The 57,429-nt window shown below is 69.6% G+C and carries 56 protein-coding genes and 1 pseudogene; 19 read left to right on the forward strand and 38 right to left on the reverse strand.

The features are described from left to right. Positions 1–324: 324 nt before the first annotated feature. Complete coding sequence (locus AC156L_RS20020; RefSeq protein WP_330874053.1) at positions 325–930, reverse strand: bifunctional 4-hydroxy-2-oxoglutarate aldolase/2-dehydro-3-deoxy-phosphogluconate aldolase; 606 nt, start codon at positions 928–930, stop codon at positions 325–327. A 201-nt stretch (positions 931–1,131) separates the two neighbouring features. On the opposite strand from AC156L_RS20020, the gene AC156L_RS20025 reads away from it, so the two are divergent. Next, positions 1,132–2,913 (forward strand): family 20 glycosylhydrolase, encoded by a 1,782-nt coding sequence (locus AC156L_RS20025; protein ID WP_484407159.1) that lies wholly within the window; start codon positions 1,132–1,134, stop codon positions 2,911–2,913. 67 nt (positions 2,914–2,980) lie between these two features. Beyond that, the gene (locus tag AC156L_RS20030) at positions 2,981–3,739 is read left to right on the forward strand and encodes an aminotransferase class IV (protein ID WP_330874052.1); all 759 of its coding nucleotides are present in this window, start codon (positions 2,981–2,983) and stop codon (positions 3,737–3,739) included. Between the two features lie 164 nt (positions 3,740–3,903). Here the strand turns inward: AC156L_RS20030 and AC156L_RS20035 are convergent, their stop codons facing one another. From AC156L_RS20035 to AC156L_RS20050, 4 genes are all read right to left on the reverse strand, one after another. Next, positions 3,904–5,157 carry an RNA polymerase sigma factor gene (locus tag AC156L_RS20035; RefSeq protein WP_330874051.1) on the reverse strand — a complete coding sequence of 418 codons (1,254 nt, stop codon included), beginning with the start codon at positions 5,155–5,157 and terminating at the stop codon, positions 3,904–3,906. A 69-nt stretch (positions 5,158–5,226) separates the two neighbouring features. After that, entirely contained in the window at positions 5,227–5,646 is a 420-nt protein-coding gene (locus AC156L_RS20040; protein ID WP_330874050.1) for a YciI family protein, read from the reverse strand. Positions 5,647–5,823: 177 nt separating this feature from the next. Then, positions 5,824–6,024: an antitoxin gene (locus AC156L_RS20045; RefSeq protein ID WP_330874049.1), complete on the reverse strand. Its 201-nt coding sequence runs from the start codon at positions 6,022–6,024 to the stop codon at positions 5,824–5,826. Between the two features lie 66 nt (positions 6,025–6,090). Then, entirely contained in the window at positions 6,091–6,852 is a 762-nt protein-coding gene (locus AC156L_RS20050; RefSeq protein WP_330874048.1) for a TetR/AcrR family transcriptional regulator, read from the reverse strand. 57 nt (positions 6,853–6,909) lie between these two features. Here AC156L_RS20050 and AC156L_RS20055 point away from each other — a divergent pair, with 57 nt between their 5' ends. Then, positions 6,910–7,287 (forward strand): VOC family protein, encoded by a 378-nt coding sequence (locus tag AC156L_RS20055; RefSeq protein ID WP_330874047.1) that lies wholly within the window; start codon positions 6,910–6,912, stop codon positions 7,285–7,287. Between the two features lie 186 nt (positions 7,288–7,473). On the opposite strand, the gene AC156L_RS20060 is transcribed toward AC156L_RS20055, so the two are convergent. Next, the gene (locus AC156L_RS20060) at positions 7,474–8,535 is read right to left on the reverse strand and encodes a tartrate dehydrogenase (RefSeq protein WP_330874046.1); all 1,062 of its coding nucleotides are present in this window, start codon (positions 8,533–8,535) and stop codon (positions 7,474–7,476) included. 69 nt (positions 8,536–8,604) lie between these two features. Beyond that, on the reverse strand, positions 8,605–9,483 hold the full coding sequence (locus AC156L_RS20065) for a LysR family transcriptional regulator (RefSeq protein WP_330874045.1): 879 nt from the start codon (positions 9,481–9,483) through the stop codon (positions 8,605–8,607). A 126-nt stretch (positions 9,484–9,609) separates the two neighbouring features. Between AC156L_RS20065 and AC156L_RS20070 the strand changes: the two genes are divergently transcribed. The 3 genes from AC156L_RS20070 (at position 9,610) to AC156L_RS20080 (ending at position 12,279) form a co-directional block, all read left to right on the forward strand. Further along, the gene (locus AC156L_RS20070) at positions 9,610–10,599 is read left to right on the forward strand and encodes an alpha/beta hydrolase (RefSeq protein WP_330874044.1); all 990 of its coding nucleotides are present in this window, start codon (positions 9,610–9,612) and stop codon (positions 10,597–10,599) included. 20 nt (positions 10,600–10,619) lie between these two features. Further along, positions 10,620–11,588, forward strand: coding sequence for a helix-turn-helix domain-containing protein (locus tag AC156L_RS20075; RefSeq protein ID WP_330874043.1), 969 nt, complete (start codon positions 10,620–10,622; stop codon positions 11,586–11,588). A 142-nt stretch (positions 11,589–11,730) separates the two neighbouring features. After that, positions 11,731–12,279, forward strand: a complete 549-nt coding sequence (locus tag AC156L_RS20080; RefSeq protein ID WP_330874042.1) for a TetR family transcriptional regulator — start codon at positions 11,731–11,733, stop codon at positions 12,277–12,279. A 24-nt stretch (positions 12,280–12,303) separates the two neighbouring features. Here AC156L_RS20080 and AC156L_RS20085 read toward each other — a convergent pair whose 3' ends face one another. Next, positions 12,304–12,927, reverse strand: a complete 624-nt coding sequence (locus AC156L_RS20085; RefSeq protein WP_330874041.1) for a GTP cyclohydrolase II — start codon at positions 12,925–12,927, stop codon at positions 12,304–12,306. A gap of 101 nt (positions 12,928–13,028) precedes the next feature. Next, entirely contained in the window at positions 13,029–14,672 is a 1,644-nt protein-coding gene (locus AC156L_RS20090) for an IclR family transcriptional regulator domain-containing protein (protein WP_330874040.1), read from the reverse strand. A gap of 416 nt (positions 14,673–15,088) precedes the next feature. On the opposite strand from AC156L_RS20090, the gene AC156L_RS20095 reads away from it, so the two are divergent. Continuing rightward, positions 15,089–16,549 carry an aldehyde dehydrogenase family protein gene (locus tag AC156L_RS20095; protein ID WP_484407161.1) on the forward strand — a complete coding sequence of 487 codons (1,461 nt, stop codon included), beginning with the start codon at positions 15,089–15,091 and terminating at the stop codon, positions 16,547–16,549. A gap of 93 nt (positions 16,550–16,642) precedes the next feature. Here AC156L_RS20095 and AC156L_RS20100 read toward each other — a convergent pair whose 3' ends face one another. Next, a complete protein-coding gene (locus AC156L_RS20100) occupies positions 16,643–17,374 on the reverse strand; it encodes a phosphodiesterase (RefSeq protein WP_330874038.1) in 732 nt (243 codons plus the stop codon). Between the two features lie 75 nt (positions 17,375–17,449). Next, positions 17,450–17,956, reverse strand: coding sequence for a MarR family winged helix-turn-helix transcriptional regulator (locus tag AC156L_RS20105; protein WP_330874037.1), 507 nt, complete (start codon positions 17,954–17,956; stop codon positions 17,450–17,452). Here AC156L_RS20105 and AC156L_RS20110 point away from each other — a divergent pair. Together AC156L_RS20110 and AC156L_RS20115 are read left to right on the forward strand one after the other, a co-directional pair. Then, entirely contained in the window at positions 17,853–18,506 is a 654-nt protein-coding gene (locus tag AC156L_RS20110; protein ID WP_330874036.1) for an LLM class flavin-dependent oxidoreductase, read from the forward strand. The genes AC156L_RS20105 and AC156L_RS20110 overlap by 104 nt on opposite strands. Then, positions 18,443–19,420 (forward strand): aldo/keto reductase, encoded by a 978-nt coding sequence (locus tag AC156L_RS20115; protein WP_330874035.1) that lies wholly within the window; start codon positions 18,443–18,445, stop codon positions 19,418–19,420. Before AC156L_RS20110 ends, AC156L_RS20115 begins: the two co-directional genes overlap by 64 nt. Positions 19,421–19,443: 23 nt before the next feature. Here the strand turns inward: AC156L_RS20115 and AC156L_RS20120 are convergent, their stop codons facing one another. Together AC156L_RS20120 and AC156L_RS20125 are read right to left on the reverse strand one after the other, a co-directional pair. Continuing rightward, complete coding sequence (locus tag AC156L_RS20120) at positions 19,444–20,121, reverse strand: response regulator transcription factor (protein WP_330874034.1); 678 nt, start codon at positions 20,119–20,121, stop codon at positions 19,444–19,446. Beyond that, entirely contained in the window at positions 20,109–21,251 is a 1,143-nt protein-coding gene (locus tag AC156L_RS20125; RefSeq protein WP_330874033.1) for a sensor histidine kinase, read from the reverse strand. The genes AC156L_RS20120 and AC156L_RS20125 overlap by 13 nt, the downstream gene beginning before the upstream one ends. A 134-nt stretch (positions 21,252–21,385) precedes the next feature. Here AC156L_RS20125 and AC156L_RS20130 point away from each other — a divergent pair, with 134 nt between their 5' ends. Further along, on the forward strand, positions 21,386–21,646 hold the full coding sequence (locus AC156L_RS20130) for a hypothetical protein (protein ID WP_330874032.1): 261 nt from the start codon (positions 21,386–21,388) through the stop codon (positions 21,644–21,646). Positions 21,647–21,701: 55 nt separating this feature from the next. Continuing rightward, on the forward strand, positions 21,702–22,127 hold the full coding sequence (locus AC156L_RS20135) for a nitroreductase family deazaflavin-dependent oxidoreductase (protein WP_330874031.1): 426 nt from the start codon (positions 21,702–21,704) through the stop codon (positions 22,125–22,127). Between the two features lie 27 nt (positions 22,128–22,154). Here AC156L_RS20135 and AC156L_RS20140 read toward each other — a convergent pair whose 3' ends face one another. The 3 genes from AC156L_RS20140 to AC156L_RS20150 all read right to left on the reverse strand — a co-directional run bounded on the left by AC156L_RS20140 (position 22,155) and on the right by AC156L_RS20150 (position 26,649). After that, positions 22,155–24,134, reverse strand: coding sequence for a putative bifunctional diguanylate cyclase/phosphodiesterase (locus AC156L_RS20140; protein ID WP_330874030.1), 1,980 nt, complete (start codon positions 24,132–24,134; stop codon positions 22,155–22,157). A 645-nt stretch (positions 24,135–24,779) separates the two neighbouring features. Continuing rightward, positions 24,780–25,559, reverse strand: a complete 780-nt coding sequence (locus tag AC156L_RS20145) for an ArsR/SmtB family transcription factor (RefSeq protein WP_330874065.1) — start codon at positions 25,557–25,559, stop codon at positions 24,780–24,782. Positions 25,560–25,632: 73 nt separating this feature from the next. Then, positions 25,633–26,649, reverse strand: coding sequence for a hypothetical protein (locus AC156L_RS20150; RefSeq protein ID WP_330874029.1), 1,017 nt, complete (start codon positions 26,647–26,649; stop codon positions 25,633–25,635). A 298-nt stretch (positions 26,650–26,947) separates the two neighbouring features. Here AC156L_RS20150 and AC156L_RS20155 point away from each other — a divergent pair, with 298 nt between their 5' ends. Beyond that, complete coding sequence (locus AC156L_RS20155; RefSeq protein ID WP_330874028.1) at positions 26,948–27,457, forward strand: GNAT family N-acetyltransferase; 510 nt, start codon at positions 26,948–26,950, stop codon at positions 27,455–27,457. Positions 27,458–27,485: 28 nt separating this feature from the next. On the opposite strand, the gene AC156L_RS20160 is transcribed toward AC156L_RS20155, so the two are convergent. After that, a complete protein-coding gene (locus tag AC156L_RS20160) occupies positions 27,486–27,683 on the reverse strand; it encodes a hypothetical protein (RefSeq protein ID WP_330874027.1) in 198 nt (65 codons plus the stop codon). A gap of 46 nt (positions 27,684–27,729) precedes the next feature. Between AC156L_RS20160 and AC156L_RS20165 the strand changes: the two genes are divergently transcribed. Continuing rightward, positions 27,730–28,545, forward strand: a complete 816-nt coding sequence (locus AC156L_RS20165; RefSeq protein ID WP_330874026.1) for an alpha/beta fold hydrolase — start codon at positions 27,730–27,732, stop codon at positions 28,543–28,545. 171 nt (positions 28,546–28,716) lie between these two features. Here the strand turns inward: AC156L_RS20165 and AC156L_RS20170 are convergent, their stop codons facing one another. The 13 genes and pseudogenes from AC156L_RS20170 to AC156L_RS20230 form a co-directional block, all read right to left on the reverse strand. Beyond that, positions 28,717–29,865 carry a serine hydrolase domain-containing protein gene (locus AC156L_RS20170; RefSeq protein WP_484407163.1) on the reverse strand — a complete coding sequence of 383 codons (1,149 nt, stop codon included), beginning with the start codon at positions 29,863–29,865 and terminating at the stop codon, positions 28,717–28,719. Between the two features lie 64 nt (positions 29,866–29,929). Further along, entirely contained in the window at positions 29,930–30,475 is a 546-nt protein-coding gene (locus tag AC156L_RS20175) for a hypothetical protein (protein WP_330874024.1), read from the reverse strand. Continuing rightward, a complete protein-coding gene (locus AC156L_RS20180) occupies positions 30,468–31,502 on the reverse strand; it encodes a hypothetical protein (RefSeq protein WP_330874023.1) in 1,035 nt (344 codons plus the stop codon). Before AC156L_RS20180 ends, AC156L_RS20175 begins: the two co-directional genes overlap by 8 nt. 1 nt (position 31,503) lies before the next feature. After that, positions 31,504–33,675, reverse strand: a complete 2,172-nt coding sequence (locus tag AC156L_RS20185; protein WP_330874022.1) for a hypothetical protein — start codon at positions 33,673–33,675, stop codon at positions 31,504–31,506. After that, positions 33,662–34,732 (reverse strand): TIR domain-containing protein, encoded by a 1,071-nt coding sequence (locus tag AC156L_RS20190; RefSeq protein WP_330874021.1) that lies wholly within the window; start codon positions 34,730–34,732, stop codon positions 33,662–33,664. Before AC156L_RS20190 ends, AC156L_RS20185 begins: the two co-directional genes overlap by 14 nt. A gap of 1,082 nt (positions 34,733–35,814) precedes the next feature. Then, the gene (locus AC156L_RS20195) at positions 35,815–36,462 is read right to left on the reverse strand and encodes a hypothetical protein (protein WP_330874020.1); all 648 of its coding nucleotides are present in this window, start codon (positions 36,460–36,462) and stop codon (positions 35,815–35,817) included. 12 nt (positions 36,463–36,474) lie between these two features. Beyond that, positions 36,475–36,618: pseudogene (locus AC156L_RS20200) on the reverse strand (HNH endonuclease); the annotation flags it as partial. Positions 36,619–36,709: 91 nt separating this feature from the next. Beyond that, positions 36,710–37,240 (reverse strand): PIN domain-containing protein, encoded by a 531-nt coding sequence (locus AC156L_RS20205; RefSeq protein ID WP_330874019.1) that lies wholly within the window; start codon positions 37,238–37,240, stop codon positions 36,710–36,712. Between the two features lie 6 nt (positions 37,241–37,246). Further along, positions 37,247–38,446 (reverse strand): helix-turn-helix domain-containing protein, encoded by a 1,200-nt coding sequence (locus AC156L_RS20210; protein WP_330874018.1) that lies wholly within the window; start codon positions 38,444–38,446, stop codon positions 37,247–37,249. Beyond that, a complete protein-coding gene (locus AC156L_RS20215) occupies positions 38,427–39,800 on the reverse strand; it encodes a 7-cyano-7-deazaguanine synthase (protein WP_330874017.1) in 1,374 nt (457 codons plus the stop codon). Before AC156L_RS20215 ends, AC156L_RS20210 begins: the two co-directional genes overlap by 20 nt. Continuing rightward, positions 39,797–40,390: a hypothetical protein gene (locus tag AC156L_RS20220; protein WP_330874016.1), complete on the reverse strand. Its 594-nt coding sequence runs from the start codon at positions 40,388–40,390 to the stop codon at positions 39,797–39,799. The genes AC156L_RS20215 and AC156L_RS20220 overlap by 4 nt, the downstream gene beginning before the upstream one ends. A 278-nt stretch (positions 40,391–40,668) precedes the next feature. Next, a complete protein-coding gene (locus AC156L_RS20225) occupies positions 40,669–42,351 on the reverse strand; it encodes a tyrosine-type recombinase/integrase (RefSeq protein WP_484407165.1) in 1,683 nt (560 codons plus the stop codon). Positions 42,352–42,533: 182 nt separating this feature from the next. Next, complete coding sequence (locus tag AC156L_RS20230; RefSeq protein WP_330874014.1) at positions 42,534–43,379, reverse strand: hypothetical protein; 846 nt, start codon at positions 43,377–43,379, stop codon at positions 42,534–42,536. A gap of 190 nt (positions 43,380–43,569) precedes the next feature. Here AC156L_RS20230 and AC156L_RS20235 point away from each other — a divergent pair, with 190 nt between their 5' ends. Together AC156L_RS20235 and AC156L_RS20240 are read left to right on the forward strand one after the other, a co-directional pair. Continuing rightward, positions 43,570–44,379 carry a transposase family protein gene (locus AC156L_RS20235; protein WP_330874013.1) on the forward strand — a complete coding sequence of 270 codons (810 nt, stop codon included), beginning with the start codon at positions 43,570–43,572 and terminating at the stop codon, positions 44,377–44,379. Between the two features lie 1,311 nt (positions 44,380–45,690). Then, positions 45,691–47,676: an amino acid transporter gene (locus AC156L_RS20240; RefSeq protein ID WP_330874012.1), complete on the forward strand. Its 1,986-nt coding sequence runs from the start codon at positions 45,691–45,693 to the stop codon at positions 47,674–47,676. 782 nt (positions 47,677–48,458) lie between these two features. Here AC156L_RS20240 and AC156L_RS20245 read toward each other — a convergent pair. Next, complete coding sequence (locus AC156L_RS20245; protein WP_330874011.1) at positions 48,459–48,929, reverse strand: fumarylacetoacetate hydrolase family protein; 471 nt, start codon at positions 48,927–48,929, stop codon at positions 48,459–48,461. Between the two features lie 9 nt (positions 48,930–48,938). After that, a complete protein-coding gene (locus AC156L_RS20250; RefSeq protein WP_330874010.1) occupies positions 48,939–49,070 on the reverse strand; it encodes a hypothetical protein in 132 nt (43 codons plus the stop codon). 493 nt (positions 49,071–49,563) lie between these two features. On the opposite strand from AC156L_RS20250, the gene AC156L_RS20255 reads away from it, so the two are divergent. Next, positions 49,564–49,983 (forward strand): hypothetical protein, encoded by a 420-nt coding sequence (locus tag AC156L_RS20255; protein ID WP_330874009.1) that lies wholly within the window; start codon positions 49,564–49,566, stop codon positions 49,981–49,983. A gap of 37 nt (positions 49,984–50,020) precedes the next feature. Here AC156L_RS20255 and AC156L_RS20260 read toward each other — a convergent pair whose 3' ends face one another. The 6 genes from AC156L_RS20260 to AC156L_RS20285 form a co-directional block, all read right to left on the reverse strand. Further along, positions 50,021–50,350: a hypothetical protein gene (locus AC156L_RS20260; protein WP_330874008.1), complete on the reverse strand. Its 330-nt coding sequence runs from the start codon at positions 50,348–50,350 to the stop codon at positions 50,021–50,023. A 483-nt stretch (positions 50,351–50,833) separates the two neighbouring features. After that, positions 50,834–51,673 (reverse strand): alpha/beta fold hydrolase, encoded by an 840-nt coding sequence (locus AC156L_RS20265; RefSeq protein ID WP_330874007.1) that lies wholly within the window; start codon positions 51,671–51,673, stop codon positions 50,834–50,836. A 409-nt stretch (positions 51,674–52,082) separates the two neighbouring features. Then, positions 52,083–52,409 (reverse strand): DUF1048 domain-containing protein, encoded by a 327-nt coding sequence (locus AC156L_RS20270; RefSeq protein ID WP_330874006.1) that lies wholly within the window; start codon positions 52,407–52,409, stop codon positions 52,083–52,085. Position 52,410: 1 nt separating this feature from the next. Next, positions 52,411–52,767, reverse strand: a complete 357-nt coding sequence (locus tag AC156L_RS20275) for a DUF1048 domain-containing protein (protein WP_330874005.1) — start codon at positions 52,765–52,767, stop codon at positions 52,411–52,413. After that, positions 52,764–53,090 carry a PadR family transcriptional regulator gene (locus AC156L_RS20280; RefSeq protein ID WP_330874004.1) on the reverse strand — a complete coding sequence of 109 codons (327 nt, stop codon included), beginning with the start codon at positions 53,088–53,090 and terminating at the stop codon, positions 52,764–52,766. Before AC156L_RS20280 ends, AC156L_RS20275 begins: the two co-directional genes overlap by 4 nt. 753 nt (positions 53,091–53,843) lie before the next feature. Beyond that, positions 53,844–54,302, reverse strand: a complete 459-nt coding sequence (locus tag AC156L_RS20285; RefSeq protein ID WP_330874003.1) for a GbsR/MarR family transcriptional regulator — start codon at positions 54,300–54,302, stop codon at positions 53,844–53,846. Between the two features lie 46 nt (positions 54,303–54,348). Here AC156L_RS20285 and AC156L_RS20290 point away from each other — a divergent pair, with 46 nt between their 5' ends. The 3 genes from AC156L_RS20290 to AC156L_RS20300 all read left to right on the forward strand — a co-directional run bounded on the left by AC156L_RS20290 (position 54,349) and on the right by AC156L_RS20300 (position 57,420). After that, positions 54,349–55,287 (forward strand): ABC transporter ATP-binding protein, encoded by a 939-nt coding sequence (locus AC156L_RS20290; RefSeq protein ID WP_330874002.1) that lies wholly within the window; start codon positions 54,349–54,351, stop codon positions 55,285–55,287. Next, entirely contained in the window at positions 55,274–56,065 is a 792-nt protein-coding gene (locus AC156L_RS20295) for an ABC transporter permease subunit (protein ID WP_330874001.1), read from the forward strand. The genes AC156L_RS20290 and AC156L_RS20295 overlap by 14 nt, the downstream gene beginning before the upstream one ends. A 71-nt stretch (positions 56,066–56,136) precedes the next feature. Continuing rightward, positions 56,137–57,420, forward strand: coding sequence for a glycosyltransferase (locus tag AC156L_RS20300; RefSeq protein ID WP_330874000.1), 1,284 nt, complete (start codon positions 56,137–56,139; stop codon positions 57,418–57,420). Positions 57,421–57,429: the final 9 nt, after the last annotated feature.

The raw sequence follows: 57,429 nt of genomic DNA on the forward strand, positions 1-57,429 counted from the left end.
TCGGGACCAGCGACGCCACCGCACCGTTCCAGGGGTTTTGGAAGGCTCACCCTCCCCAACCACCCCCCGCTTTCTCAATCCTCATGTCCCGTTTCCCTTGTCAAGGCATCTTTCCAGCCTTGACAAGGGAAACGGGACATGGAGACACTGAACCGAGCGGGGGGAGTTCACCGCACCGCCTCACCCCACCCGTGCCCCAACCGCGTCAGTCCTATCGCGACGGTGCTCTCCGCTCCGACCACCCCAGCTCCAACGACCGGGCCAACCCCGGCGCCCCGACCCGCAGCACCGCCATCATCTCCGCGAACGTCACCACGTCCACGCTCATACCGGGGACCCGGTCGCGTCCAGGAACCGGGCGACCCTGGCGGGCAACCCGGCCACACCGCCGCCCACCAGCGGCGACCCGACCCCCACGGCCACCGCCCCGGCCTCCAGGTAGGCCGCGGCTTCGGCGACCCCCACCCCACCCACGGGCACGAACGGCACGTCCGGGAACGGCGCCCGCAGGGCCGCCAGGTACCCAACCCCACCCAGCGACGCCGGGAACAGCTTCACCGCATCAGCCCCGAACCCCAACGCCGTCTCCACCTCGGTAGGCGTCAACGCCCCCGCCAGGACCGGCAAGCCGGCCGCCACCGACGCCCGCACGGCGACCGTCGTGGCCGGGCTGACGGCGAACGTCGCACCGGCCGCCACGGCGTCGTCGACATCGCCGGGCGTTCGGATCGTGCCGACCCCCAGCCAGCCGCCCTCCGGGACCTCCGACGCCAGGTCCGCGATCACCTCCAGGGCGTCCGGGCTGGTCAAGGACACCTCCACCAGCCTCACGCCGGACTCGAACAGCACGCGCACGACCGCGCGCGCCTCGTCGCCCCGGACGATGGCCACCAACCGGTGGGTCGTCAGGGCCGTCGTGAAGCTCACCATTCCGCCACGCTCCCCTCGTCGTGCCGCCACGGCGGCGGCTGGTCTCCACCGATACTGCGCAACCGGCTGGCCCGAGGCCATCAAGTGGTACAGACCATTGACAAGGAGGGTGGTGGTTCAGCAGGCTGCGAACGGGGGATCGGCCCGACCGAGGAGGACGACGTGGAAACCCAAGCGTTCCGGGGAAGCCGATGGCGTCGGGTGGGCCGAGCCCTCGCGGCGGCGGCGCTCGTCGTCAGCGGGACGGTCGTGTGGACGGTCGGTGCCCAGACCCCGAACGTCGCCCAGGCCGCCGAACCCCTGAAGAGCATCGTGCCCGCACCCGTGTCGGTGCAGGCCGCGGCGGGTGTCACGCACACGCTGACCAGCACGTCGAAGATCTACACGCAGGCGGGTGACGCGCAGGCGCGCGCGGTCGGCGACTACCTCGCCGGTGTCCTGCGCCGGTCGACCGGTTTCGCCCTCCCCGTCTCCGACGCCTCCGGCACCCCGGCCGACGGCATCTCGCTGCTGCTCACCGGCGCCAGCGCGAGCGTCGGCGAGCAGGGCTACCAGCTCGACGTCACCGCCTCCACCGTCGTGCTGAGGGCCACCAGGGCGGCGGGGCTCTTCGGCGGCGTCCAGACCCTGCGCCAACTGCTCCCCGCGAAGGTCGAGGCCTCCACCGTCCAAACCGGACCGTGGACCCTGCCCGGCACCGCCATCCTCGACCACCCGCGCTTCGAGCACCGCGGCGCGATGCTCGACGTCGCCCGCCACTTCCACCCCGTCGCGTCGGTGAAGAAGTACCTCGACCAGCTCGCCCTGTACAAGGTCAACTACTTCCACCTGCACCTGACCGACGACCAGGGCTGGCGCATCGCGATCGACAGCTGGCCCAGGCTCACCGCGGTCGGCGGCAGCACCCAGGTCGGCGGCGGCGCGGGCGGCTTCTACACCAAGGCCCAGTACCAGGAGATCGTCGCCCACGCGGCCTCCCGGTTCATCACCGTGATCCCCGAGGTCGACCTCCCCGGCCACACCAACGCCGCGCTGGCGTCGTACGCGGAGCTGAACTGCAACGGCGTCGCGCCCGCGCTGCGCACGGACACGGCCGTCGGCTACAGCTCGCTCTGCGTCTCGAAGGCCGTGACCTACCAGTTCGTCGAGGACGTGATCCGCGAGATCGCCGCCATCACGCCCGGCCCGTACTTCCACATCGGCGGCGACGAGGCCCAGGCCACCAGCGAGGCCGACTACCAGACGTTCATGGACAAGACCCTGCCCCTGGTGAAGAAGTACGGCAAGCAGGCCATGGGCTGGCACGAGTTCGTCCGCACCACCACCGACACCGGTGCCGTCCCGCAGTTCTGGGGCACCACCACGTCCAACGCCTCGGTGGCCGCCGCGGTGGCCCGCGGCAACAAGGTCCTGATGTCCCCGGCCAACAAGGCCTACCTGGACATGAAGTACAACGCGAGCACCCCGCTCGGTCTGGAGTGGGCGGGCCGCATCGAGGTCCAGGACGCCTACGGCTGGAACCCCGGCGCCTACCTGAACGGCGTGGGCGAATCCGCCGTCCGCGGCGTCGAAGCTCCACTGTGGACCGAAACGATCGTCACCTCGGCGGACATCGAGTTCATGGCCTTCCCGAGGCTGGCGGCCATCGCCGAACTCGGCTGGTCGCCGTGGTCCACGCACAACTGGGACCAGTTCAAGCTCCGCCTGGCCGCCCAGGGCCCGAGGTGGTCGGCCCAGGGCATCAACTTCTACCGCTCCACCCAGGTCCCCTGGGAAACCACCACGACGACGACCACCACCACGACCACCACGACCACCCCACCGGGCACCTGCCCGGCGGCCTGGGACCGCGCGAAGGTCTACACCGCGACCAACGTCGTCTCCCACAACACCCGCAGGTGGACGGCCCAGTGGTGGACGCAGGGCGAGGAGCCCGGCACCACCGGCGAGTGGGGGGTGTGGCGCGACAGCGGCGCCTGCTGAGCCCGCGGCCGTGAGCGGCCCCCCGAACCGCTCACGGCCGCTTCCCCCCGGTGGTGAGATGGGACGCATGACGCGCATCGAGATCGACGGCCGCCCGGCCACCACCGACACCCTCGCGCACCCGGCGACGTCCACCACGGGCAACTTCACCGCCGTGCAGGTCCGGGACCGCAAGGTCCGCGGTCTCGACCTCCACCTGGTCAGACTGCGAGCGGCATCGCGCGAGATGTTCGACCGAGACCTGGACACGGACCTGGTCCTGGCCCACGTCCGCCACGCCCTCTCGGACGACGTGGTCGACGCCTCCCTGCGCGTCTACGTGTTCCAGCCAGAGGACGAGCTGTCCATCATGGTCACCGTCAACCCGCCCGGCGAGCCCCCCAGCACCCCACAACGCCTGCGCTCGGTCCCGTACACCCGGCCGTTCCCGCACCTCAAGCACCTGGGCGGCTTCGCGCAGGCCCACCACGCCACCCTGGCCCGCCGAGACGGCTACGACGACGCACTGCTGGTAACCCCGGAGGGACTGGTCACCGAGGGCACCACCACCAACATCGGTTTCTTCCAGGGCGACACGGTCGTCTGGCCAGACGCCCCACTCCTGCTGGGCGTCACCATGCAACTGATCAACGCCGCACTACCAACCCCACCACGCCTGGCCGAGATCCACCTGGAAGACCTACCGCAGTTCGACGCCGCGTTCCTCACCAACGCCAGGGGAATCGTCCCGGTGAGCGCGGTGGACGACCTGGAGTTCCCCGTGGACCAACATCGCCACAAAAAACTGGCAGACGCCTACAACACCACCCCGTGGACCAGCCCATAACCACAAACAGGCAGCGAGGGCCTTCTCGAACCACGGCCATTTCACGCGGGGACCCGCCCCCCACCTTGTTGATCGGTTAGGCCAACGCCTCTGCCCGCAAGCCCGATCAAGCGGCAAATCTAGAAGCCCCCGAGTCACATCGGCCGATCCGCTGGAACCGACAGCTACCGAGCATCCCCACAAGCCGCGGCCCGCTCCAACAGCAGGGCCTTCTCCCGCCCGTTCCGGGTGAGCCCGGCAGCCCGCTCGAACTCCCCCCGAGCCTCCCCCAACCGCCCCAACTTCATCAGGAAATCCCCCCGCACGCTGGGCAGCAGGTGGTACTTCTCCAACGCCCCCACCGCCACCAGCTCATCCACCAACTCCAGCCCGGCGGCAGGCCCGAAAGCCATGGACACGGCCACGGCCCGGTTCAACTCCACCACGGGTGAGGGCATGATCTCCCCCAACACGTCATACAGATCAGCTATCCGCCCCCATTCCGTCTCCTCGGCGGTACGGGCCCGCGCATGACAGGCGGCGATGGCCGCCTGCACCGCGTAGGGCCCACCCCCGCCCAGCTCCTCGGCCCGCGCCAGAGCCGCCAACCCCCGCCGGATCAGCACGTGGTCCCACCGCCCTCGGTCCTGGTCGAGCAGCAGCACCGGCCGCCCGTCCGCGTCCACCCGCGCGGCCGACCGGGACGCCTGGATCTCCATCAGCGCCACCAGCCCGTGCACCTCGGCGGCATCCGGCACCAGCCCGGCCAGCACCCGCCCCAGCCGCAACGCCTCGTTGCACAGCGACGGCCGCAGCCAGTCGTCCCCCGCGGTGGCCGAGTACCCCTCGTTGAACACCAGGTACACGACCTCCAACACCGACGACAGCCGGGAGGCCCACTCCGACCGGGTGGGCACCTCGAACGGCACCTCGGCCTTCGCGAGCGTCTTCTTGGCCCGCACGATCCGCTGCGCGACGGTCGCCTCGGAGGTCAGGAACGCGCGGGCGATCTCGTCGGTCGACAGCCCGCCCAGCAGCCGCAGCGTGAGGGCGACCCGCGCCTCCGTCGACAGCACGGGGTGGCACGACACGAACACCAGCCGCAGCAGGTCGTCGTCGATCTCGGGCGCGTCCTCGACCTCCGGCGCGGCCCCGAGCGGGTCCAGCTCGTGCCCCAGGACCTCGACCTTCTTGCGGAGGTTCTGCTCCCGCCGGATGAGGTCGATGGCCCGCCTCTTCCCGGCGGTCATCAACCAGGCGCCGGGGTTGCGCGGGACACCCTCGACCGGCCACTGCTCCAGAGCGGCCAGCAGGGCGTCCTGCGCAAGCTCCTCGGCGAGCCCGACGTCCCGCACGAGCCTCGCGAGCCCGGCGATGACGCGAGCAGATTCGATCCTCCAGACCGCGTCGACCGCGCGGTGAGCCTCCGAAGCCGTCACAGCCACTGACTACCAGCACCCGCGACGACCACGCAAACGACCTCGGGGCCGGAAGCCGCCCCGGCCGCCCTACTGCCCCAGCTGCTCCCGCAGCGCGTCCTCGGCCGCCCGCAGCTCCGGCGTGAACTCGTCGCCGAAGTCGGACGCCTCGAACACCTGCCGGATCTCGACCACCGAGTCCTCACCCTCGAACACGGGCATCCGCTTGACCCACTCGACGGCCTCGTCGCGCGACTTCACGTCGAGCAGCCAGAAGCCCGCGATCAGCTCCTTGGTCTCGGTGAACGGCCCGTCGACCACGGTCTTCTGGTCGCCCTTGAGGTGCACGCGAGCACCCCTGGAGCTGGGGTGCAGACCCTCACCGGCCAGCATCACACCGGCCTTGACCAGCTCCTCGTTGAACTTGCCCATGGCCGTGAGCTGCTCCTCGGTCGGCATGACGCCCGCCTCGGTCTTCTCGTCGGCCTTGATGATCACCATGAAACGCACGACTGCTCCCAGGTTGTCGGTGGCCGGGCCTTCTCCCTGCCCACACCACTGCGTCGAACGGGAGCGACCCGGATCGACACGTCCGCCGGATTTTCTTCAAGAACTTTTCGCACACCGCTGACCTGCGAAAACGCCAACGGCCGGATCGCGGTGAGGCGATCCGGCCGTTGGCGGCTGTCAGTAGCCGGGCCTGGAGGCGTTCTTCGCCTTGCGCACGGCGCTGTCGATCTGGTGGTGGTACTTCCCCTTGGTCTGCCGGTCGAGGAACGTCCCCGCCTGGTCGGCGAGTCTGCTCACCTTCTCGGGGTTCTTCTGGGCGTACTTCTTGGCCGCGGCAGCCGCCGTGGCGAGTACCGCGAGCTTGCGCATCATGGCCATCCGCTCATCCCTTCGACGTCCCTCCAACGTCCGGGGGTGCCGCGAAGGTTCCCCGAGCGGTCCGCGTCACGCCCGCTCGACCAGCGCGGCCAGCCCGTCCAGCACCCGCGCCAGCCCGAACCCGTAGGCGAACTCGGGCGAGTAGGCGGCCCCGTGCTCGGCCCCGGCCGCCGATCCCACCCGCGTGGCCAGCGGGTAGACCGCCGGGTCGAGCACCCGGTCCAGCAGCGGCGCGTTGACCGCCCACCACTCCGCCTCGCTGAGCGAACTCTCGGCCGCGGCGGCGACCGAGTCGGCGGCCGACCGGGCCCAGGCCTGCACGAAGCTCAGCAGGTGGGTGAGGGCCGCGTCCACCTCCACGTCGGACAGCCCCAGCCCGTCCAGCGCGGCCAGCTCGTGCTCGTACTTCCCCATCTGCCCCGGCCCGAGCAGCGGGCGGACGGTCGACACGGAGGCGGCCCAGGGGTGGGTCTCGAACAGCCGCCGGTTCTCCGCCGCGACGGCCGTGACCCGCTCGCGCCACGGCCGCCCCTCGGTGGAGGTCCGCGACATCCGCCCGTAGGCGGCGTCGAGCATCAGGTCGAGCAGCTCCGCCTTCCCCGGCACGTACGTGTAGAGCGTCATCGCCACGACCCCCAGCGCCGAGGCGACCTTCCGCATGGTGAGCGCCTCCAGCCCCGAGGTGTCGGCCAGCGAGGTGGCCGCCTCGACGACGGCGTCGACGGTCAGCCCCTGGCGGGGTCCGCGCCGGGGAACGGCCGCCGGTTCGCGCCAGAGCAGCTGGAGGGTCCGCGCGGGGTCGCCCGCGCTGGTTCGTTCGTCGGCCACGTGCATCCTTACTTTTTACAGCGTACAATGTACAACGTATAGAGAAAAGGAGCGCCAGTGCAGATCACCGCGTCCGCCGTGTCCCTGAACGTCGACGACGTCCCCGCCTCCGCCAGCTTCCTCACCGACCACTTCGGCTTCCACGAGGTCATGGCGGCCGACGGCTTCGCCTCCCTCACCAGGGACGACGCGCACCTCAACGTCGTCTTCCTGCGCCGGGGGCTGCCGACCCTCCCCGAGGACCAGCGGGACGTGCACGCCACGGGCCTCATCCTCGCGTTCGAAGTGACCGACCTGGAGGGCGAACTCGCCCGCCTCCAGGAGGAGGGTGTCACGATCACCATGCCCCTCACCTCCGAGGAGTGGGGCGAGCGCGCCTTCCAGGTGCGCGACCCCAACGGCGTGATCGTGCAGCTCGTGGACTGGAAGGCCTGACCCCCCAGCCCGTCCCACAGCGCCGGCACCGGGGCAGCCGACCCGCCGCCCCGGTGCCGGGCGGTCGTCCGCGCGGAGCCAGAACCACGGGTCGCCGCCGATCAACCGCTCCGGGGTGCCGCCGCCCGCGGTGAGGAAGTACCAGCGGTAGCCTGCGGTGCGCGAACGCGGCGGGCAGCGGCACGCTCACGGCCCCACGAACCCCAGCAGCGCCCGCGTGAACGACGCGGTGGTCGCGGTCCCCCCGAGGTCGGGCGTGCGCACGTCGGTCTTCGCCAGCACGGCCGCGACCGCCGCCTCCACCTCGGCCGCGGCCTCGGCGTGCCCGAGGTGGTCGAGCATCATCGCGGCCGTCCACACCGCTCCGATCGGGTTCGCGATCCCGCGCCCGGCGATGTCCGGCGCCGACCCGTGCACCGGCTCGAACATCGACGGGAACTCCCGCTCCGGGTTGACGTTCGCGGCGGGCGCGATCCCGATGCCGCCCGCGACCGCCGCCGCCAGGTCGCTCAGGATGTCGCCGAACAGGTTCGACCCGACCACCACGTCGAACCGCGCCGGGTCCAGCACGAACTTCGCGCACAGCGCGTCGATGTGCTCCTGGTCCCAGCGGACGTCCGGGTGCAGGGCTCCCCGTTCGGCCACCAGCTCGTCCCAGAACGGCAGGGTGTGCACGATCCCGTTCGACTTCGTCGCCGACGTCACGTACCCGCGGCGGGTCCCGGCCAGCTCGAACGCGTGGTCGAGCACGCGGGTCACGCCCGCGCGGGTGAACACCGACTCCTGCACGGCCATCTCCTCGGGGAAGCCGCGGTTGAGCCGCCCGCCGATCTCGCTGTACTCGCCCTCGACGTTCTCCCGCACCACCACGAAGTCGACCTCGCCGGGCCGAGCGCCGCGGACCGGGCTCTCCAGGCCCTCGAACACCCGGATCGGCCGGAGGTTCACGTACTGGCGGAACCGGCGGCGGATCGGGATCAGCAGGCCCCACAGCGAGACGTGGTCCGGCACGCCGGGCTGCCCGACCGCGCCGAGGAAGATCGCGTCGTGGCCGCGGACCAGGTCGAGCCCGTCGGCGGGCATCATCGCGCCCTCGCGCAGGTACCGCTCGCAGGACCAGTCGAACTCGTCGTAGTCGAACGAGACGCCGTGGCGCGCGCCGACCGCGTCCAGCACCGCGCACGCGGCGGGGACGACCTCGCGGCCGATGCCGTCGCCGGGGACGAGGGCGATCCGGTGGGTGGTCATGCCCCGATGGCACCACCTCGACGGGGCTCCCGTCCAAGACGTGAACCCGGTCGTCGAGATAGGCGGTGCCTATCGGACGCCGCGGGCCGCGGCCAGGAACGCCTCGGCGGCGGGTGACAGCTCCTGGCGGCGCCAGACCAGCGCGAGGTGCAGGTGGGCGGGCGGTTCCAGGTCGAGCACGAGCGCGCCCGCCTGCCGGGCGAGCGGAGCCCACGAGTCGGCGAGCACGGCGACGCCCACCCCGCCGAGCACCAGCGGCAGGATCGCCTCCCGGTGCTCCGACTCGACGACCGCCGTCAGCTCCACGCCGTCCGCGCGGATGTCCTCGACCAGCCCGCGCATGCCCGTGCCGACCTGGCCGACGACCAGCCGCTGCCCGGCCAGGTCCTCCCGCCGCACGACCCCGCCGTCGGGCACGGGCCAGTCCGGCGGCGCGACCAGCACGAACCGCTGCGTCCCGACGTCCTCCAGCACGACGCCCGCCGACCTCACCGGCTCGCTGCGCGCCAGCAGCCCCACCTCGGTCACGCCGGTCCGCACCATCTCCACCACCGCGTCCGCCGTCGCCGCCGCCCTGATCACGACGGACAGGCCGGGGTGGCGCGCGGTGAACGCCCCGACCATCGAGCTCAGCGGTTCCACGGCCTGCGACGGCATCGCGGCGACCTCCACCCACCCGCTCTCCAGGTCCGCCGCCGCGTCCACGGTCGAGCGGGCCACCGCGAGCAGGCGCACCACCTGGCGGGCGGGTTCGACCAGCGCGTGCCCGGCCTGCGTCAGCACGAGCCGCCGCCCGACGCGGTGGAACAGGGCGTGGCCGAGGTCCCGCTCCAGCGCGCGGATCGACTGGGAGAGCGAGGGTTGCGCGACGAACAGCGCCTGCGCGGCCCTGCGCACCCCGCCGTGGTCCACGACGGCGAGGAAGTGCTCCAGCTGCCGTGCGTCCATGCCCGACCCTAACCGCCAGTTGGCGGGTGATCTCCGCCGCGTGGCACTGTCGGCGGCGCCGCCGTCGGCCCGACGATGGTGGCGGTGGTCACGCCGGGGTGGCCCCGAGCACCGGAGGAGACACCGATGACGACCACTGGGTCCGACTCGACCCGCGTCGGCCCGCCGCCGCCGTTCGACCCCGAACTGGCCGCCGCGCTCGAAACGATGACGGAGCTGCCCAGCTCGATCACCGCCGACCTCATCCCCGTCATGCGCGCGGGGATGATCGGGCGCGACGCGACCACCGAGGAGCTGCGGCGCGGCGGCGCGTTCGAGGTGTCCGAGCGGCCCGTGCCGGGGCCGCACGGCGACATCCCCCTGCTGGTCCTCCGGCCGGCGGGCACGACCGGCCTGGTCGGAGCGGTCTACTGGATCCACGGCGGCGGCATGGTCATGGGCTCCAACCGCGGCGCCGACTCGACCAAGGCGTTCGACCTGGCGCACGAGCTGGGGCTGGCCGTCGTGTCGGTGGACTACCGGCTCGCGCCCGAGCACCCGCACCCGGTGCCGGTGGAGGAGTGCTACGCCGGTCTGGTGTGGACGGTCGAGCACGCCGAGGAGCTGGGCGTCGACCCCGAGCGGATCGTGATCGGCGGCGCCAGCGCGGGTGGCGGTCTCGCCGCGGCGACGACGCTGATGGCCCGCGACCTCGGCGGTCCCGCCCTGGCCGCGCAGCTCCTGTTCTGCCCGATGCTGGACGACCGCAACGAGTCGGCGTCGGGCAGGCAGATGGTCGGCCTCGGCATCTGGGACCGCACCTCGAACGACACCGGTTGGACGGCCCTGCTCGGGGACGAGCGCGGCGGCCCGGACGTGTCGCCGTACGCCGCGCCCGCGCGGGCCACCGACCTCTCCGGCCTGCCCCCGACCTACCTCGACGTCGGCTCCGCGGAGACCTTCCGCGACGAGGTCGTCGCGTACGCGTCCGCGATCTGGGCGGCGGGCGGCGACGCCGAGCTGCACGTGTGGCCCGGCGGCTTCCACGGGTTCGAGCTGCTCGCCCCTGAGTCGCAGCTCTCCAGGGCCGCGGGCGGACCTCGGGGCCCCTGGCTGCGACGCGTGCTCGGGCTCTGACCCGGTGGCACGATGAAGAGGTGGAAGACCTCGTCGGCAGGCTGAGCGCGCTCGATCCCGACGCGGGCGCCGCGGTCAAGGTGATCGCCTACTTCGACCGGCTGGTCGAGGGCCGGGCCGGACTCGAACCCGTCGTCCGGGGAGCGGCCGTCCTCACCGGCTGCGCCGCCCGGCTGGTCGACTCCGATCGCGGCGTCGACCTCCGGGTGGACGGGACCGGAGCCGTCCGGCCGTCCGACGGCCCACCGGACCCGAGCTGGCTCAACGCCCCGCTGCACCCCGGCGGCCCGCCCGCGCTGTGGCTCGAACGCGCGGGGCCCGCGGGTCCGGTCGAGGCGATGGTCCTCGAACGGGCCCTGTCCGCGGCCCGCGGTGCCCTGTCCCGCACCAGGGGCCCGGCACCCGCGGACGACGTGGCCGCCGTGCTGGACGCGGCGGTCGCCGAACCGGCGAGGCGGCGCGCCGCCCGCAGGCTCGGCCTCGGTCCCGCGGCCAGGGCGGTCGCGCTGGACGGCGGCCGGGCCGGGGTCCTGGCCGCCGACCAGACCGTCGCGGCGACCAGGGCCGGCGTCGGCCCGCTCGTGCCCGTGGAGGACCTGCCGTCGTCGTGGGCGGCAGCGCGCACCGCGCTGCGCTTCGCCGCCGCCGGGACCGAGCAGGACCCCGGTCCCGGTGTGGTGCACGCCGACCAGCTCGGCGGGCTGGCCGTGCTCGCCGCCGCCGTGGGCCCCGGCGCGGAACCGGTTCCGGACGTCCGCGACCTCGAACGCGCCCGGTCCACCGCGCCGTGGGCGCTGGCCACGCTCGTCGCCGTGGCCACCTCCTCCAGCCTGCGCACGGCCGCCGCCACCCTGGTCGTGCACCACTCCACGCTCCAGGACCGGCTCACCCACGTGGAGGAGCTGCTCGGGTGGTCCGTCCGCGATCCGGCGGGACGCTTGCGCCTGCAACTGGCCATTGCCTTGCGCCGCTTGCACAACCACCACTGACGACGACCCGAGTGGACGATCGGCGGCGGCGGGCGCCCCTGGCCTGAACAGCGGTGACCAATAGGTACAGCAAGCGTTTGCAGGCTCTAGCATGAATTCCGTGGGCGAGACGACTGGACTTCGGGACAGGGCAAGGCGCGCCATGCGCGCCGAAGTCGCCGTGGTGGCGTTGGACCTGTTCGCGGAGCGGGGGTTCGACGGCACGACGGTCGACGACATCGCGCGTGCCGCGGGCATGTCGCGCACGAGCTTCTTCCGTTACTTCCCCACGAAGGAGGACGTCGTACTGGGGCATCTCGACGAACTCGGCCACCTGGTCGCCCGCGCCCTCGCCGACCGGCCCGCCGGGGAAGACCCGTGGGACACCTTGCACTTCGGGTTCCGCGCCGCCTACGCGAGCGACAAGAACGCGCCGGGGCGGCCGTTGGGCCGGATGCTGCTGGACACGCCGTCGCTCAAGGCCCGCCAGCAGGAGAAGCAGTCGCGCTGGCAGGACCTGTTCATCCCCGAGATCGCCGCCAGGCTGGGCATCTCCGACGATCCCCGCGACCCGCGGCCGAGGGCGCTGGTCGCGGCCGGGCTCGGCTGCCTCGACGCCGCGTTCCAGGCGTGGACTGCCACCGACGGCGCCGCCGACATGTCCGACTTCATCGACCGCGCCTTCGAGGTCGTGGCCGCCCGGCGCGACTAGCGCGGAACGGTCCTCAGTGGACTGTCAGCCCGCGAGCGCGATGGTGTGCCCGGTGCGCTCGACCTTGGCCCTCAGGTACCCGACGTTGGTCGGCGTGGCGAAGACGCCGGTCGGCACGTGGTGGCGCACGGTGATGCCGTGCGCGCTGAGCTGCGCGCCCTTGTCGGGGTTGTTGGACAGCAGGGAGATCGTGCCGATGCCCAGCGCCGTCAGCATCTGCGCCGCCGCGGTGTAGTCGCGGCCGTCCTCCGGCAGGCCGAGCGCGCTGTTGGCCTCGTAGGTGTCCAGGCCGTGGTCCTGCAACGCGTAGGCGTCGAGCTTGTTGTACAGCCCGATGCCCCGGCCCTCCTGGCGCAGGTAGAGCAGCACGCCGCCCTCGTTCGACAGCCGTTCGACGGCTTCGCGGAGCTGGGGGCCGCAGTCGCAGCGCGCCGAGCCGAAGACGTCCCCGGTGAGGCACTCGGAGTGCATCCGCACGAGCGGCGCGGGGTTCGCGGTGGGTTCGCCGAAGACCAGTGCGAGGTGCTCGGCCTGGTCGGCGAGGCCGTGGAAGGTGATCGTCTCGGCCGCGGTGCTGAAGCCGTCGCCGAACCGCAGGGGCACCCGGACGCTGGTGCGGACCGAGGCGCGGGTGGGGGAGGAGGTCACGGCTGGCTCCGATCGACGGCTGGTTCGACTGCCGTCGCGAACACTACGCCGGTAGTTTGAATTTGAACGACGAGTGTGGTCGCGGCCACAGGGGGCGACGATCAGACGACGACCAGTTGTGCCTGGTCGAAGGCCACGGCCAGGTCCGCCTCGATCCGGGCCGCCGTGTCGCGCAACGCCGGGAGCAGGCGATCCACGGTCTCCTCGACGGTGTCCCGGCCGACGTGCAGCGCCGTGTTGACCGCCGCGACGACCGCGCCGGACCGGTCGCGCACCCCGACCGCGAGCGACCTCAGGCCGTCCTGCAACTCCTGGTCGACCACCGCCCAGCCCTGCCGCGCCACGGCGTCCACGGCCGAGGCGAGGTCCTCCGCCGACACCAGCGTGCGGCTCGTCAGCGGCTCCCGGTCCGACCGGTCGAGCAGCGCCGCCCGCTCTTCGGCGGGCAGGCCGGCCAGCAGCACCCGGCCCATCGACGTGGCGTGCGCCGGGAAGCGGGTGCCGACCGCGATGTCGATCCGCATGATCCGGGTCGTCGCGACCCGCGCCACGTACCGCACCCGGTCGTCGTCGAGCACGGCCATCGACACCGACTCGCCCACGGTGCCCGCCAGCGCCTTCAGGTGCGGCTGGGCGATGTCCGCCAGCGTGAGCGACGACAGCCGCGAGTACCCGAGGTCCAGCACGGTGGGGCGCAGCGTGAACACCCTGCCGTCGCTCTCGGCGTACCCCGCCTCCCGCAGCACGAGCAGCGCCCGCCGCGCGGTGGCGCGGGGGAGCCCGCTCGCCGCGGCGGCCGTCGAGATCGTCAGGCCGCCGGGGGCGAACCGGAACGCCTTCAGCACGGCGATCCCGCGCGCCAGCGTCTCCAGGAACTCCATGCCCAGCTCGTCCTTGGTGGAGCGCAGCTCCCGCGCCGTCGGCACCGACCGCTCGGCCGACCCGGTCGGTCGCCGGAGCGCGGCCTCCATGTCCCACACGGCTTTCCGCAGCGCGGGCAGCACGGCGTCCGGGAACGTCCGCGCGCTGTGCCTGCTGGTGTGGCTGAGCACGCTCACCGCGGCGACCGGTCGGCCCGCCGGGCCGAACACCGGCGTGGCGAGGGCGAGCAGGCCGGGCTCGACCCACTGGTCGTCCAGCGACCAGCCCTCCTCGGCGGCGTCGGCGATCCGTGCGCGGAACACGGCCTCGCGGTTCGGCACGGGCGTCACCAGCGTCGGCACGGCGGGGAACCCGGCGTCCAGCGGGTCGGCCGTCCGGCGGTCGCGCCACGTCTCGTGGCGGCTCTCGTCCCACGTGGTGGCCAGCACGACCCCGGCGGCACTGCGGTCGTCGGGCAGCAGGCCGCCGACGTGGAAGGCCAGGTACACGGCCCGCCGCCGGGTCGACTGGGCGATCAGCCGCGCCCCGTCGACGTCCGGGACGGCCAGCGAGACCGACTCGTCCAGCTCGTCCGCGAGCCGCGTCACCAGCGGTGCCAGCGGGGTCACGAGCCCGCACGACGCGAGGTAGGCGTTGCCCAGCTCCATCGCGCGCGGGGCGAGCAGCAGGTCCTGGCCCTCGGCGCGCAGGAAGCCCAGGTGCAGCAGGGTCGCGGTGATCCTGTCCACAGTGGACCGGGCGAGTCCGGTGGCCTTGGTGAGGTCCACGCGGCGCATGCGGGGTTCGGGGTCCGCGGCGACGGCGTGCAGCACCGCGAGGCCCCGTTCGAACGGGCCCGCGGTGTCCTCTGCCGCTTCCCGCACGTCACGCCCCGTCTCGTGAGGACCGGACCGGGTGGTCTCGGTGCTCACGACATCGTAGTTGTGGGCCTCTTGACGCCTCCGGGTCGCCGGGATCACACTCCCATGAAACTTTAGCGAACTAAAGTTCGCTGGGCGAACACTGTGCAGGCCGGGCCGAAGGAGTCCCCCCATGAGCGGTCCCGCGCCCACCCGGGGCGACGACCCCCGCCACGCGGCCCTCGAGTCCGTGCTGGCGCCGTACCGCTGCTCGTCGTGATCGGCCTGGTCCGGGCCCGCGCCGCTCACCGGGCGGTTCGACGGCCGGTGGCACCCGTCCCGGCCCCGGTCGCCGTCGCGCGGGCGCACCCCGGCGTCGGACGGGTAGATCCTGTTCTCACCATCCCGTTTCGCAGTGCGACAACCAAGGAGTGGGTTCCGTGACCATCACCCGCGAACTGTTCATCGGCGGCGAGGACGTTCCCGCCCTGGACGGGCGCACCACCCAGGACCTCAACCCCTACACCGGCGACGTCTACGCGACCGTCGCGGCGGGCGGTCCGGCCGACGTCGTCCGCGCCGTGGACGCGGCCGAGGCCGCGTTCCCCGCGTGGGCCGCGCTGTCCCCGTCGGCCCGGCGGACGATCTTCCTGAAGGCCGCCGACGTCCTCGAATCCCGTGTGCCGGAGGCGATCGAGGTCATGGCGGGCGAGGTGGGCGGCGTCGCGGGCTGGGCGGGCTTCAACGCCGCCCTGGCCACCGGCATGCTGCGCGAGGCCGCCGCCGCGATCTCCCAGCCGCTCGGCGAGGTCCTGACCAGCGACACCGGCGGCCAGTTGTCCATGGCGGTGCGCCAGCCGGTCGGCGTCGTCGGCGCGTTCTCGCCGTGGAACGCGCCCCTGATCCTGGGCGTCCGCGCCGTCGCGGTGCCGCTGGCCGTCGGCAACACCGTCGTCCTCAAGCCCAGCGAGGACGCCCCGATCGCGTGCGGGCTGTTCCTCGCGGACGTGCTGCGCGAGGCCGGCCTCCCGCCGGGCGTGCTCAACGTCGTGACCAACGCCCGCGAGGACGCCGCCGCCGTCGCCGAGGCGCTCATCTCGGACAGGCGGGTCAGGGTCGTCAACTTCACCGGCTCCACCGGCACCGGCCGGATCATCGGCACGACCGCGGCGCGGCACCTCACGCCCGCCGTGCTGGAACTGGGCGGCAAGAACGCCGTGCTGGTGCTGGACGACGCCGACGTCGACTACGCCGTGAACGCGGTGGCGTTCGGCGGCTTCCACAACGCGGGCCAGATCTGCATGTCCGCCGACCGGGTCCTGGTGCACAGCTCGATCGCCGAGGAGTTCACCGCCAAGCTCGCGGCGAAGGTCGCGCTGCTGCCCCACGGCGACCCGACCGACCCGGACACCGTCGTGGGCCCGATGATCGACGACCGGTCCGCGAAGCGGGTCGCCGAACTCGTGCAGGACGCGGTCGCGCACGGCGCGCGGGTGCGGGCGGGCGGCGGTGACCCCGACGGCTCCCTCTGCACCGCGACGGTGCTGGACCGGGTGCGACCGGAGATGAGGCTCTACCACGAGGAGATCTTCGGACCCGTCGTCACGGTCATCGCGGTGGACGGCGACGAGGAGGCGATCGCGACCGCCAACGACACCGAGTACGGCCTCACCGCGGGGGTGCTGACCGAGGACGTCCGGCGCGGCCTCGCCGTCGCCCGCAGGCTGCGCACCGGCATCGTCCACGTCAACAACCAGACCGTCGACGACGAGCCGCAGGCGCCGTTCGGCGGGGTGGGGGCCACCGGCTACGGGCGGTTCGGCGGCCGGTGGGCCGTGGAGGCGTTCACCAACACCCGCTGGATCACCGTGGCGGGGGAGCACAACCACTTCCCGTTCTGACCGCTCCACCCGGTTCGCGCGGGCACTTCCGCGGTGCCCGCGCGAACCCGCTCGTCGGGGAGCGGAACGGCCTCCACCAGACTGCCCGCGCGCTCACAGCGAGCGGAAGTGCGTGGTCAGCACGTCGTTCTCGTGGTGGTGGAACGCCAGCCCCACGGGCAGGTCGAGGTTCGTCGGGTCGCCCGTGTGCTCCCACGGCAGCGTCGTCGTCGACTTGACGCCCGGCGCGACCCGCACGGGGATCCCGGCGAACGTCGACGCGACGGACGCGTGCACGTGCCCGCACAGGATCCCGGCCACCCTCGGGTGCCGGGTCAGCACGGCGGCCAGGTCGTCCGCGTCCTGGAGCCGGATCGCGTCCAGCTCCGGGATCCCCACGGCCACCGGTGGGTGGTGCAGCACCACGAACGCGGGCTCGTCCGACCCCGTCAGCGCGGCGTCCAGCCAGGACAGCGTCTCCGGTCCGAGCCTGCCCGCGTCGCTGCCGGGGATGAGCGAGTCGCACAGCAGGATCGACGCGTCCGCGATCTCGTGCGCCTGGTTGATCGGGCCGGATCCCTCGATCCCGAGCATCCCGGCGCGGAACGCCCCGCGCTCGTCGTGGTTGCCGGGGCAGCAGAGCACCGGGACCTCCAGCGGCGCCAGGATCTCCCGCAGCTCCGCGTAGTCGACGGGTCTGCCGATCTGGGTGAGGTCGCCGCTGACCAGCACCGCGTCGATCTGGCCCGGCAGCGCGGCCAGGTACTCGACCACCTGCCTGGTCCTGGCGGCGTTGCGCTCGCTCCCGTCGATGTGGACGTCGCTCACGTGCGCCAGCGTGATCACGGTCGGACTCCTCCGCTCGGTGGCGCGCCCCCCGCGTCCGACAGGACGGCGTTCACCACGGCTCCAGCGTAGGGCTCAGGAGTCCGTGACCACGCGGATCTCGTGCGGCGGCCAGTCGCCGCCGGGGTCGAGCCTGCCGAGGACGCTCAGGGAGATGGCGGCCAACTGCTCCTGCTCCTGCGGCGTCAGCGCGTCGAACACCAGCTCCTGCACGGCCTTCACGTGCCCCGGCGCCGCGTCGACCAGCACCTCGTACCCCGCGTCGGTGAGCCGTGCCCTGGTGACCCGCCCGTTCTCCGTGCTGGGGCAGCGGCTGACCCAGCCGCGCTTCTCCAGCCTGGTCACCACGTGTGACATCCGCGACAGCGAGGCGTTGTTCAGCGCGGCGAGCTGGCTCATGGACAGCGTCCGGTCGGGCTGCTCGGACAGCACGCTCAGGACCAGGTACTCGAAGTGGCTGAACCCCGTGCGGCCGCGCATGTCCGCGTCCAGCGCGTACGGCAACTTGATCAGCACGCCGCTGAAGGCGATCCAGGCCCTCTTCTGGGCTGGTGTCAGCCAGCGCGGCGCTTCTCCGGTCACCGCCCCACGATACATCAAAGTTGAAGCATCAAGCTTTTCGGCTGTCGTCGGATCCGTGGAAATCGGCGTGTTCACGTTCGCGGAGCCGACCGACGACCCGCACACCGGTCAGGTGGTCAGCGCCAGGCAGCGGGTGCGCGACGTCATCGAGCTGGTCGAGCCGGCCGACCAGGCAGGGCTGTCGGTGTTCGGCATCGGCGAGCACCACCGCGCGGACTTCGCGGCCACCTCCCCGGCGGTGCTGCTGTCCGCCGTCGCAGCCCGCACCGAGCGCATCCGGCCGACCAGCGCCGTCACGGTCCTCAGCTCCGCCGACCCGGTCTCGGTCTTCAGCACGAGCTGTTCGGGCACCAGCGGTTCCTGGCGCAGATCAGCCCGGGCAGCGTCCCGCACGCCGACGCGGTGCGCGGGATCGAGCTGCTGGGTTCGGAGGTGCTGCCCGCCGTGCGCGCCGCACTCGGCTGAGGCACGGTGGAGGGCATGGGAATGGACTACCCGCGTGTGGGCGACTCCGGCCTGGAGATCTCCAGGATCGTGCTGGGCTGCATGAGCTTCGGCGACCCGACCAGGGGCGCGCACCCGTGGTCGATGGGCGTCGACGAGGCCAGGCCGTTCATCCGCCAGGCCCTGGAGGCGGGCATCACGACGTTCGACACCGCCAACTCGTACTCGCTCGGCTCCAGCGAGGAGATCGTCGGCGAACTGCTGGGCGAACTGGCCGACCGCTCCGACGTCGTGGTGGCCACGAAGGTCCACGGGCACATGGCCGACGGCCCGAACGGGTCCGGCCTGTCCCGCGGCGCGATCATGACCCAGGTCGACAACAGCCTGCGCAGGCTGGGCACGGACTACATCGACCTCTACCAGATCCACCGCTACGACCCGAAGACGCCGATCACCGAGACCATGGAGGCCCTGCACGACCTCGTGCGCGCGGGCAAGGTCCGCTACCTGGGCGCGTCCTCGATGTGGACGTGGCAGTTCGCCCGGATGCAGCACGCGGCGGACCTCAACGGCTGGACCAGGTTCGTCTCCATGCAGGACCAGTACAACCTGATCATGCGCGAGGAGGAGCGCGAGATGCACCCGTACTGCCTGGACGAGGGCGTGGGCGTCCTCCCGTGGAGCCCGCTGGCGCGGGGCAGGCTCACCAGGGACTGGGACGCCACCACGAACCGCGGCGAGACCGACGCGTTCGGGCAGAAGCTGTACCGGCAGACCGAGGACACCGATCGCGAGGTCGTCGACGCCGTCGCGGCGGTCGCGGCCGAGCGCGGCACCACCCGCGCCCAGGTCGCCCTGGCGTGGACGCTCCACAAGCCCGCGGTGACGGCCCCGGTCATCGGCGTGACCAAGGAGCACCACCTGACCGACGCGGTCGCCGCCGTCGACCTGGTGCTGTCGGACGAGGAGGTCGCCCGCCTGGAGGAGCACTACGTGCCGCACGCGGCCGAGGCGTTCTGACCGTCCTGGGTGGACCGGCGGCGCTAGCCCAGCAGGCCTGCGTCGTGCACCAGCAGCGCGATCTGCACCCGGTTGTTCAGGTTCAGCTTCGTCAGCACGCTGGACACGTGCGTCTTCACCGTGGGTACGCTGATGTGCAGCGCCTTGGCGATCTCGGCGTTGGACAGACCGCGCCCGACCTCCAGCGCCACCCCGCGCTCGCGGGCGTTCAACGACTCCAGCCGCACCACGGCCGAGGCCCGCCGCTCGTCCTGCCCGTTCTCCGCGACCCGTGCCATCAACCGCCGGGTCACGGCGGGCGACAGCACGGGCAGCCCGCGCGCCACCTGCCGCACGGCGTCCACGATCTCCCACGGCGGCGTGTCCTTCAGCAGGAAGCCGGCCGCCCCGGCCCGCAGGGCGCGCAGCACGTGCCGGTCCGCGTCGAACGTGGTCAGCACGATCACCTCGGGCGCACCCGGCCTGCTCCGCAGCGCCTCCGTGGCGGCCAGACCGTCCACCACGGGCATCCGGATGTCCATCAGCACCACGTCGGGGGAGTGCTCGGCCACCAGGGCGGGCACCTTCGACCCGTCCCCGGCCTCGCCGACGACCCGGACGTCCGGAGCCCCGCCCAGCATCATCACCAACCCGGCCCGCACCAGCGGATCGTCGTCCACGATGAGCACACCGATCGCACCGGGCTCCGTCACAGCGGCCACGGTATCCACGCCGAGATCCTCCAGCCACCCGTGGGGGTCGGCCCGTGCTCCAACGTCCCGTGCGCCAGGTCCACCCGCTCGGCCAGCCCGAGCAGTCCCCGACCGCCCCCGGCCCTGCTCGACGCGACGACGGGCCTGCTGTTGACGACCTCGACGGTCAGCCCGTCGTCCGCCGACCCGGACACCCGTACGTCCACTTCGGACCCGGCGGCGTGCTTCCTCGCGTTGGTCAGGCTCTCCTGCACGATCCGGTACAGGGTCCTCCCCGCGGTGTCGGGCACGTCACCCACCACGTCGGACCTCAGCGACACCCGCATGTTCGCGCCCGCCGACTCCGCCACGAGCTGCGCGAGGTCCGCGAACGTGGGCTGCGGCAGCTCACCGACCGGGGCCCGCAGCACCCCGATCACCTCCCGCAGGTCCTGCAACGCCCGGTGCGAGTTCTCCCGGATCACCCTGGCCGCCCGCGCGACGTCCTCGGCCGGGGCGTCCGGCCGGTACTCCAGCGCCCCCGCGTGCACGCTCAGCAGCGACAGCCGGTGCCCCAGCACGTCGTGGATCTCGCGGGCGATGGCCTCGCGCACCTCGTGCTGCACCTGCTCGGCGCGCAGCGCGGCCTCGGTCTCCGCCCGAGCCGCCCGGTCCCGCAGCGACACGATCAACCGGCGCCGGTGGTGGAGGAACAGGCCCCAGCCGATCGCCGCGCCCTGCAAGGCGATGCCGAGCCCCAGCAGCACCTGCCACGGGACCGACGGCTCCGGCCGGAGGACCACCGCCACCGCGGCCGACGGCACGCTCAGCGCGAACAGGACCATCGTCGTGCGCGGCGGACGGTGGATCGCCGCGGTGAACAGCGCCAGCAGCAGCGGCAGCGCGGACATCTCGGCGAACGTGCCGACGACGATCATCAGCACGGCGAACTGCACGGGCCAGCGCCGCCGCCACCACAGCCCGACGCAGCCGACCACCCAGGACGCGGCGTCGAGGTGGAACAGCCACACCGGGTCCGGCATCGCGCCCGACGCCAGGCGGTCCAGCCCGAGCGCCAGCCCGAACAGCACCGAGAGCGCGAACAGCACGACGTCCACGACCCAGTCCCGTGGGCTCCGCCGCCGCGGTGAACCGTCCATGGCCCGAACGTACCGACCCGTTCGGCGGAGCGCGCCGGATCGATACCTAAGTCGGAGCCCCGCGGTACTTGGGGACGAGCCGCGCCGTTCCGACGACCGATGTCCGGCCGCGGGCCCGCCGCTAGCGTCGAGCCATGCGCAAACCTGTCGAGCTGGTGGGGCTCCTCCTCGTCGCGGAGGGGATCAGCGGCGTGATCGACCACCTCTGGTACCAGCCGATCTTCGGCTGGGTGCTGAACTTCGTCAACCGGGTCGTCATCCCGAGGATCGACTTCCTGGCGGGGTACGAGATCGTCGCGAACCTCGCCGTGGCCGCGCTGGGCGGCCTGGTGCTGCTCGCCTCGACCGGGTTGACAACCGCCGGGGCGAACGGGTCGAATGACGGGGTCGCGTGACGTCGGTGAAGCGAACGCCGACTCATGGAGGCACCGTCTCGGGAGTCGCAATCCCTTGAGCTACCACGAGTTCACCCGTCAGATCATCGAGGAGTTCCGCGCGAACGGCGGCCGCGTCGGCGGCCCGTTCGAGGGCGCGGACCTCGTCCTCCTCACCACGACCGGCGCCAGGTCCGGCCGCGAGCACACCGTTCCGCTGGGCTGCGTCCGCGACGGCGACCGGCTGCTGGTCGTCGGCTCCGCGGGCGGCGCACCCCGGCACCCGGCCTGGTACCACAACGTCCTCGCCCATCCGGGGGTGACGGTCGAGCGCGGCTCGGAGCTGTTCGCCGCGCGCGCCGTGCCCGCCGTCGGGCGGGAGCGCGACCGGCTGTTCGACCTCGTCGTGGCCGCCGCGCCCGGCTACGCCGACTACCAGCGCGCCACGACCAGGACGCTGCCGGTCGTCGTGCTGGAGCGCGCGGGAGCGGCACCGGGCTAGTGCGGTGACCGCGAAACCCGGCAGGGGTCAGCGGTCACCGCGCGTGCCCGTCGTGAACGTCCCCTGCGCGATGTCCGCGCCGACGCGGTGCCACCACCGCGCCTGCCGCTCGGTGTCGACGCCGTCCACGATCACCGTCGTGCCCGTGCGGTGCACGACGGACAGGATCCCCCGCAGCGCCAACGTGACCAGCGAGTCCTCGCGGTCGCACCGGGCTTGGCGCCGCACCATCCAGCGGGCGATCCGGACGGCCCGCACCGGCAGGTCCTCCACGTGCGCGAGGTCGCCGGGCGAGGTGCTGAAGTCGAGGATCTCCGTCGCCACGCCCGCGCTCGCCAGCAGCCGCAGGTTCTCCGCCGCCTCGCCGTCGCCGTGCGACAGCGCGGCGGCGGGGATCCCGAGCCACAGCAGGTCGGCGGGCAGACCGGTCTCGTCCAGGACGGTCAGCACCCGGCTGAGCAGATCGGGGTCGGACGACTGGTTCGGCGTGAGCCCGACGTGCAGCGGCTGGTCGACGCCGCGTCCCCTGCGCCGCTGCTCGGCCTCGCCGCAGGCCGACCCGAGCAGCCAACTGCCCAGCGGCAGGACCAGTCCGGTCTCCTCGGCCAGTTCCGCGCACCGCTCGTGCGGCAGCCGACCGCGGACCGGGTGCTCCCACGACAGCAGCGCGTCCAGCCCCACGACCTCACCGCCGTCCAGCCGCACCAGCGGCTGGTGCACCACGGACAGCTCGCCGTTCTCCCACGCGCCGGGCAGGGACACGGCGAGGCCGAACCCCTCCCGGTCGCGGTCGTCCTGGTAGGGGTCGTAGAGCTCCCACTGGGTGCGCCCGTTGCGCTTGGCCCTGGCCAGCGTCATCTCCGCGGCCTCCAGCAGCGCCGCCGCGCCCATCCCCGGACTCGGCCGGTCCACCACGCCGATGCTCGCGGGGGAGGCGACGCCGTGGCCGTGGACGTAGACGGGCTCGGACAGCTCCTCGTTGATCCGCCGCACGGTGCTCGCCGCGTCCGGGGTGGTGGGCGAGTTCTCCACCAGCACGGCGAACTCGTCGGCGCCGAACCGGGCGACCATCGCGGCCTCGTCCTCGAACAGCGCCTCCAGCCTGCGCGCGACGCTCTCCAGCAGCAGGTCGCCCGCCCGGCGGCCGAGGCCGTGCGTGATCAGCGAGAACGCGTCCAGGTCGAGGTGGTAGAGGGTGATCCCGGTGGACGGGGAGGCGTGGCGCAGCACCCGTTCCAGGCTGGTGGTGAAGTACTGCCTGTTGGGCAGCCTGGTCAGCATGTCGTGCAGCGCCTGGTGGTTGAGCTGTCCGTGCAGCAGGTTCAGCTCGGTGCGGTCCTCCACCACCACGACGAACCGGCCCTCGGGGTCGTCGGGCAGCGGCGCGGTCACGGTGAGCGTGGCCCACGCGCTGTCGCCGTCCTTGCGCTGGAGCCGCTGCTCGCTCTGGACCCGCGGCGCGGCGCCGCCGAGCAGCTCGGCGTAGCCGTCGCGCAGCGCGTCCCGCTCGTCCTCGTGGACCAGGTCGAACACCGTGAGCCCCACCATCTCGGGCCGCGTGTAGCCGAGGATCTCGCCCAGCACCTCGTTGGTGCGCAGGAACGTGCCGTTCCGGTCGGTCAGCACGACCCCGTTCGTCGTGCTCGCGACCACCTCGTCGAACTCCGCCTCGATCGCCCGCGCCCGGTGCCGCGTCTCGGCGAGCGTCTTGAGCAGCGCCTGGCTCATGCTCTCCTGCTGCGCCATGGTGGAGAGCCGCAGCGCCTCGGTGTACCCGGCGGCGAACGAGCCCAGCACCAGCACGACCCGCTCGGCGCACCACCCCGGCGCGGGCAGCTCCGGCAGGGCGAGGATGCCCCGGCCGAGCACCTCCATGGTCACCTGGAGGCTGGTCGTCCCGGTGCAGCCCCACTCGACCAGGGCGGCGCCGTGGGCCTGCACGGCCTCGGGCGTGAACCGCTCCGCCATCACGGCGTCGGCCAGTTCGTCGACGACATCCTCCAGCATGACCCTGAACCGGGTGAACTCCAGCGGCACGTAGGCGGTCCCGCAGAGCGAATTCGCCCATTTGCGCGCGAGTTCCACCCGTTGGCCCGATCGCGTGACGAACGGAGCCATGGTCAATGTCGACGCGCTACCCAGCGCCCTCATGCGGGCGTGCCGGACCGTGCGTCGTGCCAGTGTATAGACGGAGAATGTAAAGCTGATTCCACAGTGCACCTCGGTGTTCCTGCCCGTGCCGAGCAAAAGGTACCTGTGTGCGTGGTGCCTGGCCAACAGGCGGGTGACACTATTTCCGTTTAACCCATTTTTGCGGGTAGTGCTCGATCGGCACTCTCGGTGTCGCCGCAGGTCGTGACCCTGGTGTGCTTCCAACGAACAGGCGCGCCTTCCCGTGCACGACTGCCCGGGATCAATGCCGCACCAGCGACGACGCCGATTCGCGGTGATGTCGTCGAGAACGGGCGAACTCCTGACCAGGGGTTTGTCGAAATCGGGCAAAGGGCGCTCGGACAGCACTCGGTCGGTGGAATTCCCGCTGGTGGAGAAGAGTGCGCTCCGCAACCGCTCCGGTCGCCTGTCCGGCTGGTGCTATCCCCCTTTCGTGCAGTTGGCAGGAGCGTCGGTCTCGGTCTGTGATCGAGGTCTCCGTCAGAGCGCCTCGCCGGTCTCCAGCAGCGACTTCAGGCTCGACAGGATCACCGGCCACCCCTCGCTGACGCCCGCCTGCACCGTGCTCTCCGGCCCGAACCCGTCGTGCGTGACGGTCAGCTTGACCAGCTTCCCGTGCGGCGCGATGTCGAACGTGACCTTCGACCTCGGCTCCTCCGCCATCGCCGCGACCAGGTCGGGGTTCATCCCGTGCACCTCGGCGAACTCCGGCGTGAACGTGTGCCACGTGTACGACAGCCGGTGCGGCGGGACGGCCTCCAGCACGACCTGGGCGGGGTCCTCGGTCCTCAGGCCGCCCTCGGTCCAGCTCATCGTCGCGCCCGGCGTCCAGTCGGACTCGAACGTCGCGCCCCAGTACCTGCTCGTGAAGGCCGGGTCGGTCAGCGCCTGCCAGAGCTTCTCGGCGGTCGTGTTGACGTAGGTGGTGTAGACGAACTCGGGCTTGTCCATCGGCTCGGACTCCAATGCTCTGGTGAGGTCGGCGAGCAGTTCCACCCGCCCCCTGTCGTACCGGCTGATCCACCGCTCGGCGATGGCGTTGATCGGCGCCGCGTTCAGGTAGTGCACCTTCTCCCGCCCGCGCCGCACCGTGGTGACGACGTTCGCGGTCTCCAGCACCGCGAGGTGCTTGCTGACCGACTGCCGCGCCATCTCCAGCCCGGCGCACAGTTCGCGCAGCGTCTGCCCGTTGCGCGCGTTGAGGCTGTCCAGCAGCCTGCGCCGACTCGGGTCGGCCAACGCCTTGAACACCTCGTCCACAGACATGCACCCTTCCGGCTGCCTGACGATAGGCAGCCGGAAGGGTGCATGTCAACGGGGAAGGGCTCGGGGATCAGGTGCCGGTCTGCCCCAGGTGCGCCGTCCACGAGGTCCGCCCGGCGGGGGGCGAGTGGTCGAAGGCGCTCTCCGCGCGATCACCGTGCGTGGTCGGGAGGTCGGTGTGCGTGCCGATTGCCGACGGGTTCTCCGGGGCGGTCGTTCCGTCCGGTCGGGGTGTCCAGCTGATTCCGTTGTCGCTGCCCGGAATCACGTCGCGGAACGACATCTCGACTTCTCCGACCGAGTTGACGACGGGTTGTTCCCCGACGTCGCCGATCCCCTTCACCTCGACGGGCAAACGATCCGGGTGGAAGCGGACGACCAGGTCGAACCGGTCGCAGCGCCGGGACGTGCGGAACCGGTATACCGGTCGCATCCGCTGAATTCGAGGAATGCGCACATCCAGGGAGAATTCCAGCGCCTCCCCCGCCGACAGCGGGCGGGGGAGGCGGAGTCCGCCGTCGGTGAGCAGCACGCCGTGCACCACGCGGATGTCGTGGTCGCCCGCGGGCTCGGCCCCGTCGCGGCGCGCGGCGACGGGCCAGGGGATCTCCTCGACGCCGTCGCGCTCGGCCGCGACCGTCCACCGCTCGGTGCACGCGGGCACGGGCCCGTCGAGCCGCAGCAGCACGTGAACCTGCTGGATGTGCCACCCGTCCGGGCTGGTGGCGGCCTCGCGGGAGGTGTGCCGGGCCGCGGCCTCGACCAGCCTGGTCAGGCCGTCGTCGATGCGGCGGCGGATCGTGCGCGAGTCGCGGTCGGCCAGGTCGGCGAGCCACTGGATCCGGTGCGCGAGGAACGCGTGCTGCGCCTCGTCGTGCAGCGCGAGCGGGGTCGTGACGGCGAGTCTGAGGTCGTGCGGAAAGGTGCTGACCAGAGCGTTGACCCAGGAACCGAGTTTTTCCCGGACGACTTCGGCACCATCGAATTCGGTTATTCCGCAAGCGGCGCGCAATGCGGGACCGACCTGTCTGTCGATGCCCGGCGTCTGCACTCCACGGCCACGGCGCAGCGCTTTCAGTTCGGTCATGAGCTTGCTTGGTGAGGTGGCCATCGGCCCTCCGTGCGGGACTGCGCGGGCCGTTTATCCGATACCGCGCCGTTTCGTTGTGTCTGGCAGGCTTTCGTCCTTGAAATACCACCGGTGCTCTGAGCGCTATGTCGTGGATGTCTTCGCCTGCGTTACGGAGTGCAATTGACCTGCGCAGAGTTGGTCTGATTGAGTTCGTTTACCATGATTTCTGGCGATTTCCACTTGAATGGGAATCCATTGGCGGCGGACGAAAATGGCGTGCGCCGCCGGGAGCGGTGCGGCCACACTCCGCGGCATGACCACCGGCTCCACCTGGACGATCGCCCCCGCCCCCGTCGGTTCCCCCGAGGCGCTGGACCTGCTCCGGGCCTACCTCGTCGACGTCGCCGACCGCTACCACCGGCTCCACGAGGGGCGGGACTCGACGCCGGAGGAGATCGAGGAGGCCCTGGCCGACGCGCCGAGCGACCACCTCGCGCCCCCGACCGGGATCTTCCTGGTCGGCCGCCACGGCGGCGTCGCGGCCGCGTGCGCGGGCCTGAGCGTGCTCGATGCGACCACGGTCACGCTGACGAGGGTGTTCGTCCGGCCCGACCGGCGCGGCACCGGCGGCGGCGCCCGCCTGATGGAGGCCGTGGAGACGGCGGCGCGCGACCTCGGGGCCGAGAGGATCGTGCTGGACACGCGGCTCGACCTGGTGGAGGCCAGAGCGCTCTACGGCCGGCACGGGTACGCGGAGGTGCCCGCGTTCTCGGGGGGCCGGTACGCGGAGGTCTGGTACGCCAAGGACCTGCGCCCGGTCTAGGCGCGCACGGGCCACCGCGCGGACCCGATCACGCGCCCGCCAGCCGGAGCCGCACCCCTGCCTGCTCCTCCAGCGCGACCGGCCGACCGCCGCGGGCGTTGTGGGCGGCGGGCTCGCCGCCGGGGCCACCTCCACCTCGGTCCGCGTCGCCCTGGTGGCCCGCGGGCCGCGGGCCGGACCGCCCGTGCTGGCGGCGTGGACGGTGGCCGCGCTCCTCGGCGGCCACCCCGTGATCCGGGGCGGGACGCGTGACCCCGCCGTAGGCTCGCCGGGTGGATCTCGACCTCCCCGACGGGCGCACGGTGCGCGTGCACGACAGCGGCTCCCCCGGTCTGCCGGTGTTCTGGCACCACGGTTCCCCGCAGACCGGTGACCTCCTCGAACCCCTGGCGGCCGTGCCGGGCGTCCGCCTGGTGGGCTACGACCGGCCGGGCTACGGCGGCTCGACCCGCCGGGCCGGCCGGTCCACCGGATCGGCCGCCGCCGACGTGGCCGCCGTCGCCGATGCGCTGGGCATCGACCGCTTCGCCGTGGCGGGCCACTCCGGCGGCGGCCCGCACGCGCTGGCGTGCGGGGCGCTGCTGCCCGATCGCGTCCTCGCGGTGGTGTCCGTCTCCGGTCCCGCGCCGTTCTCCGCCGACGGCCTGGACTGGTTCGCGGGCATGGCGCCCGCGGGGGCGGCGGAACTGCGCGCGGCCGTCGCGGGCCGCACCGCCCTGGAGTCCTACCTGGCGTCGGCCGACTTCGACCCCGAGGTGTTCACCGAGGCCGACCTCGCGGCCCTCGCGGGCCCGTGGTCCTCGTTGGGCGACAACGCCGGGGCCGCGATGGCCGCGGGCCTCGACGGACTGGTCGACGACGACCTGGCGCTCGTCGCTCCGTGGGGCTTCGACCCGGCGCTCGTGGCCGCTCCGGTGCTCGTCCTGCACGGCGGGCAGGACCGGATGGTGCCCGGCGCGCACGGCGAGTGGCTCGCCCGCCGCTGCCCGTCGGCCGAACTGCTCCCGTACCCGGCCGACGGCCACGTGTCCGTGCTCGCCCACGTCGAGGCGGCGTTGGCCCTGGTCCGGGAGCGCGTCGCCGCGTGACCCCGCACCCGAATCGGTCGGGGTCGCGGCGCGGTCGTTGAGCGAGCAGGACTCCGAGGAGGGATCAGCGTCCCGCCGTGCGCGCCCAGCGGGACGTCGACCGGCGCCCGGCGAGCCCGGCCGACCAGCTGTCCACGGTGGACACGAGGGTCGCGTCCGTCGAGCGGGTCCTCAAGGAAGTCGAGCAGCCCCGGCCGCGTACGCCCAGAAGTCCCGCATCAGCGGCGGCGGGGTGGGACTGGTCATCGCCACCTGGGTCATCAGGACCGACACCGTGCCGGTGGCGGGCACGACGTGGGCCGAGGTCCCCGTGCCGCCGACCCAGCCGTACCGCCCCGGCACGTTCCACGGGTCGACGGCGGCGACGTCGACGGACCCGCCGAACCCCCATCCCTGGCCCTCCAGGAACAGCACCGCGTCCGCCCGCTGCTCCGGCGTCAGGTGGTCGGTGGTCATCAACCGCAGCGACTCCTCGGTCAGCACCGGAGGCCCCCCGCCCAGCAGCATCCGCCCGAACGCCAGGAAGTCGTCCGCGGTGGACACGAGCCCACCCGCTCCGGACTCGAACGCGGGCGGACTGCTCCACTGCCCGTCGGGCCGGTCCACCAGCGTCAACCCGCCGTTGTCGTCGGGCTGGTAGTAGGTCACCAGCCGCCCCACGTCGGACGGCGGCACGGAGAACCCGGTGTCCACCATCCCCAGCGGCGCGAAGACCCGCTCCCGCAGGAACTCCCCGAGCGAACACCCGGCCACCCGCTCGACCAGCACCCCGGCGATGTCCGACCCGGTGTTGTAGAGCCAGGCCTCACCGGGCTGCCGCAGCATGGGCACCGCGGCCAGCCGCCGCAGCCACTCGTCCGACCCCACCGTCCTCCCCGGTTCGGGCGGCCCCTGGATCGACCGGCTGAACAGCAACCGCACCGCGGGCAGGGAGAAGTCGTCCGGGAACCCGTACCCGCACCGGAAGGTGAGCAGGTCGAACACCGTGAACCGCCGCACCGCGTCCACCACGTCGTCGACGGCGGCACCCGGCTCCCGCACCACCTTGACCGGGGCCAGTTCCGGCAGCCACCGGGAGACGGGGTCCTCCAGCCCCACCAGCCCGTCCTGCACCAGCACCATCACGGCGGTCGTGACGACCGGCTTGGTGATCGAGGCGATCCGGAAGATCGCATCCCGCGCCATCGGTGCCGACCCGTCGACGTCGACGGCCCCCACCGCCGCCACCTCGACCTGGTCGCCACGCGCGACCAGCCCCACCGCCCCCGGCACCACCCCGGCCTCCACCCGTGCCACCAGCAACTCGCGCAGCGCCGCCATCGGACCACCCTCCACTCGTTCCGTCGAGGTGCAGACCTCCCGGACCGGGGAAAGTCATCGCGAACTACTGCTGGTCCATCCAGGTGGTCAGCGACGTGGTCCAGTGGTTCACCGGACTCGTGCACACCGCGTTCTCGACGGGCAGGCACTCCCGGTCGTTCCACACCAGGAACCCGGCGGTCAGGGCCACGACGAGCACCCACCGCGGCGCGGCGCGCGTGATGGCGAGCTTCGGCAGGCCCTGCCGCGCGAAGCCCTGGACGGCGTCGACCACCGCCACGACGGCGGCGCCGTACCCGTAGACCACCTCGGGCGGCACGCGGTCGAACCGCCGGAACACCCGGCTGACCGCCAGGTCCGGAACCAGCAGGCACACGCGCACGGCTTCGGCGAGCAGGACGACCGGCGTGACCAGCGCCGCGCCCAGCAGCGGGAGGCCCCTGGTCGCCAGCAGCCTCAGCAGGGCGAAGCCGAGGTACGCCACCAGGACGAACTCGACGAAGGCCCGCATCCAGAACGGCATCCCGAGCTGGGTCGCGAACCCGTCCAGCAGGACGAGGAGGTCACCGACCAGCGGGACGCCCGCCACCGGGTTGAGGACGTCATCCATCGTCTTCCTCGTCCTCCTCCTGATCCGTCCGAACGGCCTCGACCGGCTTGGGCCTCCGGGGTCCGGCGGGCTTCTCCCCGTCGAGCGACCTGCTGCCCTGCAACTGCTCGATCACCGTGCTGCTCGCGTTGGCCATGATGGCGGCGATGTCCTTGCGGTTGACCAGGTTCGCCTCGAGCAGGGAGTTCAGCACCGCGTTCGCGCCGTCGAACTCCATCTGCTTCTGCTTCATCATCAGCTGGATCACGTCGTTGACGTCCTCCCCGTGGTCGGAGAGGCGCAGCGCCAGGACGTTGTGGTTGTCCGTCCGCAGCGCGTCCGCGTAGACGGTCATCCGCTCCACCTTCAGGTCGAGGTCGTGCTTCTGCTTGAGGGCGTCCAACTTCTGCTGGAACTCGGCCCGTTGCAGCTCCAGCACGTGGGAGTGCTGCTCCGTGATGCCGGTGCTCTCGATGTTCTCCCGCTCCCACCTGGCCCGCGTCCGGCCCGCGATGTGGGCGTTCGCCTCGGCGGCGAGCGTCACCACCACCCGGCAGCCGAGGATCTTCACCCCGTTGGCCAGCGGGATCGAGTGCGCCTCGAAGTCCTCGTGGTCCTCGTTGATCCGCTTCTCGGCGGCGGCGCTGCTCTCCAGGTCGAACAGCCGCGACACCGTCCGCAGCCGCACGACCAGGTGCTGCTTGATCGAGGCCTCGGGGTTGTCCAGCTGGGCGCGCACGGCGGCGACGGGGTCGGAGACCCGCCAGGTGACGTCCACCTTCGCCGAGAACGAGAACGCCTCCTCCTTGGACGGGAGTTCGACGTCGAACGTGTCCTGGTGCGTCGACACGTCGACCGCGTACACCTCCCTCGGCGTGGCGAGCCACAGCTCGCCCATCGTCAGCCGTCCCTTGACGACCACGTACTCACCGCGCTTGGTGACGTACACGATCGCCGAGTGCCCGGACGACGCCGGACTGGACCTGCGCAGGTTCGCCCTGCTCGCCTCGATGGTCCGGACGACACCCGTGCCGGTTGGTCTGTCCACGTCATGGCCCTTCCTGGTCGAAGTGGTCCACCACCGCGCGCACCGCGTCGACCGGACCGCCGGGCCGTGACGCCCAGTGCTCCAGCTCGTACCGGACGCTGTCCACGTCGTCGGCCTCGACGGCGATGTCGCGCAGCAGTCGGGCGAGGGGCGCGCGGAGGGTGTTGTCGCGCTGGGCCAGGCGGACCCAGTCGCGCAGCAGCCCGTAGCCGCGCCGCAGGAAACCCGCGGTCTCGATGATCCGGGCGAACAGCACCACGATCCGCTCGCGGTGCTCGGGGTGCTCCTCGGCGAGCCACAGCAGCGCGGGCCACTTCACCGAGCTCTCCGGCACCGTCACCGTCAGGTAGTTGCCCACGACGAGCACGGCGAGCAGCGCGGTGTTCCGGCGGTTCGGGAACTCGTCGTCGTCGCTCCACGCCACGAGCGCGGTCAGGACCTGCACCGGGTCGTCGACCCGGCAGAACACGTCGCTGACGCTCTCGCTGATCGCGAACGCCGTCGGCCAGTCGGCGTGCCTGGCGGTCCGCTTGAGCAGCCGCAGGACCGTGCCGGGGCTGGCCGAGGTCGTGGTGCCGATCGCGCGGGCCGCGGTCTTCCTCCGCGACCAGCTGCCCCTGTCCTTGAGCCACCTGTCGAGCATCCGGTGCACGACGCGCCCGAGGGCGGGGTGCTCGGCGGGGAGCTGCAACGCCGCCACCGCGGAGTCCCTCATCGCGGGGTCGTCCGACTCCGCCCAGGGCAGCACCACCCGGTTGTGGATGCCGATGAAGTCGAAGAGGCTCAGGAACCCGACCGCCATCCCGGTCCGCACGCGCACCCGTTCACCGAGGGCGCCGCCGAGCCCGCGCAGCCAGTCCTCGACGACCTCCATCCCCTGGTCGTACTCGGTGCACAGGTGCTCCAGGACCCACGCCGGGTAGTTGTCGTTGCGGAACCTGACCTTCCGCACGGCGATCGGGCCGAACGCGGTGTCCTCCAACGACTCGACCACCTCCGCGCGGGCGTCCTCCAGGCGCTTGCCCAGCGGCGTGGCGAACAGCGCCCTGCCCCGCTCGCCGGGGCGACGCCGTTCGATCCTCCTGATCCGGTCGGCGAGCATCGTCGCCGCCTGCGACACCAGCTGCACGGACTCGTCGTTGAACACCGCGAGCGAGATCATGAAGGCCCGCTGCTCGACGTCGGTCTGCTGGTTGAACCAGTCGAGGAAGTTCGCGCGGCTCGTGCGGGAGTACCGCTCGCGCACGGTCGCGACGTCGATGCGCCCGGCGGCCACGTCCACCAGCAGGGAGCCGAGGTGGGCCAGCTCCCGCCGCGGCACGTCGTCCGTCAGCTCGGCGACGATCTCCTCGACCTCCGGGTCCTCCAGCACCGCGAGACCCGTTCCCCCGGCCCCGGACACCGCCATCCCCCAGGACAGGTGGCGCCGGATCAGCTCGGCGGGCTCGACCCCGCCGAGGTCGTCGACGACGAGGTGCCCGATGTCCGCGACCGGCAGCTCGGTGGAGTCCTCGGCGATGACGACGAGCATGCACCCGGTGTCCCGCATGAGCCTGCTGAGCCGCTCGGTGTGGAACGAGCGCAGGTCGCGCGCCTGGTCCGGGTCCAGCGATTCGAGCAGGTAACCGTGCAGGCCCTTGAAGTTCTGCCCGTCGAGGGTCTTCAGGTTCACGTCGGGGTCGAGCTTGAGCACGCCCTCGCGGCACAGCTCGTCCAGCAGGCGCAGCGCCGTCGTCGTGCGCCCGGTCCCCCCGCGGGCGTGGATCACCACCACCTGGTGCGACTGGAGCGCCCTGCGGAGCGCCGAGTACCGCGCGGGCTCCACGTAGGACTCGCGGATCCGCGCCAACGTCGTGCTGGGCACCGGCCCGCTGTCCACCACCATGCCCACGTGGCTGGAGTTGCCGGTCGCGTAGTTGTCGCCGACCTGGCCCACGCTCGTCTCGCGGAAGAAGAAGTTCGCGGTCCCGCCGACCCCGCCCAGCATCTGCTTCGCCGTGTGCAGCATGTCCCGCAGGGCGTTCCACTCGTGCGCGCTGTCCGGGTCGGACGCCTTGGTCTGCGCGGCGGAGAACCCCTCGTCGTCCTCGTCCTTCCGCTCCTCGTCCGACGAGTCCTCGGCGGTGACGGGATCCGGATCCACGGCCGCGTCGGTCGTGTCATCGGTGCCCATCGCCGACCCCGGAGCCGTAGTTGTCACCGATCTGCCCCGCGGTCACCTGTCCGTTGAACGTGGTGACCTTCGTGACCACCGGCCCCGGCGTCTTCTCGGCCTCGTCTCCGGACGGCGGTCGCGGGTACCCCACGACCCGGACGTGGACCCCGACCCCGTCGGGCAGCCGGACCCGCCGGAACGCGGCCGGGTTGCTGCCGCCGTGACCGTGGCGGACCACCTTGTCGTACACCCGCTGCGACACCACCACGGCGCAGACGCCCTTGCGGGCAGCGGCCAGCACCTCCCCCACCACGGCGGAGGCAGCAGCGTCCACCGTGCCCGTGACGTCGACGCTCCGCCGATCCCCGGAAAATTGTCCACAGTGGACGGCGATCCGCAACTTCCCGCCCGTGGCGGCGGATCCACGTTCCTCGTGCACGGAGGCGATGGCGGAAGCCAGGTCCGCCACCACGTCCGCGACCGATGCCACCGACTCCGGCACGACCGCCACCACCCGCCGCGCGGTCGACCACCGCCGCTCCCGCTCCACCCCGATCCCGCACCGTTCGAGCGCGGTGTCCAGCACCCGGTCCAGCTCGGCATCGGCCTCGTCCGTCACGAGCACGACCACCGACGACGGCACCGCGACGGCCTCCGCCACCCGCCCCAGCTTCGCGATCAGCATCGCCGCCAACTCGGCGGGCGACGTGGACCGCGCGTCGGCGCACGCCGTGGTCCGGTGGATCCCCGGCACCTCGGTCTCGTCGAACAGCACGGGGAGCAGGTAGGGCTCAGCGGTGTGGATGGCCCGATCCTGCGCGGCCTGCCGCTCGAACGTCGTCCACACCCGCCGCGCATAACCCGCGGAAGCGAACAACACGCAGAACCGCGCCCGGTTCCGGTAGACGTCGACCAGGTGGTCGTACAGGTTCCGCCCCCACATGTCCTCGGTCTCGTAGGCGTCGTAGAACACCGACACCCCCCGCTCCCGCAACACCCCGGCAAGCTCCTCCGCGTACACCCGCTCACTACCCGCGAAGGACAGACAAACGTCGTACACCTCATCCCCACCCATCCCACTCCCCAGCCCCACCACCAGCCCAGGCCTCAAGCAAACGCGCCACCCGCCCCCGATACCCGTGATGGCAACAAGTTGTCCACGTACTGTCTCGACGCGCTGGAGTTGACAACCGCATTCGCCCACGTGGGCCGCACGGTGCTGAGGACGGCGAACACGCTGACGACCATCCCGATCACAGCGAACACCAGCCCGGCGACAGTGGGACCGATGGGCATTTCCCGGATCGCCGTGCCACTGCGGCAGGCAGTGGAAGGCCTGCTGTCCGGTCGCAGTTCAGCGACCGTCCCGCCCGACGGCAACGGCACGGTCCGAGGCGGGGAACCGTGTCACGTCAGCGCAGGTCCGTTCAGTTCTCGAACGGGTCGTCATCGCCTGGGGTGACAGCCACACGCGAGGGGGACCTTCCGCCCGCCCGAAGACGCGAAGGACGACCTGCTCGCAACTGCCACCCGTTCGTGGCTCTCCGGCGACTGGTTCGGCCTGAGCGCCGTAGACGGCCGGGCGAAAAAACAAAGCCCTTGACCGCGTTCACGCTGGTCAAGGGCCTTTTCGCAGTGGTCAGACGATGTGCCCCCGGCAGGATTCGAACCTGCGCTCCCGCCTCCGGAGGGAAGGCCTGGAAGCTATCACCCGTCTCTACCTGCAACTATACTCTCATTCAGGCTTCCAGGGGTCTCGTGAATTCCTCTGGTTGACCCTGGTTCGTGTCACGTTTGATGTCACGATGCAGCGCGGTTCATGGTCGAGTTTTTAGTGGTACAGATCACTATTTTGCTGCTCGTGTCGGGCGTGTTGCGGCTCCTGCCTCGCCAAGTTGATCGCTGACTCGTGGACGACATGCACTCGGCCGCGGGTGGGGCGACGAGATTCTGTCTACTGTCATCGCGACAGCCAAGCCTGCTCCCGGTTGGAGCAACCGATCCCGTGTGTCGAGGGCGAACTTGCGAGCACATGATCCGGCTTGTTCATGAGGTGGACTATGTACCTGGCTCACTAATTGTTGAGTGTCTGAACGGTGTGGCCGGAAGGGCATGGTTGCTGAAGTGTTCAACTGCCATCTAAATTGTGCTCTTGTTTCAGATTCCATTATTTGGATTGTTGACATTCTTGTCGTAGTAGAGAGGACTGGCGTCGGCATGTTTACCGAGCCATTCGAGGTAGCCGACTATGCTTGGTGTGCCATAGTTTATGGTTAGCTCAAGTCCGAACAGGGCAAGCGCGAAATAATATTCTCCCCGCTCGGTGTGTAGAACTTCAAACTCCCATACTCGTTGCACTGTTGAGCCGTCGGCGAGAGTCCATGACTTATTCGAGTCGTAGATCCTGCGGCTATAGTAGGGCCAAGGATGTCGCGATCCACGCCGTGCATATTCCCTGATGGGGTCAAATTGTGGCTCTGTGGCCAAGTAGTGAAGACCCTCTTCGGAAAAAGCGAGGCGCGTGGCCATAGCTTCCAGGGCGACTTTTGCCAGAAATCGAGAGGTTACTTTCTCGTCCCATGTATCCTGAGGGGTGGGAAGGTTGATCACATTAGCGCCATGGTGAAAGATTAGATCAAATGCCTCGGGTGATACCTCGACGGAGCCGATATTCGAACCTAAAGCAAACTGTCGTGCAAGAACTTCCGCATCGGGTCCGACAGTTCCGGCAAGCGGCGGTATTCTCCCCTTCTTGTTCGATACGCGTTGATGAAAGCGAAGCGCGTTAACGTTGGCCAAGTCCATAAGGGGCTTCTCGACCTTGCGTGCAAAATAGTTATTGCATTTATCGCAAACGACACCCGGCGGCAGGGTGAGGGTGGTATTGCCAAGAGATTCGGGTATGACGTGTTCAACGCTTCTGGAGTCGAGTGAATCACATTTGCAGAATAAGCAGATCAATGGTTATTCTCTCGTGAAGGCCAATAGGTCTGAATGTATGGTTCAAGTTCTCTGAGATGATTGATGCTCTGCGCAATGCTACGCGTTTCAATTAGTGCTGTATGTGGTGCTGCCACCAGGCGAAGTTCTCGTCGGTGTGGCGGGGAATGTAGCTGGCTTCGTCCCGTACGCGCTGGAGAAGTACGGCAATCTCTTGCCGACTCTGCCCGATGGCCTCTGTGTACTGCCGGAGGATCGTCGTGGTTCCTGTCGGCACGGCGATGCCGGCCTCGACGGCGACCCGTCGAGCCTTCCGGTCATCGGTCGCCATGGGCAGTGAACGCGAGCAGGCAATAGCGATTGTCGCGGCTTCACCGTCGTCGATGTCGCGCGCCAGTTCGACATAGGCGTCAAGTTCAGGGCCGACGAGTGTCAGCACGTGAGCCAGAGGCGGTGTATCCGACACTCGTCCTCGTCGATACACGGTGATGGTTTCCTGGTCGACGTGCAGTTCACCGCACTCCGCGGCTGCCTGCTTGGCCATGAGGAAGTGGATGTCGAGGGCCGCCGTGATCTCCGAGGCACTGTCCGTTGCCAGTAGGTTGATCGCGATGCATGCGTCCAAGAGCAGCTGATTTCGCACTACCTGTCACTCCACGCTGTCCAGGAGATCGACGATCTGTGACTGTCCGTCTTCGCCGACATCCTGCGTGGAGGTCAGTTTGTGGAACTCCGTGCGTGCTTCCACGATGCTCATGTCCAGGTACTGGGCGAACTGCGTTTCGGTGATCTCCCCGTCCATGAAAAGTTGGGTGGCGAGCGTGCGGTAGTGATACGGGAGTGGGGCCCCGTTGTCCTGGATGGGTGCGAGGTTGAGCATGTCCGCGGCGGCGCGTGGTTGGAACTTGTTGTCCTTGAGTCGATCCCAGGTACCCGGCTTGATCAGGTCGAGGGTTTCCAGTCGCAGGCACAGGGCTTGGACCGACACGCGGTAGGCATGGGCGAGTTGCACGAGGGTGGCTGGTGTCGCCTTGCCGTCGCTGTCCTGTTTCAGCTCGTGGAAGCGACGGACGATGCCGTTGCGGGGCATGAGGAAGTTGGCGGCGAAGGCCTCGGCGAAGCGTTCTGTGTCGTTGACGCGACCGGCGCCGAGCCGGGTGACTTCGGGCCGGTCGCGTGAGGCCAGGAAGTGGGCGTATTCGTGGGCCATGGTCCAGCGGCGTCGTTGCGGTGGGTGATTGCGGTTGATGCCCACGCAGCCGCCCAGCGGGTCGACGTGGATGAACAGGCCGGCGACCTTGGAGGGCAGGTCGAGGAAGAAGATCCGCAGGCCGACCTCGACTTCCAGGACTTCGCGCAGCACTTGAAGTGGTCCGTCACCGAGTCCGAGCCGGTTGCGTTCCTCGGTCGCGAGGGCTTCCCCCGCGCTCTCGGGTCCGAGGTAGTCGGTGGACCTGACTGCGGGCGGTCGTCCCGGAAGCCTGAACTGGGATCGACGCAGCAGGTCGAGGTAGCCGTCCGCGAACCGCTCCAACTCGTCGACGGCCTGCTCCAGGTCGCCGTCGGTGGAGTTGGTCATCAAACCGGTGCGGAACCTGGCGCGGATCGACGCGGGAGGGGCCGAGGGGCGCAGCAGGGTCGCGACGTCCTGCCCGTAGAGCTCCGCGAGCTTGACCAGCTCTGCGGAACTGACCGCGCGAGTGCCCTTCTCCATGGAGATCAGCGTCGGGCGGCTGACTCCAAGCTCTGCCGCCACCTGGGCCTGGGTCAGCCGGACGGTCTCCCGCGCGCTGCGGATCCGTGTGGCCAATGCCTCGGTCGACTCGTGCTCATCCACTGTGACACCCATCGCTGACATCCTGAAGCCGTGTGCCGAACCAGTCATCGACGCGCAAACCTAGCGAGTCCATGAAGATCGGCCATTCCTGGGTGTAGGTCGCGAACATACTGGCGAGCGTCTCGCGTGACACCAGCCCGGCGGTACGTGTCAACGCCGGGAACTCGTCGATCAACGCAGACCACGGTGCGTCAGCCTCCAGGCAGGCTTGCATGCGCGAGGCTTGCCACAGCATCGCGACCAAGCCTTCAGTGGAGGCGGTGGCGTTCTTCCTGTAGGCGAGGTGGTCATCGATCGACGGGTGCACTGATGCGGCCACTGCCTGCCTGCGCAGCAGGCACGAGGTGCACACACCACAGCGCGGATGGCCCGCCACCCGTGAGGCGAAGCTGGTGTCGCACGACACGCTCGCCGACATCGCCGCGACCGCCGTCGATGGCACGGCCGAGAGCACCTGAGCCTTGGTCATGCCCAGGAACGGATTGTGGATCGTGAAGTCGTTCCCGGTGAGTTCGCGAAGCAGGTTCTCCATCCCCGCCGTCGTCTTCGGATGAGCCGACTTCGTCGCCTGGGCGCCGAGCTGAGATCGGATGTAGGGGAGGTTCACCGCGCCGATGCCGTTCTCACAGAACCACAGACGACGAACATCCAGTGTCAACGCGGTGGCCACACCGGCAGCGAGGAACACCAGCCCGCGGGAGCGTTGAGAAGACTCGGTCCTGGCCAAGTCTCCTGTCAGTCCACGGGTGAGATTGATGTTGAAGCGGATGTGGCGGTCCTCGTCGACATCGGGGCCCAGGCGACCCAGGACTGTGCGCTGCACTCCGAGCATGTGGTTGTTGGTTACGACACTGACCGGAAGAAGGGCTTGGTGGGAAGCCTGGGTCGCCAAGCCCGCCGAGGAGTCCAGGCCGCCGGAGAAGAGCATGGGCTCCAAGCCGTCCGGCAGGACGTCCAGCAGGTACCCCTGCCCGGAGAACAAGCCCGTGCCCTCGGCCGGGACGAACGAACAGTCCCACTGGTCGTCGGTCAACCACTCCAGCAGCGAGTGGACCGACTCCAGCGCCGCTGTCCACCGGTCCGGCTCGCGAACCGCAATGATCGCGCGGATCCCGCGACCCCAATCCGGGCCGTTGTCGTAGCCGAGGTAACGCGGCCGTCGAACCATCCGGTCGATCGCGTAGACCGCTCCGGCGAAGTCGAGCAGATCCGCCGCCACCACCGGAAGGTGACGCGACAGCAGGTCGACCACACCGCCACCATCGAGTCGGGCGTCCACGCCGAACCGGACGCGCTGCTCGTCCGGGGATTCGTCCGACCAGTACCTGACCACCGCGTCGGAAGGAGTCACGTCCACAGTCTTCACAGGTCGTCCAATCCGGTGCGCAGCAGCTCCTCGAGAGGCTTGGTGGGTGACCGGCGGTCCGGAGCGCGCAGACCCTCACCAGTGGGGTGGCGGATGAAGCGATCGCGAAGTGCGGCCATGGGCGGGGACTTGGACAGACTGGTGAACAGATCGCGTAGCTGAGCCATGGTGTAGTACCCATCGGCGATGAGGGTGGGCAGCATGTGATCCAGCCCGGCCCCGGCGACTCGTTCCAGCAGGCGCTCCGCGAGAGCCTCGGTGGCCGTGTCGGGCGAGACCAGGTTCATGCGTTCCTGCATCGAGGACGCCAGCGCTGGTGCTACCTCGTCGAGCAGTCGGCCCATGACGCCGGCGCGTGACTGCATGGGGATCTGCACGAGGGCTTCGTGGCTGTCCTGGACTGCGGCTAGTCGGACGCTCTCCGCGACCTCGGCCAGTTGGGGAACACCGCCGGATGCACGGATGGAGTCGGCGATCGCTGCCACCATGGCGTCCTCGACCTCGGTCGAGGACGCGCCTGCTTTCAGCAGGTTGGCGACCTTGCGCCACTTGCCGCCAGCTCGCCACGCTAGGTAGTCACCGTCCGGCATGCCGCCTCCTTACCTCTTGACATGAGAGTACGCCCATGTGGCTCTTCTGTGTCAATAAGTAAACGGGTGATGGAGTCGGGGCGTGATGTCGACTGCGGCAGCGCGCAGAGGCCTCCGCGATCTCGCACGTCGGGACCGCTGGTGGCTGCAGTCATGGAGTACGACTACTCAGCGCAGTGTCGTCTGCCTCGACGGGCCGTTCTGATCTGTCGAGCGTCAGCGGCGATGGAGGCGTCGGAGGGTGGCGCGGCTGCGTTGGACCCGGCTGGCTTATCGGGCTAGGCGACCGGTGATGCCTCCCGGGCGCACCTGATCAGGTTCGGCTTGCGTGGACGAGCCGTCGCTGGTCGATGACGAGTTCGAGGCGACCGCGCAATGCCGGACGCCGTCACTGGTGCGGTCATTGCCTCGGCCTGGCGGTGTGGGGTTGAGCCCTCCTCTCGTGGTTCGGCGTCGTGCACCGTGACGATGGCGCGGTGACCCGGCGTCGTGGCGACGAGGTGATCGTGCGCGAGTTGGGTGATGGCGCGGTGGGCTGTGCTGGGTGCAACGTGGTAGGTCGCGGCGAGCTCGGCGGTGGAGGGAACTGTTGCCCCGCAGGGGAGACGACCGTTTTCGATGTCGTCGCGGAGGTTATGGGCGATGGTGAGGTAGGAGGTCGGTTGTCCGCGGCGGGTGGTCAACGGGGTCGGTGTGCCGGGCGGGTTGTCGGTGCTGCTGGGCAAGGGGAGTAGGCGGGCCAGGGTGGTGCTGGCGCGTTGGTCGGCTTCGCGGATCCATGCTGAGTAGTACTTGAGGGTGGTGCCGCCGTCGGCGTGGCCGAGTCGTCCTACGACGGTGCGCAGGTCGACTCCGGCTGTGATGAGTTCGGTGGCGTTGAAGTGGCGCAGTTTGTGCCAGCTGGTCGCGATGCCCAGTGCGCGGGTCAGGTGCCGGTACCACTGGGTGACGGTGGCCGGGGGGCGTGGTGTGTGTCCGTCGCGTGCGGGGGAGAAGAGGAATGCGTCGTCGGGCAGGGTGCCGCCGAGTTGTGTTGCTCGTTGTCGGCGGTAGTGGTGGTAGGCGGTGAGCATGGCGATGGTTTTGTGGTCGAGCAGGATGTGGCGGCGGGTGTGGAGTTTGGTGTCCTTCTCCCACAGGGTGGTGCCGAGGTGGGCGATGCTGCGTTCGACGACGAGGAGTCGTCGTGCGGTGTCGAGGTCGGTCCAGCGCAGGGCGCACAGTTCACCGCGGCGTATGCCGCTGGCCATGGCCAGCCACACCATGGGGCCCCAGTCGGGATCGGTCCAGGCCGCGGCCAGGATCCGGGTTGCCTGTTCTCGGCTGGGTGGTCGTGGCCGAGGTGGTCCGGCGGAGGGGGCTCGGGTGTCGACGACGGGGTTGCGGGCGAGCCACTTCCATCGCAGGGCGCTGTGGTAGGCGGCGCCGATGAGGAAATGCAGTTTGCGGACGGTCGAGGCCGCCAGGGGGCGGCAGACGTGCTCACGGGTTTGTCGTCGGCGCCCCGTGGTGTGGCAGTTGTGGTCGCGGCAGCGCCGGAGTTGCGCGTAGCAGTCTTCGAGGGTTTCGGTTGTCAGGTAGCGGATCCGGATGTGGCCGATCATCGGGACGATGTGGGTGGCGGCCAGTTCGGAGTATCGCTGGCGTGTGGTTTCGGTCAGGGAGAGCAGCGCGATGTGCCGGTTGACCAGCCCGGCCACGGTGCTGTCGCCGTGGCCTTGATGGCTGCCGCGGCCGGCGGTGAGGAGCCGTTGACGGGCTTCCTCGATCTCGATGAGCGCGGTCGGGCTGTCGGGGATGGTTTCGCTGGCGTAGCGGGACCGCCCGGTGGACGGGTCGACCCCGGCGTAGACGCGGATCCGCCAGGAGCCGCTGGGCAGTTGTTCGACACTGCCCTGCGCTTGGGACGGACGATGATGTTGGTTGCGTCGGGTGGTGGACGCAGTAGTGGCTTTACTCATAACTTACGTTACTGCCGCATGTGGACGGTCGCGACTTGTCGCAGGTGGACAGTGGGTTCATGTTCGAACACCAGCTGAAGAAGCCTGTCCGTTCAACTTTCGGGATTTCTGGCGGTTCGTGTCCTGGACGACTTAGCGGGTGGATGCCCGGCGTAGGACGCCGGGCATCCACCCTCAAGCACCTACCGGACGGGCTTGGCGCAAGTTAGCATGTGCCACCAGAACGGACCGTAGGTGGTGCAGCTGTAACCGTTGCGCTCGTACCACCACTTCGTGGCCTGCCCGACGACCACCATGAACAGCATCCGAGCCCCGATGACGACGAACCAGGCCGGATCGGCTACGACCGGGTAGGCGGTGTTCTGGCCGTGCTCGACGACCTGGCGCAGCGTGGTTCCCTGCAACTCGAACCGAGTGGGCACCGCGGCACCGTTGGCATCGCGTGCCCACGGCGTGGCGATGGTCGCCGCCGGTTCGCCGGCCGCGTTCAGCACCACGGCTCCTCCGTCGGTCTGCAGGGCGATCTGCCCGCCCTCGGGAACGGTCACGCCGAAGTCGAACGACGTGGGGGCGGAAGGACCGTCGATCGTGATCAGTGCCTGCACACCAGTAGAGGTGGGCTTGACCGCGATGTCGGTCTGGGCCGCAGTCTCGGTGTACACGGTCGTGCCGTCGACCACCACGGCGTTCTCCGCCTCGTGCGCGCCGGGCACGCTCATCGCCATGCTCGCACCGGTCGGAGTGCTCAGGGTGATCTGCTCCGCGGGGTCGGCGGGCACGGTCACGGTCGCGCCGGTGGCGGTGCGGGCAAGGGTGTCTCCCTCCTGGGAGATCTCCACACTCGCCGGGGTCGTGCCGTCGGAAACGGCGGCGACCACCTGAGCGGCCTCGGTGGCCTGCTCGACGACCGACGCATCAGTCACGGTCGTCACCACCGCAGGGTCGTCAACCGTGTCCGCCTGCGCGATGGAGGCGCCGGTCATCGCCAAGGTCACCGAAGCGACAGTGACGCATGCCGTCAGCGCCATGCGACGTCCGGAATAGCCAAGTCGGGAACTCTTGTTCACTGAGCCTTTTTCATCCTGATTCGGATGCCTTGGCGGGCAAGGGATGTGGGCCACAAGCCGAGGATCGTCGGTGTGTCGGTGTGACAGCGGATGAAGCCCTCGGTAGGAGGGCTGTCGACCAAGATCAGTCCTGTTACACCGAGGGCTTCGCATGCTGTTCTACCGTGCCGCACTGCCGTTGTCACATCAGACCCTGACCTTCGTGTCCGGCCTGGTCCGCGCCCATCGTCGGCGGTCGGGCTCGGTATGGCGCAAGCTCAATCCAGGCCAGCAGGCCCTGCTGGCACTGGTGTACCTGCGCAAGGGCGAGACCTTCGCCGAGATCGGCGCCGGGTTCGGCGTCTCCACCACGACCTGCTGGCGCTATGTCAACGAAACCGTCGAACTCCTGGCCGCACGGGCACCGAAGCTGCGGGCCGCACTGCGCACGGCGAAACGACGGGGCCTGGCCTACGTGGTCGTCGACGGCACCCTGATCCCGATCGACCGGATCGCCGCCGACCGACCCTTCTACTCGGGCAAGCACAAGATGCACGGGGTGAACCTGCAGGTGATCGCCTCGCCGGACGGCACGATCCTGTGGGTATCAGGTCAACTGCCGGGTAGCACCCATGACACCGCGGCCGCCCGGATCTGGAACATCCTCGCCGCACTCCGCGACACCGGACTGATCGCCTTGGCCGACAAGGGCTACCACGGGTACGACCAGACCGGCCACCAGGTGATCACCCCGTACAAGGGCCGCAACAAGCCCGAGTCCCAGAAGGACGCCAACCGCGCCCATGCCCGCTTCCGCGGTCCCGGCGAACGTGCTAACGCCCAACTCAAGACCTGGCGCATCCTCCGCAAACTCCGCTGCTGCCCCCGCCGCGCCGGCCGACTGGCCAAAGCCATCCACGTGCTACAGAACTACTCCAAAGCCATCCACGTGCTACAGAACTACGAGGTCACCGCCGGATGAAAAAGGCTCACTATGTTCAACTCCCCTGATCCGGTGCAGCAAATTTTCCTGGGCTGCACATGAGTCGTATCGTCGAACGCTCGCCAAGCGCTACGCAATATTGTGAACGAATGCAAGTACCTCGTCGCTGAGTGGTGGCAGCTTGATGTTCAAAATCGAAATCTTCTAATAGTGGTCAGAATGTGGACAGTTTGTTTCGATTTATTGACAGAAGCTTGCGAGACGGTCGAGAGGGCTTCGTGGCCATCGCGCGCTGGCGGCGCTCATCACGGGTGCGTCGTCATTGGGACATGACGGCACTCAAGGCAGAGCAGCGTGACGCAATCTGTTTGGTTGGTCCCGCCTCGTCGTCGCAACCTCCGGCCTCGTCCTGGTGTCGGAATGGCATACCGATCCAGGGCAGGTCGTCACCACTCGATCGACACTGACGGTCTCGACAACACACGCCCACTTGAGGTACGACGATCGACAGTGGTGCGGTCTGGAGTGGTTTGTACGTCAATCTCGACGTCGGTTCTCCGGTAACAGCGACATCACCGCATTCCGGAGCATCGCAGCATTGGTAAATTTCGACGTCATTTCCGGTGTGGGACATGGTTGTCGGGTCCGCTTGTCCTGGACATTCCGCCATGTCGTAGCCACTGGTCCCAGTGGAGCGCCTGCAGCGCAGAGAGGGCCAACGGCCTGGATCAGCAGCGAGCAGCGGCGACAATCGGCTGTGAGGACGGGCCCCGTGTCGTCGGATTCTACGAATATTGATCATGCTCGGTGCCCACCAGCGCCGTCCGGTTTTGTGAGCAGGTGTCGTCAGAGTTCACCAGTACAGCCATCCGAGCCCGTCGCCGCCGATCTTTACGCGATCCTTACGGCTCACATGCCCGGCCTTTACAAGTACAGGACACGCCCACGGGTTGACTTCGGCTTGTGAACGGTCTGGCCCCTTCGGGGCACTTGGTGTTGTTGGCCGGGTATGGCGGCGCTGACCGATGGCCGCACGTGGGCGCAGCGGCGGCGCGGCGAGCAGCTCGTGCACTTCGGTAGCGACGTCGTCGAGAGCGACAGCGCGGACAAGACCGGCTCAGTCTGCAGCCCTCTGGAGCGAGCGGATCGGCTACGAGCCAGTGCCCGGTGACCTCGGCACATCCTGATTCATGGCGACGTCCCCGCAGATCTCGGCCACGGCGGCGACCGGGCTTGTGATCACCCCTGTTGGCTCTGAGCGCGCCGGGTGGACAGTCACCGGGTACTTGCCGGGGATACCGACTCTGTGTCCGTGCGTTCGGCACGGTGATTACCGACTGGAGATGTGGCATGACCGATACACCTGAGTTCGCGGTGCCGGCACGGGTGGACAGCCCGGTGCGGCGTGCGGCGCCGTCGAGCGGACTCGGCCGGTGGTTGTTGCAGCACCGGGTGCAACCCGTGGTGGGGCCGGAGAGCAGTGACGAGCACACCACGCCCCAGTCATGGTGGAAGGTCATGTGCTTGACCGGGGTGGACTACTTCTCCACCCTGTCCTACCTGCCCGGTATCGCCGCGCTGGCAGCCGGGGCGCTCTCGCCGCTGGCTACGTTGCTGATCGTCGCGTTGACTCTGTTCGGCATGCTGCCGATGTACCGGCGGGTCGCCAGGGAAAGCCCGCACGGACAGGGTTCGGTGGCGATACTGGAGAACCTGCTGCCCTTCTGGCGGGGCAAGGTGTTCGTGCTGGTGCTACTGGGGTTCGTGGCCACCTCCTGGATCATCACCATCACCCTGTCCTCGGCCGATGCCACCGTGCACGCCGTGGAGAACCCGCACGCTCCCGCTTTCCTGCACGGGCACGAAGTGCTCGTCACCGTCGTGCTGCTGCTGATCCTCGGCGCGGTGTTCCTGCTCGGGTTCAGCGAGGCCGTCGGTGTGGCCATCCCGTTGGTGGCGGTGTTCCTGGTGCTCAACGCCGTGGTCGTCGTGGCCGGTGTCATGCAGGTGCTGGCCGAACCGGTCGCGTTGGATCGGTGGGTCGAGGCGTTGACCACCGGCGGCGGTGGGCTCACCGGAGTGATCGGTCCGGCGATCCTGGCCTTCCCGCTGCTGGTGCTGGGACTCTCGGGATTCGAGACCGGGGTGAGCATGATGCCCCTGGTCGCCGCGGACGGTTCCACCGCGGAGCAACGGTTGGACAACCGCGTCCGCAACACCCGCAAGCTGCTCACCGCCGCCGCGGTGATCATGTCGGTCTACCTGATCGCGACCAGCTTCGTGTCCACCGTGCTGATCCCCGCCGAGCAGTTCCAGCCCGGCGGCGAAGCCAACGGCCGTGCCCTGGCGTTCCTGGCCCACGAACTGCTTGGCGAGTGGGTCGGTACCGCCTATGACATCAGCAGCATCCTGATCCTGTGGTTCGCGGGCGCCTCGGCGATGGCCGGGTTGATTAACATTGTTCCGCGGTACCTGCCCTCGTACGGCATGGCGCCGGAGTGGTCGCGCGCCGTGCGGCCGGTCGTGCTGGTCTACACCGCGATCTGCATCGCGGTCACGATCGTCTTCAACGCCGACGTCAACGCCCAAGCCGGCGCCTATGCCACCGGCATCCTGGCGATGATGGTCTCCGCGTCGGTCGCCGTGGCCATCTCCGCCGCTCGCCGCCGTCAGCGCAAGGCGACTATCGCGTTCACCGTGCTGACCCTGATCCTGCTCTACGCGTTGGTCGAGAACGTGATCGAGAAGCCCGACGGCATCACCATCTCGTTCTTCTTCATCCTCGGCATCATCGCCATCTCACTGGTGTCACGCGTCTCCCGGACCACCGAGCTGCGGGTGGAGCACATCGAGTTCGACGACGACGCCCGCCGGTTCATCACCGACTCCATCGCCTGCGACGGCAACCTGACCATCATCGCCAACCGTCGCCAAGCCGGCGATGCCGAGGAGTACCGCGCCAAGGAGACCGAACAACGCGGCATGAACCCGGTCCCAGGCACGGCCGACGTGCTGTTCCTCGAGATCGACGTGATCGACCCCTCCGGATTCAGCGAAGCCCTACACGTTCGAGGGGTGCAGGTCGACGGATATCGCGTCCTGCGCGCGAGCAGTCCGGCGGCGCCCAACGCCATCGCGGCGATCCTGCTGGCGTTGCGCGATGCCACCGGGGTACGCCCGCACTGCCACTTCGAGTGGAGCGAAGGCAACCCTCTGGGGCACCTGCTGCGCTACCTGCTGCTCGGCCGCGGTGATACCGCGCCGGTCGTGCGGGAGATCATCCGCACCAGCGAACCCGACCCGGACCGACGGCCGGGCATCCACGTCGGCGGCTGAACCCGCAGTCTGACCCCGAACGGTCCGAGAGGATCACGAGAACTCGACTCGCACTGCGGGAGTGGGTACCGCCGCGGCGGCCTGATGTTGCCGTCCTTCGATCTGGGCGGCATCCGGTTGTCTCGGCTACCGCCCGGACTTGTCTCCTTGCAGACACATGAAGGAGCACTCTCATGGTCGCGCACACGTCTGCAGACTGCTCGACGCAAACGGAGGGCAGGAGCGGAGTGACGGCCGCGATTTCCGGTTGCGCCCCAACGCCTGACCATCCCGAGGTACGGAGGTTGCGATGGGGGTGATTTCCCTGTCCGGCTTGGTGTTGCACCGGATGTTCAAACGAAACCGGTGTCTGTAGCGATCACGTCGGTCGAAGGCTGGTTCATCGGGGTCGAGGGATCGACGCCACGGGTTCGTGATCGCCGGTGAGCACGAAAGCGTTGCCGGGGACTGCTCCGGTTCATCGTGCCTGGCTACGTGCTGGAAGACCCGTCGTTGGCGAGGGGGTACGACGAGCGCGGCGGCGCGGAGGCCTGTGTGAGCAAGCTCGACGGGCGCACGGTCAAGGAGTTGCTGCCGCCCAGGGAGAATCGCTACGAGCTGCCCAGGGTGTCCGGGGAGCCACCGTCATCGAGTGCGCCGCCACCATGACGCGGCTGCGCACCCCTTTGCTGCTGGTGAGCGACAAGGACACGATCCACGCGTCGTCACCGCCTCGCACCTGCTGGAGGTCATCCTGGCGGCGGGGGAGCTCACCGCTTGAGCCTGAGCCACCTGTGGTTGCGCTACTTCGTGCTGGCCTGCAACATCGCGCTCACCGTGCCCAGCCCGGAGATATGGGCCATGACCAGGTCACCCTCGCTCACCGGCGCTGCCGGGCCCAGGGCACCGGTGAGCACGACCTGGCCTTTCACCAGCGGTGCGGTCGTCGACTTCGCGTATCGCCGCAGTGCTTCCACCGGATCACCCAGGCACTCCGGGCCCGAGCGCTGGGCCACGACCTCGCCTCCCCGCGTCATGACCATCCACGCAACGGCAGGGGCGAAGGCGTCCAGCGGAATCCGGGCGAAGCCCAAGACGAGCAGTTCACCGGACGCGTCGCCATCGACGCGCGAGCCGTCGGACACCACCAGCGCGGGTGAGACGTGAGCGACGGCCACAGCAAGATCGGGATCCGCGGCGTCCTCAGCCAGGACGACGGCGATCTCCACGGTGATCATCGGCCCTGTTGTCGGGATCGGTTGTTCTTCGGCCACCGGGCGCTCCTAGTCGAGTAGGTGGTCGTCGGATTCGCGTGCGTCCGGTGCGCCGACCGGCCAGGACTGCACCGCACGCAGCCCCAGCGCCACCAGGAGGAAGACACCGATCAACACGAGCGCGCAAGTCAAGTCGTCCACGGGCTCAGCCTGATCCCTTCCTGCCCAGCGGACACCGTTTCGCACGAACTCTTGACGTGGAAGCCGAATACGTTGACGCCATGGTGACGACGACCGCCGAGGCGCGTCCAACGGGCCGATGTGGAAGCGTAAGCGGCACACCACGGAATCGGTGCGCCGCCGCAGCGCGCGCGAGTACAGCGCCGCGCTGGTTCCGCAGCACTCGTTGCCACACGTGTTCGGGCTCGACCTCGGCGATGAGCACGAACACCCGCTGCTTCGGCACACCCACGGTGTAGGCCGGCAACTCGCGGAAACGTCGACGTCAACGCGGCCACGCCTGCCGCCGCCGCCACGTTCAGCACGTGGTGGTTGTGACGCACACACACCATCGCGTGGCGGTAGAGATCAGGGACGCGTCAATATTCGCGCCCCCGGTGTGCGGAACGTGGCAAGGCACCTTCCACCGCGGGCGTGCACGGACTGCACTGGACACATACGCACGTCACCCCCGATGCCCGGTGGCTTCGGATTCCCCCTCGGTGCGGTCCTCGGCGTCACCGCCACCGCACTCGCCGTCACCGTCGGCGCGACCGGCCAGCCGATTCTCTCGGTGCTAGCGCTCGTCGCGGTCGTCGACCTCATCGCCCTGCTGTCCTCCGTCGGCGCGACCCTGGCCACCGCTGTCGTCTGCTGGTGCCTGCACGCCGGATTCGTGCTCGGCAGACACGGTGAACTGGCGTTCACCCCGCAGTCGCGCGGCGACGCCGCCGTACTCCTGCTGTGCGCCCTGACAGGGCTCGCCCTGGCCTCCACCATCAGGGCCACCCGTGCCACTGTGCCCGAGGAGGAGTACGACCGGAACGTCCTGTCCATTCCCGTGCAGCGAACATCGACCGCGGGCAGGCTCGTCGGCAACGTGCCGTCGGCGTGACGACGATTCACAGCCGGTGGGTCACCCGTGGGTCAGTTCATTGAGTTGCTCGCGGGCAGCGGTGTGGCCCTGGGGCGGCAAGGCGGCGCAACTCCTCCAGGTCTTCCAACTCGGTCGCGAGTTCGACCAGTTGGTCGGTGGCGGTGGAGTTTCCTTTGTCGGACAGTCGCCGCAACTCGTTGCGATCGCCTCGCTCACCGGCGAGTTGGACGCGTTCGTCGGCAGCGGTCGCGTTGCCCTGGTCGGCCAGTCGTCGCAGCTCATCCATGTCACCGAGTTCACCCGCGAGCTGGATGAGCTCGTCGACCGCGTCCTTGTCGCCGTTGCCGGCGCGTTCCCGCAACGCGGACATGTCGCAGTCGGTCATGATGAAACCTTCCCAGCGGGTCGGAGCGGCGGGCGAAACCCATGCTAGAAGGTCCGCGTGACGCCTGCTGTCTCATGAGGACGGTCGTTGGACAACGTGCTCACTCGCGACACCATCCAATCCAGCGCCTCGGCGAGGAGTTCCTCACGTAGTTGCACGGTGTCGTCGCGAACATCGTCAGCGGAAGTCGTATCGAGCACGTCTCGCATTCAATGGCGTCCGAGTGGTCGCAGGCGTCGATGACGCGAGCGGCCGGGCACCGCAGGGCCGCGGAGTCCGGGTTCAAGCCGTCGCTGCCGCCGTGACCCGCATGATCCAACCCGAACTGTGGGCTACCCCCTGTTCCGACCGTTCAGCGACGTCGACACCGCGATCAGCACGAGCCCGACCATGTCCTCGGGGCGCGATGCGGCGTAGAACACCCTGAGGACATGGTCGGTCGGCGCACCGAACCGACTGGGCCCTGTCGGCTGCACATCACCGTCACGTGGACCTGCGGGCCGCCTGACCGCAGGTGGAGGCCAGCTCACGTACGGCCTGGGCGACCGCGGGGGAGTCGTTGCGCAGGATCTTGCTGTGGTTGCTCGCGACCTTCGCGCTCACCTTGAGGTTCGGGTTGCCGGCGAGCAGCGGTTCGAGCACGGTCCGCCCCTGGTCCATTTCCCCTCCCTGGGTCCCGAGGCTGTCACCTGTTGCCAGGACGAACCGCACGGGGCAGGTCATACGGTCGAGGACCGGCACGCTGGCGGCGGCGATCTCGTTGAGCTCGATGTTGACCTCGGCGTGCTGGTCGGCCGTCATCCGCGCGGCCAATCCCAGCCGGGCGGCGATCGGAAACAACAACCGCATCCGGCGGAACAGCTTCCGGATCCGCTCCTGACCGGCCTTTCCGGTCAGGCCGATCGGAAAGGCGTCCACGGTCACCACCCCCAGGACGCGGTCCGGATTCCGGTCGGCCCAGTGCCAGGCCAGGATGCCCCCATAGGACCAGCCCACCACCAGCGGCCGGTCCACACCCCTCGCCGTGAGGACGGCGTCCAGGTCCCGGATGCACGCCTCGAACGAATAGTCCGCCGAGCGCTTGGACTTGCCGCGGGCACGCTCGTCGTAGGTGATGTGCCGGTAGTCGCTGCCGAGGTCGGCAACGACCCGCCGCCAGTGCGTCTGGTCGGCATAGGCGCCGTTGAGGTAGACCACCGGGCGTCCGCGGCCGCCGGTGTCGCGCACGTACAGCGCGGTGTCGTCGACCGACACCATGCCGGTCCAGGCTGAAGGTGTGATGGCCATGATTTCCTTTCTTCCTGTCACCGTCGAGGTGCGCACCCGTGCATCTCGACAGGCTTCTCGGACTTTCCGGGTCGGTAGGCAGTCTCCTGGTCTATAACGTCCAGCACGGTCTTGTCTCGGCCTGTTTGGCGCAGCCCGGCGGCCACGAACGCTGAACTGATCGCGGCAGCCTTGATCGCCCACCATTCGAAGGCAGGACCGCCACCGTGCTGACGAAACGGAGTCGCTGGGCAACGTGACCATGATCCGCAATGAAATACGAGATGCGGACTCGATTTCGCACTGGTATCGAACGAACGATCAAGGGTTAACGCGAAGTGTTCAGCGCGGTGGAAAATTCCAGCCTGGTGGCGGGATGTGCGCTTCTCGGCGGCGGCTCTACACAGACCGGGGCTATGACATCCCGGTGGTCAAGGCACCCGCCGGTGCACTCGGGCAGCAGGAACTACTTCTCGGCCGTGCCAGGTTCCCTGCCGATGGACTCCTGGTAGACGTCCGCGTAGGTGCGCGAATCCTTGAGGAGGTCGTCGCAGAAAGCGGCGACGTCGTCGCCGATGAGCTGCAGGACTCCCTTGCCGGCCGCGACGCCCTCTTCGAAGAAGTCGACGATCCCTGAGAGCAGCGTCCCGTTATACAGGTCGATCGGTCCGACCTTGAAGATGTACCGCTGCATCTCCTGGTAGACGATCCGGTAGTCTGGCGGGAGCGCCTTGACCCGCGCCAGGTGCGCCCGCCACTGCTTCTTGCCCTCGATGATGTCCCGAATGCCCACGTCAGCCCCCTAGTCGGCTCAATTTCCTCGCGACGTTCCTGTTCAACTGCTCGCGCCACCGGTCGCGATAGGTCCGAGCTCCTTCTCCGCCGGCCAGCGCCGCGCAGAAGCCCCGGATGTCATCACCCAGCACCTCGTGGATGCCCAGCCCGTCAGCCGCTGCTTCTTCGAGCAGTCCCAGGGCACCGTCGAGGATCGGCATCAGGTTGCGACCGGTGAAGTCCCCGTAGGGGAAGAGATGACCGATGACCTCTCCCCACGCCGCTCGATAATCGGCAGGCAATACCTCGGCCCTGGCCGCGAAAGCTTTCCACTCCCTGGTGAGATCGCTGCCCGTGATGGTCTCCCAGAAGTTCATCTCCCGCTCCCTTTGAGCTTGTCGATCCGTGAGGTGATGTACTCCCACTTCACCCAGAACGTCGCGAGTTGTTCGCGTCCGGCGTCGTTGAGCGCGTAGAACTTCCGCGGTGGGCCCACCTCGGACGGTCGTTTCGCCACCTGGACGAGCCCGTTCTTCTCCAGTCGAAGCAGGATGGTGTAGACCGTCCCCTCGACGACGTCGGTGAAACCGAGATCGTTCAGCCGACGCGTGATGGCGTACCCGTAGGTCTCGTCGCTGCCGATGATCTCCAGCACGCAGCCCTCCAGCGTGCCCTTCAGCATCTCCGTCAGATCGTCCATCGTGAGCCCTCTTCGATCTCCCGGTACTCGGTGCTACCGGGTACCGCTACAACGTACCACCGAGTACCGGCCTTGCCCAGTGGCGACTGCTCCGGTCGTGCGTGGGGCGGCAGTGGCCCTGGCAAGCGGTGATACAGGGGGCGCCGACCTGCTGCGGAGGTTGGAGGGCCCGTTACCGCGCCGGAAGCCGTGATCGTCGACCAGCTTGGGTGCCGCTGTGAATGGGAGCGTGTCGAACTCGCCCGCCGGGTCGGTGCCCGGCACGACCCGATCCCACGTCTGATCGAGACCGCTTCGCCCGACGCTGTGATCCACATCGATAGTCACGAGCTGGACCCGGTGCCGACCTGCATTACGGGGTGGATGGCTGCTCGTCGACGCCGCGCACGCGATGAGCCCAGGATCGCGGCCAAGGTGTCAGGCGGTCCATCGAAGACGCCGCCGGCCTGTCCGCCACGCTCGTGGGCGAGCCGGCAGTCGGCGCCGCATGACGCCGCTACGACGTCGACCGCCGGGCCACGCGCAATCCACTGCTGCGGCGCTCGCAAAGAGGGTTACCGGGCACCTCGAAGGCTGACCATCGGGCGATGGTCACATGATTCGGATGACGGCCGCGCCCTTGTGTCGCCACGGCATTACTGCCGATGGCAACCCTCCTGACGACGGCAGCCGCGCCCTATCCACCCAATCCACCCTGAACTGGCAACGGCCCGGCGGCACATCACACGGTCGAACGCCTGTGCTGGAGGCGGATCACTTGCCGGTGCTGCGTTCGGCGCGCCAGCGGTCGATGACGGCGGGCAGTTCGTGCATGACGTGGGCGTAGAAGTCGCGCATGGTCGCCAGGCGTCGACCGGCGATGCTGTCTTCACCGGCGGCCTCGATGCCCTTGTCTGCCGCGTCCTGCATCATCTGCACGACCGTGTTCTGGGTGGACATCAACGTGGCCCAGCCCTCGTCGGGGACGCGGAAGTGTTCGCGGCGGCTGCCCGGCGCCGGCACGCGTTCGATCAGGCCGACGCCGATGAGGGACTTGATGGCGGTCGACACCGAACCGGCGCTGATCGCGAGTCGTTCGGAGATATCGCCCGCGGTGACGGTGTCCTGCTCGGCGAACAGGAACGCCGCGAGAACGCGTGCGGTCATCCGTTGCAGACCGCTCTGGGTCAGCATCAGTGCGAGCTGTTCGGCCGCGTCGGCGGTGTCGGACATGCATCTCCCTCGATCGTCTTGACGCGATCCTAACAGTTTTAAGTGTTTGGAAATTTGCGAACACTCAGTACAGTCTAGAAGCGTGGAATCGGTCATCCGGCTCGACCAGCTCACCAAGACCTACAGGCATCGCCGCGGCCTCGCGAGCCTGTCGCTCGACATCGCCCGCGGCGAGGTGTTCGGCTACCTCGGCCCCAACGGCGCGGGAAAGTCGACGACCATCCGGATGCTGGTCGATCTGATCCGCCCGACCAGCGGGACGGTGCGCGTGCTCGGGTTGGACCCGCGGTCGGACGCGGTCGCCGTGCAGCGGCGAATCGGCTACCTGGCGGGTGACTTCGTGGTCGACACCCGGCAGACCGTCGACGACTGCCTGACGTTCCTGGCGAACCTGCACGGCGGTATCTCCCGTGCCCGGATCACCGGACTGGCCGAACGGCTCGATCTCGACCTCGGCGCACGCATCAAGGCGCTGTCGAAGGGCAACCGGCAGAAAGTGGGTCTGGTGCAGGCGTTCATGCATCAGCCGGAACTGCTCATCCTCGACGAACCCACCTCCGGGCTGGACCCGTTGGTGCAGCAGACGTTCCTGCGGTTGGTCGCCGAGGCCAAGGCGGCGGGGCAGACGGTCTTCATGTCCTCGCACATCATGAGCGAGGTCGAACGCGTCGCCGACCGGGTCGGGATCATCCGCGACGGCCGTCTGGTCACCGTGGACAGCGTCGCCGCCCTGCGTCACCGCGCGGTCCGCCGCGTGCGGATCACGTTCGCCACTCCGGTACCCACCGCGGACTTCGACGCGCTGCCGAACGTCACGGACCTGACCATTGTGGACACGGTTCTGGACTGCCGGGTGCACGGCAGCCCGGACGCGCTGGTCAAGCACGCCGCACGGCACACGATCGTCGACTTGCTCAGCGAGGAACCCGACCTGGAGGAACTGTTCCTCACCTACTACGAAGGACACGACAGTGTTGCTGCGTAACGTGTTCACCAAGACCGTCCGGGACGGCCGACGGGCGCTGAGCGCGTGGGCGCTGGGCACCGCCGCGGTCGCCGCGATGTACGCGAGCTTCTATCCGCAACTGGCCGGTGGTGCGATGACCGACGTCCTGGCCACCTTCCCCCAAGCGCTGCGGGACGCGTTCCGGCTCGACGACATCTCCTCGGCCGCCGGGTACCTGCAGTCCACCACGTTCGGGTTGCTCGTTCCGCTGCTGATCACGATGTACGGGATCGCCACCGGCACCCGTGCCCTCGCGGGTGACGAGGAGGCCGGTCACCTCGACGTGCTGATCACCCACCCGGTCAGCCGCACCCGCCTGCTGGTGCACCGCTTCGCCGCCCTGGCCACCGGCGCGACCGTGATCGCGGGTGTGGTGTTCGCCGTGATGCTCGCCATCCGGTCGGGTGCCCGGCTCGACACCGTGTTGATCGGCGGGTTCGCCGGTCAATGTCTCAACGCAGCCTTACTCGCCATGACGTTCGGCGCGCTGGCCATCGCGCTGGGAGCGGCAGGCGCCGGGCGCGGCCTGGTACTCGGCGTGAGCGCCGGGATCGGCGTGCTGGCCTACGCGGCCAACACTTTCGGCGCCCAGTTGGGCGTCGGGTGGGCCCGCGACCTGTCGCCGTTTCACCACTACCTCGGGGGTGAGCCGTTGAGGAACGGCGTGCAGTGGGTTGACGCGGGGATCCTCGCGGCCATGACCGCGGTCCTGCTCGCCGTGGGTGTGTGGTCCTTCAACCGACGCGACCTGACCTGACCTGACCTGACCTGACCTGACCTGACCTGACCTGACCTGACCTGACCTGACCTGACAAGGGAGACACACCGATGAAGGTCTTGATCATGACGCTCGGGACGCGGGGCGATGTCCAACCGTTCGTCGCACTGGGGCGGGGACTGCTGGCCGCGGGCCACGAGGTGGTGCTCACCGCACCGCACCGGTTCGCCGGCTTCGTCGCTGGGCACGGCGTGCCGTTCGCCGGCGTGGACGACGGCCCGATGCGATTGATGGACGACCCGGCCAACGCGGGCACGGTGATCGAAGGTGGGATACGCGCCCGGCTACGGCAGGCGCGGACCATGCCGTCGATGTTCACCCAGGTGCTGCAGGACTGCTGGACCGTCGCCTCGCAGGGTGCGGGAGCCGGCGCGGATGTGGTGGTGCACAACGGTCAGATCCTCGCCGGGCAGCACGTCGCCGAGGCGCTGGGTGTTCCGGCGGTGCTGGCGCTGCCGATCCCCCTGTACGTGCCGACCAGGCAATTCCCCTGGCCGGGGGTGACCTTTCCGGGGTGGCTGCCCGCGATCGCCCATCGCGCCACCTACCTCGGGATGACCGCCCCGGCCGTGATGTTCGGCCGAGTCGTCGACCGATGGCGCGAACACGCACTCGGCCTACCGCGTCGTCGCGGACGACACGATCCGCTGCGCGGCCCCGACAACGGCCCCACTCCGGTCCTGCACGCCTTCAGCCCCGCCGTGCTGCCCCCGCCGCCGGACTGGCCGGACTCGGTGACCACCACCGGGTACTGGGTCCTTCCAGCGTCGGGCGACGGGCTGCCGGACCGTGTCGAGGATTTCCTGGCTGCCGGTGACCCGCCGGTGTTCGTCGGGTTCGGCTCGATGTCGGGCCGTGACCCGCGGCGCAGCACCGCCGAGGTCCTGGAGGCCGCCCGTCGAACCGGGACACGTCTGGTCATCGGTACCGGATGGGGTGGGCTGTCCGACAGTACGCCAGGGGACGACGTTCTGGTCGTGGACGAGGTCGACTACCAGCGGTTGTTTCCCCGTGTCGCCGCCGTGGTCCACCACGGTGGTGCCGGTACCTCCGGCGCCGCGTTCGCCGCCGGACGTCCGCAAGTGGTGTGCCCGTTCGCCGTCGACCAGCCGTTCTGGGCCCGGCTGGCCCAGCAACGTGGCGTCGCGCCCACACCTGTGCCGCAACGCCACCTCACCGCCTCCAGGCTCGCCACCGCCATCACCACCGTGACCGGAGATCCGGACATGGCGCGAACAGCGGAGCAACTGGGCCGCAGCGTGCGGGCCGAGAACGGGGTATCGGTCGCCGTGGCCGCCCTGGAGCGCATCACGTCGGCATATCAGCCGACCTGATCCGCAACC

This window comes from Umezawaea sp. (assembly GCF_057122925.1).

Coding starts and splice junctions, on each gene's coding strand:
- AC156L_RS20300 (WP_330874000.1), top strand. CDS start 56,137: ATGAAGGTCTTGATCATGACGCTCGGGACGCGGGGCGATGTCCAACCG.
- AC156L_RS20115 (WP_330874035.1), top strand. CDS start 18,443: ATGGACTACCCGCGTGTGGGCGACTCCGGCCTGGAGATCTCCAGGATC.
- AC156L_RS20225 (WP_484407165.1), bottom strand. CDS start 42,351: ATGAGTAAAGCCACTACTGCGTCCACCACCCGACGCAACCAACATCAT.
- AC156L_RS20125 (WP_330874033.1), bottom strand. CDS start 21,251: ATGGACGGTTCACCGCGGCGGCGGAGCCCACGGGACTGGGTCGTGGAC.
- AC156L_RS20140 (WP_330874030.1), bottom strand. CDS start 24,134: ATGCTGGAGGATGTCGTCGACGAACTGGCCGACGCCGTGATGGCGGAG.
- AC156L_RS20210 (WP_330874018.1), bottom strand. CDS start 38,446: ATGGGTGTCACAGTGGATGAGCACGAGTCGACCGAGGCATTGGCCACA.
- AC156L_RS20065 (WP_330874045.1), bottom strand. CDS start 9,483: ATGGACGCACGGCAGCTGGAGCACTTCCTCGCCGTCGTGGACCACGGC.
- AC156L_RS20170 (WP_484407163.1), bottom strand. CDS start 29,865: ATGGCGGCGCTGCGCGAGTTGCTGGTGGCACGGGTGGAGGCCGGGGTG.
- AC156L_RS20275 (WP_330874005.1), bottom strand. CDS start 52,767: ATGAACTTCTGGGAGACCATCACGGGCAGCGATCTCACCAGGGAGTGG.
- AC156L_RS20110 (WP_330874036.1), top strand. CDS start 17,853: ATGTCCGCGTCCAGCGCGTACGGCAACTTGATCAGCACGCCGCTGAAG.
- AC156L_RS20190 (WP_330874021.1), bottom strand. CDS start 34,732: ATGGGTGGGGATGAGGTGTACGACGTTTGTCTGTCCTTCGCGGGTAGT.
- AC156L_RS20020 (WP_330874053.1), bottom strand. CDS start 930: ATGGTGAGCTTCACGACGGCCCTGACGACCCACCGGTTGGTGGCCATC.
- AC156L_RS20155 (WP_330874028.1), top strand. CDS start 26,948: ATGACCACCGGCTCCACCTGGACGATCGCCCCCGCCCCCGTCGGTTCC.
- AC156L_RS20255 (WP_330874009.1), top strand. CDS start 49,564: ATGCCCGGTGGCTTCGGATTCCCCCTCGGTGCGGTCCTCGGCGTCACC.
- AC156L_RS20235 (WP_330874013.1), top strand. CDS start 43,570: ATGCTGTTCTACCGTGCCGCACTGCCGTTGTCACATCAGACCCTGACC.
- AC156L_RS20150 (WP_330874029.1), bottom strand. CDS start 26,649: ATGACCGAACTGAAAGCGCTGCGCCGTGGCCGTGGAGTGCAGACGCCG.
- AC156L_RS20185 (WP_330874022.1), bottom strand. CDS start 33,675: ATGGGCACCGATGACACGACCGACGCGGCCGTGGATCCGGATCCCGTC.
- AC156L_RS20220 (WP_330874016.1), bottom strand. CDS start 40,390: ATGCCGGACGGTGACTACCTAGCGTGGCGAGCTGGCGGCAAGTGGCGC.
- AC156L_RS20045 (WP_330874049.1), bottom strand. CDS start 6,024: ATGGCCATGATGCGCAAGCTCGCGGTACTCGCCACGGCGGCTGCCGCG.
- AC156L_RS20030 (WP_330874052.1), top strand. CDS start 2,981: ATGACGCGCATCGAGATCGACGGCCGCCCGGCCACCACCGACACCCTC.
- AC156L_RS20070 (WP_330874044.1), top strand. CDS start 9,610: ATGACGACCACTGGGTCCGACTCGACCCGCGTCGGCCCGCCGCCGCCG.
- AC156L_RS20230 (WP_330874014.1), bottom strand. CDS start 43,379: ATGGCGCTGACGGCATGCGTCACTGTCGCTTCGGTGACCTTGGCGATG.
- AC156L_RS20175 (WP_330874024.1), bottom strand. CDS start 30,475: ATGGATGACGTCCTCAACCCGGTGGCGGGCGTCCCGCTGGTCGGTGAC.
- AC156L_RS20285 (WP_330874003.1), bottom strand. CDS start 54,302: ATGTCCGACACCGCCGACGCGGCCGAACAGCTCGCACTGATGCTGACC.
- AC156L_RS20060 (WP_330874046.1), bottom strand. CDS start 8,535: ATGACCACCCACCGGATCGCCCTCGTCCCCGGCGACGGCATCGGCCGC.
- AC156L_RS20260 (WP_330874008.1), bottom strand. CDS start 50,350: ATGACCGACTGCGACATGTCCGCGTTGCGGGAACGCGCCGGCAACGGC.
- AC156L_RS20130 (WP_330874032.1), top strand. CDS start 21,386: ATGCGCAAACCTGTCGAGCTGGTGGGGCTCCTCCTCGTCGCGGAGGGG.
- AC156L_RS20195 (WP_330874020.1), bottom strand. CDS start 36,462: ATGGACTTGGCCAACGTTAACGCGCTTCGCTTTCATCAACGCGTATCG.
- AC156L_RS20080 (WP_330874042.1), top strand. CDS start 11,731: ATGCGCGCCGAAGTCGCCGTGGTGGCGTTGGACCTGTTCGCGGAGCGG.
- AC156L_RS20280 (WP_330874004.1), bottom strand. CDS start 53,090: ATGGACGATCTGACGGAGATGCTGAAGGGCACGCTGGAGGGCTGCGTG.
- AC156L_RS20240 (WP_330874012.1), top strand. CDS start 45,691: ATGACCGATACACCTGAGTTCGCGGTGCCGGCACGGGTGGACAGCCCG.